Below are 57671 nucleotides of genomic sequence, written 5' to 3' on the forward strand. Positions count from 1 at the left end.
CATTTCGAGGATCGGCTCGAAATGTTCGAAATCCTCGGGCAACTGGTCGAAGCAGAAATCTTCGCTTATGCCGTCCATGCCCCACGGCTTGGCCACCGGCTCGAAGGCGCCGAGCATCATCTTGCCGGCATCTTCCTTGTAATAGGCGCACTCGTCCGGCACGCGCAACACCGGCAGCCGGGTCAGGCCGGGGATCGGTTCGGTGACGAGATAAAAATGCTCGCAGGCATGCAGCGGGATGCTGACGCCGTTCTGGGCGCCAAGCTCGCGTGCCCACATCCCGGCGCAATTGACGACGACATCGGCCTCGATCATGCCTTGCTCGTCGCCCTGCGCCCAGGAAACGCCGGTGACGCGGCCATCCCTGGTGTGGACCTTGGTGACCTTCACATTCTCGACGATCGTCGCACCGCGCTGGCGCGCGCCCTTGGCCAGCGCCATGGCGATATTGGCCGGGTCGCACTGGCCGTCGAGCGGCAGATGCACGGCGCCGACAACATCGGAAACATTAAGATGCGGGTACATCTGCTTGACTTCGTTTGGCGAAATCTCGCGCACGTCAATATCGAACGCGCGGGCGAGCGACGCTTGCCTATAAATCTCGTGCTTGCGCTCCTCGGTCAGCGCCACGGTGATCGAACCGACCTGGCGCATGCCGGTGCCGACATTGGTCTCGGCCTCCAGCCTGACGTAGAGGTCGGCCGAATATTTCGCCAGCCGCGTCATGTTCTGCGAGCCCCGCAACTGGCCGATCAGGCCGGCGGCGTGCCATGTCGTGCCCGACGTCAGCTGCTTGCGCTCGAGCAGCACGATATCGGTCCAGCCGAGCTTGGCCAGATGGTAGGCGACCGAGCAGCCGGAGACGCCGCCGCCGATGATGACGGCCCTTGCCTTGGCAGGAATGGTTTTGGGAGACGGGGCGCTCATGCGGCCTCACGGCGATAGCTGGACGCGAAGCGGCGCAAGCGAAGGGTTGCTTCCAGAAGCACCGCCTCGGGCTGGCAGAGGCTGACGCGAATATGGCCGGCGGCGGCCTCGCCGAAGCTCGAGCCGGGCATGACGCCGACCTTTTCCTTGTCGAGCAGGGCCCAGGCGAATTTCTCGTCGTCCGGCTCGAGAGCCGAGATATCGAGCATGACATACATGCCGCCTTCTGAGCCGCGCACGGTGACGTTGTTCATGCCGCGCATGGCATCGAGGACGACGCTGCGCCGCGCGGCATAGCGTTCGGCGATCTCCTTGACGCCGTAGCCGTTTTCCAGCGCCTCGGCGCAAGCGAGGCTGATGAACGCCGGCAGGCCGTAGGTGGTCACCAGATTGAGGTTGGTCAGCAGCGAGGTCATCTGCTCGGGCCCGCTCAGCCAGCCCATGCGCCAGCCGGTCATGCCGTGGCTCTTCGACATGGAATTGATGACCAGCGTGCGTTCCGCCATGCCGGGCAGCGAACGCGGCGAGACGTGCTCGCCGCCGCCCAGCGTCCAATAGACCTCGTCCGACAGCAGCCAGAGGTCATGTTCCCGGCAGATCTGCGCCAGCTCCTCCAGCCGCTGGCGCGAATAGACGGCACCCGTCGGGTTGTTCGGTGTGTTGATGAGGATGGCGCGCGTGTTCGGCCGAAGTGCGGCGCGAATGTCGGCGGCACGCGGCTGGAAACCATCCTCGGCCGGTGTCTCGACCACGGTGAAATCGGCGCCCGCCGCACTGAAGGTGTTGGGGTAGGTCGCGTAATAGGGCGCCACCACGATGGCATGGTCGCCCTGGTCGAGAACGGCCTGCACCGCCGCATAAAGTGCCGCCTGCCCGCCCGGCGTAGCGATGACTTGGTCGGGGTTGGTCGCAACGCCGGTGCAGGCGGTCGAGGCCGCCGCCATGGCCTTGCGCAGGCGCGGAATGCCGGCAAGCGGGGTGTAGTGGTGATTGCTGGCGCGAACCGCCGTCACGCAGGCTTCGATCGTTTCCGTTGGCGTGTCGAAATCATGGTCGCCGACCGACAGCATGATGATGTCCTCGCCGGCCTGCTTGCGCGTCCAGGCGGCGAAATGGACCTCCCAGCCGTCTTTGCCCGAAGGCACGATGCCGGAAATGCGCGATGACGGTCTGGGCATTATGCTACTCCCGAAATTTCGTAGCCGGCCTGTTCGAGCCGGTCGCGCAGGGCGGCGATATGAGGCGGCCCGACTTCGCAGCAGCCGCCGACGATGTCGGCGCCGGCCTCGACCCAGCCGACCGCCTGGTCGGCATAGGCATCCGGATCGAGGTCGTGGCGGGCGTGCAGCACTTCCACCGTTCCGCCATGCTTGAGCGCCTCGACCGAGGTGAAGCCGTTGGCATAGGCGCCAACCGGCCCGCTGAGAGCGATCAGTTCGGGCAGCGCTGCAGCAATGGCTTCGGGCCGGCAGCAATTGATCAGCCTGGCTGCGACCGGCAGGCCGTCGAGAGCTCTTGCTGCCGCCGCTATGGTTTCGCCGCTGCGCAGCCGCGGCGCGCCGTGATCGGCGAGCGTCCACGACACCCACACCGGCTTGCCGCTTTCCGACGCGGCGGTGACAGCCGCGCGCGCCTCCTCGGCCGACGCCATGGTCTCGCACAGGAACAGATCGACACCGTCGGCCTGCTCGGCAACGATGCGGCGGTAGATGTCGAGCGTATCCTCGAAGGATATCGTCAGGGCCGGTGCGTAGCTGCCGAACAGGGGCGACAGGCAGCCGGCGATCGCTGCATCGCCGGCCTGGTCGCGCGCTTGCCTTGCCAGTTCTATGCCGCGCTGCTGCAGCGGCTTGAACAGATCCTCCGCGCCCTCGCGCGCCAGCCGCTCGGGGGTTGCGGAATAGGTGTTGATGGTGATGACGCGGGCGCCGGCCCGGATGAACTCCGCATGCAGGTCGCGCACCAGGTCCGGTTCGTCGATCAGCACCCTGGCCGACCATAGCGGGGTGGGATCGGAGCTGCTGCGGCGGACCAGTTCCTGGCCCATGCCGCCATCGGTGAGAATGACTGAATTCATGCGCGCAACCTCTCGTTGTTTGGATCCCACAGCGGTTCGTCCTTCTGCACGACCGCCTTGAAGCGCTCGCCGAAGATCTCGACCTCGACCGCAGTTCCCGGCTCAGTCAGGTCGGCGCGCAGCATGCCGAGCGCGATCGACTTGTCGATGCGATGACCCCAGCCGCCGGACGTCGTCTCGCCGACGATCCGGCCGTCATGCCACAGCGTCGACATGGTTGGCGCGTCGCAGTCGCCGGGGTTTTCGACGACCAGCGTGACAAAGCGCTTCTTCACGCCCTGCTGCTTCTCGTTTTGCAGCGCCGCCTTGCCACGGAAATCCGGCTTGTCCCATTTGACGAAACGCTCCAGCCCACCCTGCAGGATTGAATAGTCGGTCGACAGGTCGCCTTTCCAAGCGCGATAGGATTTTTCAAGCCGCAATGAATCCAGCGCGTACATGCCAAACGGTTTCAGGCCATGCTTCTGCCCAGCCGCCCAGACGGCGTCGAAGACGGTGGCGGTGTCGTCGACCCTGGTGTGGATTTCCCAGCCGAGTTCGCCGGCGAAGGACACACGCACCAGCCTTGCCCAACGGCCGGCAATTGTCGTCTCCTGGTGCGTCAGCCAGGGCAGGGCAAGGTCGGCGGCGCAGACCTCGGTGAGGATTTTTCGCGAATTGGGCCCGGCGAGGATCTGCGTTGCGTATTCCTCGGTCCGGTCGAACAGCTTGAACGAGGCGTCCTTCGGCATGCGGCATTTCAGCCATTCGAAATCGTGCCATTGTGCCACCGCGGCGGTGATCAGCGTCATCAAATTCTCGTCGTGGCGAACCACAGACATTTCGGTGACGATGCGGCCCTTGTCGTCGGCAAGATAGACGAGGCCGATGCGGCCGGGTTTCGGCACCAGCCCGGTGATCTGCTGGCTCAACCAGTCGGCCGCGCCCGGACCGTCGAGATTGAAGCGTGAAAACCCAGGCAGATCCAAAATGCCGGCGGCATCGCGCACGGCGAGGCATTCTTCGCGGACGCGATGCTGCCACGGCCCATCGCGGCGGAAGGTCAGCGTCGCGGCTTCCGAGACATCGTCGCCGGCTTGCGCGTACCAAGTGGCGCGCTCCCAGCCATTGTAGGCGTCGAAGCAAGCGCCGAGCGCCTTGATGCGATCGTGGATCGGCGACAGTTTGCGGTCGCGCCCAGCTGGCCAGGCATGGCGCGGGAACTGGATGGCATATTCGTTGCCGTAGATTTCCATGCCCTTGGCGACGCAGTAATCCGGGGCCGAGGCAAAGCTGGTGAAGCGCCGCGGATCGCACGACCACATGTCCCATTCGGTCTGGCCCTCAGTCACCCATTCGGCCAGCACCTTGCCGGCGCCGCCGCCCTGGGCGATTCCGAAGGTGAAGACGCAGGCCTCGAAGGCGTTCGGCACGCCGGGCATCGGGCCGATCAGCGGGTTGCCGTCCGGCGCGTAGGGGATCGGGCCGTTGATGACCTTGGACAGGCCGGCGGTGCCGAGAATCGGCACCCGGGCGACGGCATCGGCCAGATAGTCCTCGAGCCGGTCGAGATCGTCGGGGAACAGCTGGAACGAAAAATCGTCTGGCATCGGATCGTTGTGGCCGACCCAATGCGCACGGCAATTGCGCTCATAGGGGCCGAGATTCATGCCGTTCTTTTCCTGGCGCAGATAATAGGAGGTGTCGACGTCGCGCAGCAGCGGCAGTTTCTTGCCTTGCTCCTTCGACCACGCGGCCAGTTCGGGGATTTTCTCGAACAGGATATATTGATGGCTCATCACCATCATCGGCACGTCGCGGCCGAACATCCTGCCGACTTCGGCCGCACGGTAGCCGGCGGCGTTGACGACGACCTCGCACCGGATCTCGCCCTGCGCGGTCTCGACCACCCACTCGTCCTTGTCGCGGCGCACGCCGGTGACCGGACAGAAGCGAATGATCTTCGCACCCAGGTCGCGGGCGCCCTTGGCCAGCGCCTGGGTCAGCTGCGCCGGGTCGATGTCGCCGTCGTTCGGATCCAAGAGCGCGCCCTTCAACTCATGCGTTTCGATGAACGGGTAGCGGCGCTTGATCTCGTCGAGCCCGACCACATCGATGTCCATGCCCTGGTAGCGGCCCATGCCCTTGGCGCGTTGGAACTCCTGCATGCGCTCTGCCGTATGGGCCAGCCTGAGCGAGCCGGTGACGTGGTAGTTCATGGGGTAGCCGACCGCGTCGGCCAGCCCGCGATAGAGCTCGGTCGAATAGCGCTGCATGTTCATCAACGACCATGACGAGGAGAAGGTCGGCACGTTGCCGGCCGCATGCCAGGTCGAGCCGGAGGTGAGCTCGTTCTTTTCGAGGAGCACGCAGTCGGTCCAGCCCGCCTTGGCGAGATGGTAGAGCGCCGACGCGCCGACGACACCGCCTCCGATGATCACCACACGTGCCGTGGTCGGCAAACCGGCCATGCTCTTCTCCAATCCTTCAATAGACAGGTGGCGAAACCACCCAGATGACCACCGCCGGCTCCGCACCGGGATTGCGCCAGCGGAACGGCTTGCCGTCGAAGCGAAAGGAGTCGCCTTCGCCAAGCCGGTGCCAGACGCCTGATATCTCGATGTCGAAGCTGCCGGAAGCGACATATCCGGCTTCCTCCGTTGGCCGGCGGGCTTCGATCTTCAGTTCAGCACCCGGCGCGAAGACCGAACGCAGCATCTCGAAGCTACCGCCGAGATCGGGCGAAAGAAGCTCCTCCACCAGGCCGGAATCGCTTGTGCCAAGCGTGCGGCGGCTGCCGGCACGCACGACCACGCCGCGCTCATTCTCGACGGGCACGTCGTGGCTGAAGAACAGGCTGACCGGCACGCCGAACAATTCCGCGAAGGCTCTGAGATCGCTGAGCGAAGGTATCGACAGGCCGCGCTCGACCTGGCTGACCCAGCCGACCGAGCGGCCGAGCTTCAGGCCGGTCTCGGCAAGCGTCAGCCCGCGCGCCCTGCGCAGCGCCCTGATATCGCCGGCCAGCAGCCGTTCGCGGTTTCCTGCTCCGATCTGACGGCGGTTGAGGTCAAAGCTTTTTTCTCGGTAAAAATCGTCTGGTGAAAAGTCCCCTTGGTGAAAAACTGAGGGCAAATTTCATCAGGGGTCAGGTTCGTGAAAAAATCAAGAGAATTTTCATGAGGGCACAAGATTTGCTTGCGCCGTTTTGACGGTTCAGGCAAAGGCTCGGCCACGAACGGCGAATGAGGGCGTCCGGTCGTGGCTTGCGTTAGAGCGCCATGCGTCAAATTGGACCGCAATGGTGCTCTCTCATTTCTAGACGGCGCATGTATCCTTTCCGGAATCGATTCCGGTTTCCGGGGCACGCGCAAAGGGACGCCCATGTTGGAAAACAGGACAAAGATTACGGATGGCGCGGCGATCGTTGACGAGGCGATCACGTCGCGCCGTTCGGTGCGGGCGTTCCTGCCCGACATGGTCGACGACGAGACGATCCGCGCCATACTCGCGGTTGCCGCGCGTGCGCCTTCGGGCACCAACATGCAGCCCTGGCGGGTCTACATCACCAAGGGCGAGGTCAAGCAACGGATCAGCGACGCCATCCTCAACTCCGGCATCCGTGCCGAAAAGGCCGAGTGGGACGAGTATCGCTACTACCCGGACCAGTTCTTCGAGCCCTATCTGACCCGGCGGCGGGCCAACGGCTTCGGCCTCTACAGCGTGCTCGGCATCGGCCGGCGTGAGGTCGACAGGATGCGCGCGCAGCACGACCGCAACTTCGTCTTCTTCGACGCGCCTGTCGGCATGATCTTCACGGTCGACCGGCGGCTGAACAAGGGCTCGTGGATCGATTACGGCATGTTCCTGCAGAACATCATGGTGGCGGCGCGGGGCAGGGGCCTGCACACCTGTCCGCAGGCGGCCTTTGCACCCTATCACAAGCAGATCAGGCCGGCGCTCAACATTCCCGACGAGGAGATCGTCGTCTGCGGCATGGCGCTTGGCCGTGAGGACACATCCAAGCCCGAAAACGCGTTCCGCACCGACCGCGCGCCGCTGGAAGAGTGGGTGACGTTCGCCACGTGAGGTGACGACGCGCGGCGTCGGTCTACTGCACTTCGTAGCCGACTTCCTCGCTGGCGTGACAGAGCGCCTTCCAGAACGAGCGCGCAAACGAGCGGAACACATAGATGTCGAACTGGTCGGCGCCGGTGCGCTGGATCTGGGCGAAGACGTCATGATGCATGGTCGAGCGGCCGGCACCGACCGGGAAGGCCGGCAGCGCGAAGTCGATGGCGAAGAACTTTGCCAGCACCCATTCGGCCCTCGGTCCGGCGATGCGGATCGCGGTGCGGCCATGCGACAGGTCAGTCACCGTGCCGATATCAGGGGTGACGACATTGGCAAAGGCCGATGCCAGACCCTCGGCCTCGTCGACCACGGTGAATTTTCCCGGCGCAAAACCGAACACCGACCTCACGCCGTCGGTGCTGCCGGCGCCGGCGCCATCGGGCAGCGCAAGGCCGGTAACGGTGCGAATGCCTGCTATCAACGCCTTCTGCTGGCCCGGCCAGGCAGCGAGCTGCAGGATCGATCCCGGCCTGGTTTCGGATAGGATGACCTCGATGCCGTGTTCGAAATCGCCATGCGAGCCGGTGCGCAGCTCCAGCTCAAGCGGGGATTGGCGCTCAACCATGCATGCGGCTCCCGTCCGGATCAAAGAAGTGGTTGGAGACGATCTCGACCGGGCCGAACCGGTTGCGCAGAGGATCGGAGATATGGGCGCGCGTGCCGCGCCGTGCCTTGCCGTCCTTGACCAGAGCGAGCGCGATGTACTTGCCGAGCGCCGGCGAATAACAGCAAGCGGTGATGTGGCCGATGGAATCGTGCGGATTGGCTTCGTCAAGCGCTTCGACGATGTGCGCGCCGCCGTTGAGCGGCTGGTTGTCCAGCGAAATCAGGCCGACGAGTTCCAGGCGGCCAGGCGCGATCAGGCCCTCGCGATCCATCATCGCCGAGCCGATGAAGGGCTTCTTCCTGGACAGCATCCAGTCGAGATGCAGGTCGCGTGCGGTGGTGCGGCCGTCGATCTCGGCGCCGGTGACGTGGCCTTTCTCGATGCGCAACGTGCCAAGCGCCTCAAGCCCGTAGGTCACCAGTCCGAACGGCTTGCCGGCTTCGATCAAGGCTTCCCAGACAAGTGCGCCGTAGCCGGCGCCGGAGTAGACTTCGAAGGCCATTTCGCCGGAGAAGGAAAGCCGGCAGATCATCACCGGCACGCCTGATATCTTGCCGTGCACGATGCCCATGAAAGGCAGGGTTGCGTTGTCGACGGCGGTGCCGGTGACGCAAGCAGCAAGGATCTCTCTCGCCCTAGGCCCGCCGATCGCCGCACCCGCCCATTCGTCGGTCACCGAGGTGACATGGACCTTCAACTCCGGCCAGATGACGTCGAGGAAATACTCCAGATGCTGCATCACCTTGCCGGCATTGGCGGTGGTGGTGGTCATCAGGAAGTCCTGTTCGCCGAGCCGCCACGTCGTGCCGTCGTCGAAGGCGAGGCCGTCCTCGCGCAGCATCAGCCCGTAGCGGGCCTTGCCGACGGCCAATGTCGAGAACATGTTGGTGTAAACCCGGTCGAGGAATTCCGCCGCGTCCGGGCCCTGCACGGCGATCTTGCCCAGCGTCGAGACATCGACGATGCCGGCGCTCTCCCGCGTCGCCCTGGCTTCGCGCACATAGGCCTGCTCGATCGTCTCGCCGGGATGGCCATAAATCATCGGGCGATACCAGAGGCCGGCTGAATACATGGTCGCGCCGTTGGCGACGTGCCAGTCATGCATCGGCGTCAGTCGTTCGGGCCTCAAGTCGCCGAAACGCTCCGCGGCCAGTGAGCCGATCGACACGGCCGAAAAAGGTGGGCGAAAGCGTGTCGTGCCGACTTCGGGAATCGGCTTGCCCAGCGCCTCGGCCATGATGGCGAGGCCGGGTATGTTGGAGCTCTTGCCCTGGTCGGTCGCCATGCCGAGCGTGGTGTAGCGCTTCAAATGCTCGACCGAGACAAAGCCTTCGCGATGCGCCAGCCGTACATCCTCCGCCGTCACGTCGTGCTGGAAATCGACGAAGCTTTTTCCATCGGCCCTGATCTCGAACACCGGGGCCGGGTCGGGACCGCCGGGTGCGGCTTCGACGACCGGCAGGGCCGTTGGCGCACCTGTTCCACCTGCCGCCGAAAGCCCGGCGGCGCGGCCTTCGGCGATTGCCTCGGCGGTGGAAAAGCTGCCGGTGAAAGCGCCGGCGCCAATCCATTGCTGTGTTGGCCATCGCTGTGTTGGCCATTGCTGGGTTGGCTTCGGTGGCAGGAAGGCTTGCCTGGCGGCATTCCATTCCGCCTTGGCGCCGGCCTGGCTGGCCAGATGGATGGTCGGCGACCAGCCTCCCGATATCAGCAGGCAGTCGGCTTGAATGCTGCGCGCCTCGCCGGCAAGCGCGCCGTTGGCCATGTCGAAGCTCTGCACCTTGACGCCGGACAGCGCCTTGCCGCCTTCGGTGGCGACCACGGCGTGACCGAAAAGGATCTTGGCTTCCGCTTCATCGGCGAGCTCGCGCATATCGCTCGAAAGCTCCGGCCGCACGTCGACGATCGCGACAATCGCCGCGCCGGCCTTCTTCAGCGCCAGGGCGGAGCGATAGGCGCTGTCATTGTTGGTGAACAGTGCGATCCTGTTGCCCGCCAGCACGCCGTACTCGTTGGCGTAGCGCTCGGCGGCATGCGCCAGCATCACTCCCGGCCGATCGTTGCCCGGAAACACCAGCGGCCGCTCGAAGGAGCCGGTGGCCAGCACCACCGACTTGGCGCGAATGATCCAGTAGCGATGGCGTGGTTCGCCCTTGCCGGGCCTCTCCTTATGGTCGGCAACCCGTTCAAGCGCGGCGAGCGTGTTGCCGTCAAAATACCCCCAGACCGTGGTGCGTGGCAGCAGGCGGACATTGTCATAGCCTTCGAGCTGGCCGGCGGCTCGCGCTGCCCAGTCGGCCCCGGGCATCCCGTCGATCGTCTCGCCCGACCAGTTGGCCGAGCCGCCGAAATGCGGTTCGAGTTCGCTGAGGATGACACGCGCGCCCTGATCGGCGGCTGCCCTGGCGGCCATCAGTCCGGCCGGACCGGAACCGACCACTAGCACATCGCAGAAGGCGTTCATGCGCTCGTAACGCGCCGTGTCGGCAGCGGTCCCGGCGCGGCCGAGACCGGCGGCGCGGCGGATGAAATGCTCGCAGAACATCCAGAAACGCGTGCTCTTCAGCGGGCCGATCGCGGGCCCCATGAAGGTCTTGTAATAGAAGCCGGCGGACAGAAGCTTGCCGCCGAGCTGGTTGGCGGCGCTGACATCCCAGGCCAGCGATGGAAGCCGGTTCTGGCTGATGGCGGTCAGCCCGTCATAGATCTCGACCATGGTCGCGGCGATGTTGGGCTCGCGAACCTCGCCCCGCAACACCGTCACCAGGGCGTTCGGTTCCTCGACGCCTGCTGTCAGCACCCCGCGAGGACGGTGATATTTGAACGAGCGTCCGAACAGGGTGATGCCATTGGCCAGCAGCGCTGAGGCAAGGGTGTCGCCGGCATGGCCGGTGTAAGGCGCGCCGTCGAAGGTGAACCGGATGGTTCGCAGCCGGTCGATCCGGCCACCGGCGTCGGTGCGGCGCGGGCTCATGACTTGGCCTCCGCCTTGTGCCGGGCAGCCACTTTGTGGTCGCCGCGCGTGAACGCGACGCTGGAGATCTCGTGTGTCAGCGTGTTGCGCACGACCCTGAGATGGACGCGGCAGCCGCCGGAATGCTGCCAGATCTCGTTGTGGTCACCCGCCGGGTTCAATCGGTCATAGACATAGGCATTCCAGGTATCGAGGTCCTGCGAGGCAGGCTGAGGGCGCTCGCGGTTGCCGTCACCCTGATAGGTGAACTCGATGACGTCGCGCGGGCCGCAATAGGGGCAGGTAATCAGCATGCGATTGTATCTTCTCGTTTGACCATGATCTTGGCCGAAAACCGGTTTCCACTCTTGGTTACGCCGACCTGCGGTTCGGGATCATGGTCTAATGCAGCCGCGGCGTCGCGCCCTGGCCCTTGTCGTCGATCACCAGGCCGCGATGGAAGCGATCCAGGGTGAAAGACGCGTTGATGTCGTGCGGTTCATCCTTGGCTATGGTCCACGCAAAGCACCAGCCGGAGGCCGGCGTCGCCTTGAAGCCGCCGTAGCACCAGCCGCAGTTGAGATACATGCCCGGCAGCGGGCCGGTGGTGATGATGGGAGAACCGTCCATCGACATGTCGCAAACGCCACCCCAGGAGCGCAGCATGCGAACCCGGGCGAGACCCGGAAACAGCGCCAGCATCTCGCTCATCACCTCGTCGACAACAGGCAAACTGCCGCGCTGGGCGTAGCTGTTGTAGCCGTCGAGGTCACCGCCATAGACAAGGCCGCCCTTGTCCGACTGCGACATGTAGAAATGGCCCATGCCGAAAGTCAGGACCGTGTTGATGAACGGCTTCAGCGATTCCGTCACGAAGGCCTGCAGCACGTGGCTCTCGATCGGCATCGTATCGATGCCGGCGAGCCGCATGACCTGCCCGGTGCTGCCGGCCACCGCGACCGCCACCTTCCTGGCGCGGACCTCGCCGCGCGAGGTCGTGACGCCCGATATGCGTTCGCCGTCGCGCAGGAAGCCGGTGACCTCGCAATTCTCGATGATGTCGACGCCACGGCGGTCGGCGCCGCGCGCATAGCCCCAGGCGACGGCATCGTGCCGGGCGGTGCCGGCGCGCCGCTGCATCAGGCCGCCGACGATTGGGAAGCGCGCCGTGGCGGAGACGTCCAGCGCCGGCACCAGGCGCGCGATCTCGGCCGTGGTCATCAGTTCGGCGTCGACGCCGAGATGGCGCATGGCGTTGCCGCGGCGGGCAAAATCGTCGAGCTGGGCGGGCGTGTGCGCGAGGTTGAGGCAGCCGCGCTGCGAGAACATGACGTTGTAGTTGAGATCGTGCGACAGGTTCTCCCACAGCTTCATCGAATGTTCGTAGAAGCGCGTGTTGGCCGGCAACAGGTAGTTGGAGCGGACGGCTGTCGTGTTGCGGCCGACATTGCCGGAGCCGAGCCAGCCCTTTTCCAGCACTGCCACGTTGGTGATGCCGTGCTCCTTGGCGAGATAATAGGCGGTCGACAGGCCATGGCCGCCACCGCCGATGACGATCACGTCGTAGGACGCCTTCGGGTCCGGCTTGCGCCAGGCCGGTTTCCAGTCCTTGTTGCCGGTCAGCGCATTTTTGAGAAGCGAGAAGGCCGAATATTCCGCCATTCTTTTTGTTGTCCGTTCTGGCTTTTCGTCAGCCGTTTTGGGCGATGCGGCACATTATAGAGCAGGCCGCTGCCGCAAAGCCAATATTGCGCCATCGCTTTTCGACTGGCCGACTCCGAAGGGTGGGCAGGGCGGGACGGCTTGCTCCCCGGTATCAGCGTCTTTATCAAGGGCGAGCTTTAGAACGCCTTACCGCCTGTGAGTCGCCAAACGATCATGCTTTTCCGACTGCTCCGCTTCGTTCTGGTCCTGGCGATCGTCGCCTCGGCGCCGCTGTCGCTTGATGCGGCGGCGCAGGGGCTTGAGCAGGCTGCCTCTGGAGTGGTCGCCGACCAGCAGAAAATCCTGCAGGACCTGACGACGAGGACCGACAATCTCGAAAAGAAAATCCAGGAGGACGGTGACGACGACGCCAGCCTTGTCGACATCCGCCTGCAGCTCGAGGAAATGTCGCGAGGTGCGCTGGACAGCGCGCTTGTCTTCCGCCCGCGCCTTTCGGAGATCAACGCAAGGCTCGATCAGCTCGCGGCGCCGCCCGCCGCGGGCCAGCCACCCGAACCCGACATCGTGACCAGCGAACGCCAGGCGCTGGCGTCCGAAAAGGCCGAGATCAATGCTGTCATCGCCGCGGCGCAAAACCTGTCGATCCGAATCAGCGGCCTCATCGCCAAGATCGCCAATATGCGCAGCGAGCTGTTTCGCAATCTGCTCACCAAGCGCTACGTGCTGTCCGACGCGTTGAGCCCTGAAGTCATTTCCGATGCCAATGGTGAATTTACCGGCTTCAACAAGGCAGTGTCGTCGTGGCTGGCCTTTGTCTTCAAGTTCAAGTTCCAGGCCGTGCTGGCCGCGACCTTGACGGCGCTTTCCCTGGCGGCGGTGCTTTTTGTCGGTGGGCGGCGTTTGTTCGGGCGTATCTTCGAAGCGGACCCGTCGGTCGAAGATCCGTCCTATCTCAGCCGGTTGTCGGTGGCGTTCTGGTCGACATTGCTGCCGACGCTGGCGGTCGGCGTATTCCTGGTCTCGACCGTGTTCTTTTTCAACTATTACAATGTGTTGCGCGGCGACATTGGCGTTTTCCTGAAGGCGCTGGTCGGGGTCATCGCGGTGGTGTTCTGCGTCAACCGACTGGCCAATGCGACGCTGGAGCCGCGGCTGCCGAACTGGCGGCTCATCCCCGTTGAATCAGGCCCGGCACGCTGGCTGGTGCGGCTGACGACCGCCATGGCGGTGGTGATCGGCGTCAACTATTTCCTGTCGGTGGTCAACGACACGATGGGCTCGCCGCTGTCTCTGACCATCGCCAGAAGTTTTGTCGCCACCGTCATCGTCGGCATCATCCTGATCCTGATGGCGCTGCTGAAGCCGTTCAAGGCCACCGACGGAAGCTGGCGCCCCTGGCCGGCGTGGCTGCGCTACACCGCCGTCGCGCTAGGCCTTTTCACCATTGCCACGGCGCTGCTCGGCTATATCGGCCTTGCCATCTTCGTCTCGCTGCAGGTCGTGGTCACCGGTACCATTCTGGTGACCGCCTATATCGGCTTCCTGTCAGCGCGGGCGATCAGCGAGGAAGGTGGCTTTGCCAACACGTCGATCGGGCGCTGGCTATCGACCAATTCCAGTTATGAGGAGTCCGCGCTCGACCAACTCGGCCTGGTCGTCAGCGTCGCCATCAACCTGATGATCGTGCTGGTGTTCCTGCCGCTGATCCTGTTGATGTGGGGCTTCCAGCCCGGCGACATCGAGGCCTGGGCCTACAAGCTGGCGACGGGCCTCACCGTCGGCTCCGTGACGATCTCGGTGACCGGCATCCTCACCGGCATCGTCGTCTTCATCATCGGCTATTTCCTGACGCGCTGGTTCCAGGGCTGGCTCGACGGCTCGGTGATGGCGCGCGGCAAGGTCGATACCGGCGTGCGCAACTCGATCCGGCTGGCGGTCGGCTATGCCGGCGTCGCGCTCGCAGCCCTCGTCGGCGTCTCGGCGGCGGGCATCGATCTCTCCAACCTGGCGCTTGTCGCCGGCGCCCTGTCGCTCGGTATCGGCTTTGGCCTGCAGAATGTCGTCTCCAACTTCGTCTCCGGCCTGATCCTCTTGGCCGAGCGGCCGTTCAAGGTCGGCGACTGGATCGTCGCCGGTGAGATCAGCGGCACGGTCAAGAAGATCAGCGTGCGCGCTACCGAGATCGAGACGTTCCAGCGGCAGTCGGTGATCCTGCCCAATTCAAACCTGATCAACAATGCGGTCGGCAACTGGACGCACCGCAACAAGCTCGGTCGCATCGACATCAAGGTCGGCGTCGCCTACGGCAGCGACGTCAAGCAGGCCCATGCTGTGCTGTTGGAGATTGCGCGCGGCCATCCGCTGGTGCTGAAAAATCCGGAACCCTTCGTGCTGTTCACCAATTTCGGGGCGGCCGCTCTCGAATTCGAAATCCGTGTGTTCCTGGCCGACGTGATGAACGGCAACATCGTGCAGAACGACATTCGGTTTGCCGTCCTCGACGAGTTCGCCGATCAGCATATCGAAATTCCGTCGGCGCCGCGCGCCGTCGTCGAGACCAAGAAGCATGAGGCGTGGCCGATCGATGACGACAAGATCGAAGTCGATTTTGCGGAACAGGAGCAAGCAAAGGCGGAAGCCGTGGCCGAGACGAAACGCCTGGCCAGATCCGGGCGCAAGACCCGCAAGCCGGATCCCGATTAGGGTTTATTGATATTCAGCCGGCCTGCGAACGGCTGATACCTGCGCTTCCGACGCAGCCAAAGCAATTGCGGCATGAATGCGGCATTCAGTTGCCGTTCAGCTTGCATCTCATATAAGCTCACATGCAAAGGGCGGGAATGCCTTGCGAAATGCAACAGAGGCGGTGGCAACACCGATACTGCAAATGTGGAAGTCGCTCGTCGCCGCCATCGCTTTTCTTGCCGTGGGCGGTTCAGCCTTTGCCGCCAGCGCCACCAACAAGGACGCCGAGACCCGCACACTCGTCGTGACCGAAGGCGGTGGCAAGACGGAGCTGGCGCTGGCCGCCGGCGAAACCGCTGAATTCTGCCCGACCGGCTGTTTCGTTACCATGCCGAATGGCGACCTCGAAGCGCTGACCGGTTCGGAAACAATCGAAATCTCTGGCGGCGTCGCCCGCATCAAGTAACCGCGTCAAAAAACGTTGACTAGTTTTTAGAAGGCCGGGCAAATGCCCGGCCTTTGATCGTTTCGGGTTATCGAAACTTAACGATGAAAGGGAAAATACCGTCACGCAAGCCAGGCCGGGCCGGACGCTTTAACGATCGCTGCGCTGTTGCCCGCTATATCGGGCCGAAGACGCCAAGCATGGGGTTTTGGATCGGCGCCTGATCCTTTCCGAAAGGTCGGCTTTCGGGATCATGCGCTTTTAGGCAGGGCAACGAAGAATGGATGTGCGGTCGGACAGGAACGCAATCCCGCTTGCTGTCGATCTCGACGGCACGCTGATCGCGACGGACCTGTTGTGGGAAGGTCTGTTCATCCTTCTCAAGAAGAATCCGCTCTATGTTTTCCTGGTGCCGTTCTGGCTCGCCGGCGGGCCGGCGCGGTTGAAGCAGGCCATCGCTCAACGCATCGACATCGATCCTGCGTCGCTGCCCTACCGCGAGGCGCTGCTTCAGCGCCTTCGCACCGAACATAGCGAAGGCCGCAAGATCGTGCTGGCGACCGGGACGCCGCGTAAATTCGCCGAGGCGATCGCCGCACATCTCGGCATATTCGATCGCGTCCTGGCGACTGATGGCCCCCACAACACGACGTCAGGCAGAAAGCGCGCCTCGCTTGTCGCCGCCTATGGCGATGGCGGCTTCGACTATGCCGGCAACAGTCGGCACGACCTTAAGGTATTCGACGCCGCGCGCACGGCAATCGTCGTCGCCCCCGACCGTCATGCCGCGCGCTGGCAGGCCGTGCACAGTGCTGAAATCATGCCGGCGCCGAAACCGACATTCAGAACCATCGTCAAGATGCTGCGCGTTCATCAGTGGCTGAAAAACTCGCTGATCGCAGTGCCGATGGTGCTGTCGCACGAATACTTCAACGCCGACATGATCTGGGAATGCCTGCTGGCATTCGTCTCGTTCAGCGCAGTCGCTTCCGCCATCTACATCCTCAATGATTTCTTCGATCTCGCGCTCGACCGCAAACACCCGACCAAGCGCAACCGGCCATTCGCCAGCGGCGCGCTGTCGATCCCGTTCGGCCTCGGTTCAATGATGGTGCTGCTCGCAACAGGCGTTGCTGCAGGGCTTCTGCTGCCGATTGAATTCCTCGGCGTGCTCGGTGGCTACATGGTCATCACCACCGGCTATTCGCTGTCGTTCAAGCGCATGCTTCTGATCGACGTGCTGACATTGGCCGGTCTCTACACGATCCGCGTTCTGGCTGGCGCCGCGGCGACCGGCGTCGACGTCTCTTTCTGGCTGCTGGCCTTCTCGATCTTCTTTTTCCTGTCGCTGGCGCTGGTGAAGCGGTTTGTCGAGCTGCGCACGACCGCCATTCCGGCCGGCGAGCGCATTGCCGGCCGCGGCTACCGCACCGAAGACCAGGAGATTGTCGCCCAGGCGGGCATGGCGTCGGCCTTTTCCTCGGCGCTGGTGCTGGCGCTCTATATGGACAGCGCTGCGGTGCGCGAACTTTATCCGCATCCTTGGCTGGTCTGGCCGCTGGCGCCGATCGTGCTTTACCTGACCATGCGCGTCTGGATTCTCGCCCGCCGCGACCAGATGCATGACGATCCGGTCGTCTTCATCATCCGCGACTGGCGCAGCCAGATCGTCGTGCTCATCGGCGCTGTGTTTCTGGTCGTCGGAGGCTGGTAGGCTTGGGGCAGGAGCGGTTCCAGAGCTTCGGTCTTGCCACGCCACCGGCACTCAATGTGATCCCGGCGGACGACGCTGTTGCGTTGCTGAAGAGCGGCAAGGCGACAAGAAACGCTTTGCTCGCCTACGGCAACGGCCGCTCCTATGGCGATTCCTGCCAGAATGGGGCCGGAACGATCATCGATATGCGGCCGCTGAACAGGATCCGCGCCTTCAATGCCGAGACCGGCGTGATCGAGGCCGAGGCCGGCGTGCTTCTGTCCGACATCATCGCCCATGCCGCGCCATACGGCTTCTTTCCCGCCGTCGTTCCGGGCACGCAGTTCGTCACGCTCGGCGGCGCCATCGCCAACGACGTTCACGGCAAGAACCATCACCGGCGCGGCACCTTCGGCTGCCACGTCGAATCCTTGACGCTGCTCAGATCGGACGGACAGGCCCATTACTGCTCGGCCACCGAGAATGAACGCCAGTTCGCGGCGACGATCGGCGGCATGGGGCTGACTGGGCTGATACTGTCCGCATCGATCCGGCTGATGCGGGTGTCATCGCTCGACATCATCGAGAAGGTGACGCCGTTCCGTGGTCTCGGCGAGTTCTTCGAACTTGCAGAAGCGGCCGATCAGGCCAACGAATACGTCGTCGCCTGGATCGACCAGCTTGCCGGCGGCCAAAGTCGCGGGCGCGGGCTGCTGTTCACCGGCAATCACGCCGAGCATGGCTCCCATGTGGCCTTGCGGGCCGGTGGAAATCTTTCTGTGCCGTTCCAGCCGCCGTTCAACGTGCTCAACCGGCCGTTCCTGACTGCCTTCAATGCCGCCTACCGGTGGAAGAAAGGCCGGTCGACGGCGCCGCGCCAGGTCGGCTACCAGGGTTTCTTCTTTCCGCTCGACGGCGTCGGCAACTGGAACCGGCTCTATGGACCGAATGGGCTTTTCCAGCACCAGAGCGTGATGCCGCAAGACGTCGCGCGCCGAGTTGTGCCGGCGTTGCTTGCGGCGGCAAAACTGGCCGGGCAGGGCTCGTTCCTCACCGTCCTGAAGCGCTTCGGCGGGGTCCGCTCGCCGGCACTGCTGTCGTTCCCGCGGTCGGGTTTCACGTTGACGCTGGATTTCCCCAACCGTGGCCGGGCGACGCTGGCGCTGCTGAAGGAGCTCGACCAAATGACGGTCGAGGCCGGTGGCGCGGTCAATCCCTACAAGGACGCCCGCATGGGCGACGACGTTTTCGCAGCCTCCTTTCCGGAATGGCAACGCCTCGAAGCGATCCGTGATCCCGCCTTCATGTCGAGTTTCTGGGCGCGAACGGCGAAAAAGCTCGAGGCGCGACACGGAACCGCCGAAGCCGCGGAATAGATAACATTCGAATAGGTTGTGGTTAATGCGTCGATAACTCAAGCTTTCGTCAAGGCTTTTTGTGCTTCACGAAATGTTTGAAAGTTTTCAATAGAACAGGGAAGGCTTTATGGGAAAAACATGAAATACATCGTCTTCATTCTGTTTACGGTCATGACCAACGCCGCCGCGCAACTCATGCTGAAGCAGGGCATGATGTCACTTGGTTCGATTTCCTTCGAGGGCAGCAATCCGTTGCTGAAGCTGTTGCAGATTGTCTTCAGCCCGTGGGTTTTCCTCGGCCTGTGCACCTTCGTCATCTCGATGGCGTCACACCTCTATGTGCTGTCCAAGGTAGAGCTCAGCTTCGCCTATCCGTTCCTCAGTCTCGCCTATGTCGCCGTTGCGATCTTCGCCTATTTCATCTTCCGCGAAGACCTCAATGGCTGGCGCATCGCCGGCATCGCTTTCATCTGCGTCGGCACGGTACTGATCGCCCAAAGTGGCCGGAATTTGGCTGATCTCGGGCATGACGAGGAAACGGCATCCCTTTCGTCCGACAAGATTCACAGTGGGATCGTTCGATGAGACATGTGATCTTCGGCGGTGACGGTTTCGTCGGCCGCCACCTTGCCCCGAAACTCCTGGCCGATGGCGAGGAGGTGGTCGTCGCCGATATCGCTAAAAGCGACCTGCCGCATTACCGCTCGGTCCGATATGTCGGGTGCGACGTCACCGATCCGGCATCGGTGGCTTCGGTCGGTCTGAAGGCCGACGACATGGTCTACAATCTGTCGGCGAAAATGCTGTCGCCGATCCAGGTGCGCGCCAAGCGCCACGAATTCTTCTTTCCGGTGAATTTCCACGGCACCGAGCACATCCTGCAGGCGATGGACAGAGCCGGCGCGCCCAAGCTCGTCCATTACACGACCGACATGATCTACGGCCACACGGTCACGCAACCGATGACCGAGGAACACCCGGTTGCGCCGCTCGGCGAATATGGCCGGTCGAAGCAGAAGACCGAGGAACTGGCCGTCGAATGGCGCAAGCGCGGCATGTCGATCTCGCTGTTTCGGCCGCGCCTGATCATCGGCCCCGGCCGCCTCGGCATCCTCGAAAAACTGTTCAAGCTGATCGACTGGAGCCTTCCTGTGCCGATGATCGGCTCGGGCAAGAACCCGTATCAGTTCATCTCGGTGTTCGACTGCGCCGAGGCGGCGCGCGCCGCGTGGAAGGCCGGCGTGCCTGATGAGGCCTATAATCTCGGCTCGCTCAACCCGCCGCCGGTCCGTAAACTGCTCGGCGACCTGATCAGGCATGCCGGCTCGAAATCGATCCTGATCCCGACACCGGGCTGGGCAGTCAAGCGCACGCTCGACCTCCTCGACCTCTTGAACATGCCGATCATGGATCCGGAGCAGTATCTGATCGCCGACGAGGACTGCGTGCTCGACGTGTCCAAGGCCGAACGCCAGCTCGGCTGGGTGCCGCAATATCGCGACGAGGACATGCTGATCGCCGCCTACAGCGAATATCACGCCAAGAAAGGCGGCCATGCCGTCGCCGCCAACCATGTGCCCGCCGAGTGAAGGGCCAGCAGGAGATTCTTGAGATGACCGTCATGACCAAGCCAGACCACACGACAGCGCGCGCCACGGTCAGCGCGCCGGCACTTTCGTCCGCCATCACCGCCAAGCCCGATCTGATCAGCGTCGAGCAGGCCAAGGCGATGGACGTCGCGCGCATGACCGACCTGTTCAAGGCGCATCTCAACCCCGGTCAGCTGCATTTCATGAAGCTGCTCGGCTTCCACAAGATCAAGGTCGAGCGCGCCGAAGGCATGTTCTACATCGACCAGAACGGCCGCAGTATCCTGGATTTCTTCGGCGGCTTCGGCTCACTGGCCTTTGGCCACAATCATCCGCGCCTTCTGGAGGCGCGCAAAAAGTTCCAGGAGGAGAAGCGGCAGGAGATCGCCATCGCCTTCATGTCGCAATATGCGGCGGCGCTAGCGCACAATCTCGCCAAATGCTCGCCCGGCGACCTCGACATGGTGTTTCTAGGCTCGTCCGGCTCGGAAGCCATGGAGGCGGCGGTGAAACTCGCCGAGCGCGCCGCCGGCCCGAAGCGGTCGAAAATCGTCTATGCCGAGAATTCCTTTCACGGCAAGACCAAGGGCGTGCTGGCGATCACCGACGGCTCGCTCTATCGCGCTGACTTCAAGATGGCCGACAATGTCATGCGCATTCCGTTCGCCGACATCGAAGCGGTCGAGCGCTCCTTCCGCTCCGATCCCGAGGTCGGCGTCATCGTGCTCGAAACCATCCAGGGCGGCGGCGGTATCATCCAGGCGCCTGCCGAATACTGGCAGAAGCTGCGTGCGCTATGCGACCAATACGGTGTTCTGTGGGTCGCCGACGAGGTGCAGTGCGGCTATGGCCGCTCCGGCCGCTTCTATGCCTTCGAGCACTACGGCGTCGTTCCGGACGTCACGGCGCTGGCAAAGTCGCTCGGAGGCGGCAAGGCGGCGGTCGGCGCGATGATCGCCAGGCGCGAGGTCTACATGAAGGCCTATGGCACGCCGAAGACGGCGATGATCCACGCCATGGCCACTTTCGGCGGCATGGGCGAGGCCTGCGTCACCTCGATCGAGGCGCTCAACGTGCTTTACGACGAGGGGCTGATCGACAACGCCGCGGTCACCGGCGACTATCTGCTGCAACGCCTGCAGACGTTGCGGGAAAAATACCCGAAGATCATCAAGGAGGTCCGCGGCAAAGGCTTGATGGTCGGGCTGGAATTCCACGATTTTTCGCAGACCTTGCCGATTGTGCTGCGGCCTGTGGTCAGCGTGCTTGACGACAAGCTGAAGGGATCCTTGTCCGGTTTTGTTGGTGCTTTGCTGCTGCGTGACTACGACGTGCTCGTCGCCTTCACCGAATACAATCGCAACGTCATACGTCTCGAACCGCCGCTGATCTGCCAGCGCGAACATGTCGACCGCTTCGTCGAGGCGCTCGACAGCCTGTTGTCGCGCGGCATCGTGTCGATCGTGAAGGATTTCGTCAAAAGCCAGGTCCGTTAACCAGGTGCGCCGAGCGAGACCATGCTGAGCAAGTCTCCGGCTCCGACAAACCTGCTCGACCGGCTGACCAAGGCCGGTCTGGCATGGGGCGAGGGCACCTATGCGCGTCTTGCCGCACCGATCGGGGCGGCTGCCTTCGCGCTCTACATTCTGCTGACCGCGGCGACGGCATGGTTCATGCCTGACGCCAATTGGGACATGCTGCCCTACCTCGCGATCGCCGAGGAGGGCACCTATCGCGATGTGCAGGCGCTGCACGATTATGCCTATGGCACGGTCAGGGACGGCCTGTCGGCGAGCGACTACCAGGCGCTGACCGATGATGGCGGCGGCTTCCGCAGTCATATGGCCGGGAATGCCGCCGATTTCCATTCGCTGCTCGGCATGTACCGGATCAAGTTCCTTTACGCCGAGATCCTGTCGACGATGAGCTCGGCGATGTCGCCGGTCGCGGCGATGCGGCTGCTGCAGGTGTTCTCGGTATTGCTGTTCGGCGCGATCGCGCTGCTCTGGCTGCGCTCAGAGGGCGCGCTGGCGCTGGCGCCGGTTCTCGGCGCGGTGCTGATGATGGCCGATTTCGGCGACGCGGCGCGGGCGTTGACGCCTGACCTGCTGTGCTCAGCGCTGTTCCTCGGCGGGCTCTTTGCCTATAGGCGCGGTCGTGAAGTGGCCACCGCGATCCTGCTCTTCCTCGCTTTCATGGCTCGGCCCGACAATATTGTTTTCCTTGCTATTTTTGCCGTGCTGCTGTTGGTCTTCCGGCAGAAGGCGTGGGGCGCGCTGGCCGGCTTTGCCGCCTCGCTCGTCGCCTATTTCGCCATCTCGCACTGGGCGCAGCATCCCGGCTGGTGGCCGCATCTGTGGTTCTCCTCGATCGAGCAGCACTACAATATGGCCGGCTTCGATCCGCCGTTCTCGGCTGTCGCCTACCTCCGGGCTTTTGCCGCCTCCCTGATCCGTGCCGTCAGCCTGAACAACTGGGTCGGCGTCTCGGTGATGGCGCTGGCGGGGTGGTATGCCTCAAGCCGTGCCGGCTTCAAGCTCGACCGCCGCGCCGGCATTCTGTTTGCGGCATTGGTGCTCGGCGTATTGGCCAAATTCACGGTCTTCCCGATCCACGACACCCGCATCTATTTTCCCAATCTGATCCCGCCGTTCCTGCTGCTCGCCGGGCCATTCATGGCGTTGTGGGCATCAGCGAGCACCAAAGGGCGCGGCGCCGCGCCATTGCACGTCATTCCTGGAGACAAGTCATGAGTTCCGTTTCCAGCCTGGCGCGCAGCGCGCTGTCGCTCGGCCTCCCCGCTGGCATCCTCGATCGCGGGCCGTCGCTGCGCGGTACGAAGTTCCTGGCGAAGGCCGCGCTGAAGGCGCGCCTCAGTGGGGCAAAACGGCGGTTCCAGATGGTCAATGTCGGCGCCTGCGATGGCGTGTTGTTCGACGATGTGACGCCGTGGCTGCACCGCATCCCGCACGCTCGCGCCGTACTGGTCGAGCCGATCCCGCACAACCAGAAGCGGTTGCGCGCCAACTATACCGATACGGGCCGCTTCGTCATCGAGCCGGTCGCAGTGACGAAGACCAAGGGAACGATCACGGTCCACACCTTCGATGCCGCCGCACTCGAGGCTGGCACGCTGCCGATCGAGTTCATCGGCTGCTCGTCGGTGACCGACACCAATTTGATGTCGGCAAGAATGCCTGGGGCCAGGCCGATGCCAACTTCAACAAATTCGCGCCGCACCTCAGGGATATCGAAGTGCCGTCGGAGACATTGCAGACGCTGCTCGACCGCAACGGCATCACCCATATCGACGCCTTCCTTGTCGATTGCGAAGGCGCCGACTGGATCGTCTTCGAGCAGCTCGACCTCGAGCGCTACCGTCCCGGCATGATCAAGGTCGAGGTTGGTGCGTTGCCGGCGGCCGAGATCGGCCAGGTTGTGGTCAAGTTGAAGATCGCCGGCTACCAGGTCGGCTTCCAGGCCGAGGACATCTGGGCCTTCGCCTGAGGGGTAGCCCCCTCCCCGAAAGCAGCTGATCCTTTCGGGTCGCGTCGCATCTGCAGCGTGTCGCAAACAGGCGGTAGCATGGCGGCTGCCGCCTGCATATTGTGCGCCGATCAAACGGGCGCCGGTGCCCGCTTTACCACTTTGGAGTCGCGGGCAATGGCAGGGTTTCCAGAAAAGGCGAAGGTCGTCATCGTCGGGCTGGGCGGTATTGTCGGCGCATCGATCGCCCATCACCTGATCGAGCGCGGATGGGACGACCTCGTCGGCATCGACAAGTCAGGCATCCCGACCGATATCGGCTCGACAGCGCACGCCTCCGACTTCTGCTACACCACCAGCCATGATTTCCTGTCCTGCTGGACGACGCTCTACTCCATCGATTTTTACGAAAAGATGGGTCACTACGCCCGTATCGGCGGCCTCGAGGTTGCCCGCGTCGGCGACGACGATCGCATGGCGGAGATCAAGCGCAAGATCGCCTCGGCAAAGGCTTTCGGAACGCGTGCCCGCCTGATCGAGCCGGCCGAGATCAAGCAGAAATTCCCGCTGATCGAAGAAGAGATGGTGCAGGGCGGCCTGTGGGATCCCGATGCCGGTCTTGTCATCCCGCGCTCGCAAACGGTCGCCGGCAAGCTGGTCGACCAGGCGGAAGCCTCCGGAAAACTCAAATCCTTCGCCAACACGCCGGCCAGGTCGCTCGTCGTGGAGAACGGTCGTATCAAGGGCGTGGTGACCGATCGCGGCACCATCGAAGCCGACTACGTGATCGTTTGCGCCGGTATCTGGGGCCGGCTGATCGCGGAAATGGTGGGCGAGGACCTGCCGGTCATGCCGATCGACCATCCGCTCACCTTCTTCGGGCCCAATACCGAGTTCGCCGGCACCGGCAAGGAGATCGGCTGGCCGCTGCTGCGCGACCAGGGCAACTCGGCTTACATGCGCGACACCGGCGATCCCAAGACCGCCGAAGGCGGGCAGATCGAGTGGGGCTATTACGAAGAGACCAATCCGCGCCTTTGCCATCCGCGCGACCTTCTGGAGAAGGACCAGGCCCGTCTATCGCCCTCGCAGCGCGACCTCGACATGGAACAGATCCTGGCGCCGCTCGAGCGCGCCATGGAACTGACGCCGATCCTGGGCGAACTGGGCTACAATGAGAGCCATTCCTTCAACGGGCTTCTGCAGGTGACGGCAGACGGCGGCCCCTCCATGGGCGAGAGCCAGAAGGTGCGGGGCCTTTGGTATGCCGTCGCGATCTGGGTCAAGGACGGCCCCGGCATGGGCAAGCTCATCGCCGACTGGATGACGGACGGCCGGACGTCGATCGACCACCACGCCATCGACTATTCGCGCTTCTATCCGCACCAGACGCAAGAGCAGTTCATCTGGGACCGCTGCACCGAAACGGCGATGAAGGTCTACAATCCGGCCGTCCATCCGCGCGAGCCCTTCTCCAAGGCTCGCGACGTGCGCCGCTCGCCCTTCTGGGAGCGCGAGAAGGAACTCGGCGGCTATTTCATGGAACTCGGCGGCTGGGAGCGCGCCCATGGCTATGCCGCCAACGAGCACCTGCTCGAGAAATATGGCAACCGCGTGCCGGTGCGCGAAAACGAGTGGGACAACCGCCATTTCTGGCGCGTCTCCAATGCCGAGCATCTCGCCATGAGCGAGGATTGCGGCATCGTCAACCTGTCGCATTTCGCAATGTACGACGTGGAAGGCCCTGATCATGTCGCGCTGATGGAGTGGCTGTGCGCGGCCAGGATCGGCGGCGACGGCAATATCGGCAAAGGCATCTACACCCATTTCCTCGACGATGAGGGCATGGTGCGCGCCGACCTGACCGTCATCCGCATGGCCGACCGCTGCCGTGTCATCGACGGCGCAGATGCCGGTCCGCGCGACTTCCACTACATGCGGCGGACGGCAGAAGACAACGGGTTCGATGTCGCCATCACCGACGTGACCGAAAAATACGTGACCGTCGGTATCTGGGGTCCGAACGCCCGGGCAACATTGAGCAAGGTCGTGGAAGACCCGGACGGCCTGACGCCGGAGAATTTCCCCTTTGCGGCGATCAAGCCTGTCAGGATCGCCGGCAAGGACGTGACCGCTTTCCGGATCTCCTATGTCGGCGAGCAGGGCTGGGAACTGCACATGCGGTACGAAGACGGCCTGGCCGTATGGGATGCTTTGCGTTCGACCGGCGTGATGGCTTTTGGCGTCGAGACCTATGCCAACAGCCGCCGCATGGAGAAGAGCCTGCGCCTGCAGAATGCGGATCTTTTGACCGAGTACAATCTGCTGGAGGCCGATCTTGCCCGCCCAAAGGTCAAGGAGGCCGATTTCAGCGGCAAGGCAAAGCATCTGGACTATCGCGCCCGCGCGCATCAGCCGGCCATGCTCTGCACACTTGTCATGACGGATAATGTCGATTCCAACGGCGTTGCCCGTTATCCCGTCGGCACGCTGCCGGTGATGGACCCGCAAACGGGTGAAACGCTGGTCGACGAACTCGGCCGCCGATCCTTCACGACCTCGGTCGCCTACGGCCCGACCATCGGCAAGAACATTGCCCTCGCCTATCTGCCGTGGACGTATTGCCAGGAGGGCCGCAAGCTGGATGTCGAATATTTCGGCGAGACATACCCGGTCGAAGTGGCCGCCGTCGGCTACAGGCCGCTCTACGACCCCGACAACCTCAAGCCACGCAGCTGAGCCTCCCACAAAAGAGGTGAGGGGCGGACTCGCAAAAATGTGAATGCAAGGACTTAAAGCGCGTCACGTTTTGTGGGGCCATGCGCCGCGCCTTAAGTTCTCGTTTTTATGCAAGTCGTTGCCCAAACCCGCTGCGCATCCTTGGTTCAAGCCCGAGGGCATGCTTTTGGACGACATGCATTAGCCCGGGGCTAGGCTTTTCGCTTTGTGGCGCGACGATTTTCGCTTACCTTGCGGCATGTCTGCTTTTCCCCGCGCAGGACATCTCCTCTCAGGCGCCGCCGCGCTGGCGCTGACGTTCGTCCAGGCGCCGGAATCCCGCGCTGCCGATCCCGTTGACGTCGAACTGGTGCTGGCGGTCGACGTTTCGCTGTCGATGTCGCCGGCCGAACTCGAAATCCAGCGTCGCGGCTATGTCGCGGCACTGACGCATGACACGGTACTGCAGGCCATCGCCGACGGCGCCTACGGCAAGATTGCCGTCACCTATGTCGAATGGGCCGGCACGACCTGGCAGCACATCATCGTGCCGTGGACGGTGATCGCCAATCGTGCCGACGCCGAGCGGGTCGTCGAGCAACTCTCCGCCCATGCGCCCAACAGCGCGCGGCGCACCTCGATTTCCGGTGCCTTGCAATTCAGCAGCGATCTCTTCGCCGAGAGCGGCTTTCAGGGCGTCAAGCGCGTCATCGACATTTCAGGCGATGGCCCCAACAATCAAGGTGCCCCCGTCGACATCATCCGTGACGAACTGGTCAGGCAAGGCATTACCATCAACGGCCTGCCGCTGATGACCCGGGGCGGCTTCACCAGCGTCTACGACGTCAACTATCTCGACCGCTATTACACAGACTGCGTCATCGGCGGGCCCGGCGCGTTCATGATCCCGGTCAACGAGTGGACGCAGTTTCCCGAAGCGATCCGCCGCAAGCTGGTGCTTGAGCTTGCCGGGCCTGCCTCACCGCAATGGGCGGCGGAAGAAGCGGCGCATCCGCCGGTGGTGCTGGCGCAGGACAAGCCGGCCACCGACTGCCTGGTCGGCGAGAAAATGTGGCGCGACCGAAGCTGGATGTTCGACACCCGCTAGACTTCAATCGCCATCCGCCAGAGGTACGCGTGCAAAATATTGCCTTGCCTTGTCTACGCGGCCAGCAACTGCTTGCGATCGACGCGCTCCTGCTGCGGCGAGCGCGCATAGAGCTCGCGGTAGCATTTGGAGAAATGCGAGGCGGAGACGAAGCCGCAAGCGACCGCCACTTCGACCACCGGCAGCGATGATTGGATCAGCAAGTGCCGAGCCCGGTCGAGGCGGATCTCCAGATAGTAGCGGGCAGGGGATCGTCCCATCTCGGTGCGGAACAGGCGCTCGATCTGCCGGCGTGACAGGTCGACATGGTCGGCGATCTCGATCAACGACAGCGGCTCGGACAGGTTTGCTTCCATCAATTCGATGATGGTCAGCACCTTGGAGTTCTGCACGCCAAGGCGTGCGCGCAGCGGCAGGCGCTGGCGATCGGTCGGGCTGCGCACGCGGTCAGTCAAGACCTGCTCGCAGACCCGGTTAACGAGATTGTCGTCGAAATCGTCGCCGATCAGCTTCAGCATCATATCGAGCGCCGCGGTGCCGCCGGCGCAGGTGTAGATGTTCTGGTCGATCTCGAAGAGGTCGGCAAAGACATTGGCCTTCGGGAACGCTTCGGAAAAGCCCGGCAGGTTCTCCCAATGAATGGCGCAGCGCTTGTTGGACAACAGGCCGGCGGCGGCCAGTATATGAGCGCCAGTGCACAGGCCGCCGATGGCGACGCCGCGATTGTATTCCTCGCGCAGCCAGGCGAAGGCCGATTTGTTCTGGTAGCGCTCGACATTGATGCCGCTGCAAACGACCGCCATGTTCGGCCGTTCGGAGCCGGACATCTTCTTGCGTTCGTCCTCCAGCGAGGTGTCGACGGCGCATTCGACGCCGTTCGAGGCGCGCACCGGCTTGCCGTCAATGCTGGCGAGCCGCCAGCGGTAGGCTTCGTAGCCGAGCATCCGGTTGGCCGAGCGCAACGGATCGAGCGCCGTTGCAAAGGCGATCATGGTGAAATCGGGGACCAGGAAGAATACAAACGATCGCCTGATCGGATGATTTACGACGTTCACAGGGTAACCCTCACGCTGCAATGGCGCGAACAGGATGTCGCGATCAGCATAGCGACATCAGGAAAAATCTTTCCTGTCAATCGGCTAGGCGGCAACGAAAAGACTTTATTTGCGACATGGGTCGCAAATGGGCAATCGCTATGCGATGACGACCCAACCTGCTGCCGGATTGAGCATAGGCCGCATGTGGTCGGGGCATGACCAGGCACGCCGCCTCGGCAAACCGAAGCGGCGTTGTGATCAAACTTTGAAGCAGCGAGCGCCGCTTGCGAGCTTGGCAGATCAGGCGACGAAGCCGAGGCGCGCGGCGGCCACGGCGCCGGTCTGGCCAGGCATTGTGTTGGCAAGGCGCTGGCGCTCGAGCGCGGTCGTCAGGCTCATTTCACGGCGAGCAAAAAGGCGGGCAAAAAGCTTCATCATCATCTCCATTCGGTTGCTCAGACGGGTCGCCTTCGCGTGATGGAGTGGGGCAGCTCGTTGGCTGGCGCTGATATAGGCTTACGTGAAGGGAAACTAAATCACAAAAGCGAAGCACTTGACATGAAAAGCGACATGGCATGCGATAAGTTTGGGCAGTCTGCCCAAAATTTGTGAATATGTACAAGGCGTTAGGCAGGAATCCCGCTGCTATGCGGCGTATTCATATGCGTCATGCAACGGCGACATGGCTCTAAAAGAACATTTGCTCAACAAATAAAAGGTCTGCCGGACATGGTCTGTGCGGCAGGCCTTCAGCTTTTGATACACACGATCTATTTTGCTCCGCCAGCCCAGGATCCAACGCCGTGGCGAGTGCCGGTCTTGGTGTCGGCGGCTTCAGGCCAGCCGATATCCTTCTGCAGTTCGATCGGCAGAGAGCGGATGGCGCGTTCGGTCTGGTAGCGGGCGCGGGCCGCGCTGAATTCGGTCGCGATGCGGCCGATGGATGACAGGATGGACATTTTAATTCTCCTTGGGTTGGGCCGGGTGCCGGTGCTCGGCGGACCAAGCGCTACATCCGGTTTGTTTCAGCTTCATTTCGTGTCGATTGCAGATCAGTGTCGCAGTCGTTTCAACGCCGCCTTCGATGCGTCTGCCTTCGATGGAGTTGACTATCCTCCCAAAGTGATGTTCAATCAAACGAAATGGAATGATAGTTTGCATCAGAAAAATTGAAGGTCGATCCCGATGAACGCCCCACTCAATCATCCGTTGCCGCTGCTCGATCTCGACGTTTTGCGCACCTTCGTGGCGATCGCCGAAACCGGCAGTTTCACCACCGCCGCCAGTGCCGTCTTCCGCACACCGTCGGCTGTCTCCATGCAGATCAAGAAGCTGGAGGACATTCTCGGCCGCTCGGTGTTTGCGCGCGACGCGCGCTCGGTGACGCTGACCACGGATGGCGAGATGCTGCTCGGCTACGCCCGCCGGCTGTTGTCGATCAACCGCGAGGTGGTGTCGAAGTTCATCATCCCCGACATTGATGGGGTGGTGCGGCTCGGCTCGCCCGACGACTATGGCGAGCGCGTGCTGCCGCATGTGCTGAAGCGTTTTGCACAGTCGCATCCTTCGATCGCCGTCGACGTGACCATAGACCAGAGCAGCAATCTGCGCCGGCGCATGGACGACCGGGCGCTCGACATCACGCTTCTCACCAATTCCTACAAGACCAGCGCGCTCGGCGCCGAAGTGCTGCTCACCGAACCGATCGTCTGGGCCGGCGCCAAGGGCGGCTGCGCGCATCTGCGCGAACCGCTGCCGGTGTCATTGTGGGAAGAGGGCTGTGCCTGGCGGGCCGGGGCGCTCGAGGCGCTCGGCCGTGAGGGCCGCAACTATCGCGTCGCCTATATGAGCGCGCACACCGCCGGCCAGCGCGCCGCGATCATGTCCGACCTCGCGGTGGCGCCGCTGCCGAAATCGTTCCTCGGCAGCGACATGGTCGAGCTTTGCCCGAAGGACGGCATGCCCGACATCGGCACCTACAATCTGGCCATGGTCGTGGCGCCGGACGCCAGCGCGCCAGTGAAAGCCGTTGCCGATCACATCCGGGCAACGTTCGAAGTGTTCAGAGAAACCGGAAAGTTCTGATTTTAGGACCTCAATGGCGCAGACAGGTTGTGAGTGGGGACTTCACGACCTGTTCTTTGCAGCGCCAATTCGCCGGCTTTGGCCTGATAGCTCTTGGTTTCGCTGGTTAAAAACGTCGCGATGCTGTCTCGCGCGCGCCGCGCCTCTGGCATGTCGATCAGCGGCCAGACGTGGAACATGCCTTCCTCATAGACGACCTCTATCTCGACACCGGCGGCACCGGCCTTTTGCGCGAAGATCAGATTGTCGGGGGTCAGCATGTCGCGCGAACCGGTCAGAAGCAGCGTTTTCGGCAACACCGAGAGGTCGCCGTAAAGCGGGCTGATGCGCCAGTCGCTGGGATTGATGCCGGCACTGTAAAGCCGGATCGCCTCGAGGCCACCAGGAATGCCCAGCCACGGATCATTGCGTTCCGCCTCGAACACTTCGGGGTTGGCCAGCGACATGTCGAGGCCTGGCGAAATCAGCACATGGCGCGACGGCAAGGGCAGGGCTTCCTCCGCGGCCATCATGGTCAGCACCACGGCCATGTTGCCGCCGGCGGAATCGCCCATGAAGACGATGTCCTGCGCTTCCGTTTCGTCGAGCATCTGACGGTAGACCTCGCCGACCATGCCGAACATGGCGTGGAAATCGTGTTCGGGAGCAATGGGGTAGATCGGCACGGTGATGCCGAAGCCCAGCCGGTCGGCCATATCGGCGATCAGTCCCCAGTGATAAGACGTGATTTGAAAGACATAGGCGCCGCCATGCAGGTAGAGGATCCGCTTTCGCTCGCCGGTCTTCGGCGCGATCTCGTACACGGGAAAGCCGTCCACGCTGCGCGTCGCGATCTCGAAACGCTGATGCAGCGATGCGGGCGGCTGATGGTTCTCCGTCTTGCGGGCGTAGGCGATCCAGCGCTGCAGGTTTTCCGGGCTGGAAAAGGCTTTTTTGCGGCTATACCTGAGCACGAAGGAAACGACGTGGCTTTTGATACTGGGCATGCGGACACACGGACTTCGGCTGAGCCGACTAAGAGAACCCCTCGCAATCGAAGATCGTGCCTTCGCCCAGAATGTCAAGATTTGCGCGGTCTCAACACGGCCCTGTGATTTGGCTGGCAATCAAGGCCAGCGCAGCATCGCTCAGCGCCTGGGCAGCAGTACGGCGCACAGCCGACGGTCGATTGCTGCCGGAGCCGGATGACGGCTCCGGCGCTTGGCCAGCAGCTTGCATTTGTCGGCGAAGGTCATCAGCGCGCCGAACCCAGAAGCAGGGCCGAGAAGCTGACCTGCGGGTCGTTGCGCGGCGACACGGGCCAGCCGATATCCTTCTGAATTTCGGGCGGCAGGCTGTTCATGGCCCGGACCGACCTGTTCCTGTTGTGCGCATGCTTGATGGCCGTACCAAAGCGGCCGAGGCTTTCGAACATCGACATCTTCATCTCCCTTGGAGTGCTGCGGCGGCTGAAAGTTATTTCCTGCCTGCCGTTCGATGCCGGTTAAATGCGCCGCGTGTGTATCGGATGGATTTCGCGAAAACAGCGCCTTGTTTCTGTTTGGGCTGATCCGGAAACATATGCATGCAAATGAGAATGAGGGTGAGTGCAGCTTTTAGCAGCGGGATGCTACCCCCGGCCGCGCCGGGCGGCGTGGCCTTCGCGCGAACGACGCCGTGGCGCGGCATCGCCGGAAATGCCGTCTTCGCTCACGGTCTTGCGCGGCGGCAGCTTCACCGCCGCCGATAGTTTCGGGAACGGGTCGACCTTGTTCGGCAGCGCCATGGCATAGACGAAATGCTCCTGGAATCTCGGCTCCAGAGCGGTCTCGATCTTCTCGATCCGGCTCACCGTTTCCTCGATCTCGCGGCGATAGCCGCGATTGAGCAGCGCCATGCGCGCACCGGCACCGGCGGCGTTGCCGACGGCCGAGACCTTGTCGAGATCGCAGTCGGGAATCAGTCCCAGCACCATGGCGTATTTCGGATCGATGAAGGAGCCGAAGGCACCGGCGAAGTGGATGCGGTCGACATGATCGGTGTGCTGCTTTTCCATCAACAGCTTGGTGCCGGCATAGAGTGCTGCCTTGGCGAGCTGGATGGCGCGCACGTCGGTCTGGGTGATGGTGATCCTCGGCTCGCCTTCCTTCAGCACGTAGGAGAAGGTGCGGCCACTGGCGGTGACGCGTGGTGAGCGGGCGCAGAGCCCACCGTCGACGACGCCGTCCTCGGAGATGATACCGGCCAGATACATCTCGGCGACCACCTCGATGATGCCGGAGCCGCAGATGCCGGTGACGCCGGTTGCCTGGACGCTGTCGAGGAAGCCGGGCTCGTCGGACCACAGTTCCGAGCCGATGACGCGGTATTTCGGCTCCAGCGTGTCGGGATCGATGCGGACGCGCTCGATGGCGCCGGGCGCAGCGCGCTGGCCGCCGGAGATTTCCGCGCCCTCGAAGGCCGGACCGGTGGGCGAGGAGGCCGCCACGACCCGCTGGCGATTGCCGAGCACGATCTCGGCATTGGTGCCGACATCGACGATCAGCATCATCTCGTCCTGGCGGTGCGGGCCTTCCGACAGCGTCACCGCAGCCGCGTCGGCGCCGACATGGCCGGCGATGCAAGGCAGCATGTAGAGCCTGGCGCCCTGGTTGAGCTTCAGGCCGATATCCGACGCCTTGATGTGCACGGCGCCCGAGACAGCCAGCGCGAATGGCGCGCCGCCGAGTTCGGTCGGGTCGATGCCGAGGAACAGATGGTGCATGATCGGATTGCCGACGAAGACGCAATCCAGGATGTCGTTGCGCTGGACGTTGCCTTCCGCGCAAACCTTGTCGACGAGACCCGAGATCGCCTCGCGCACCGCGACTGTCATGCCTTCGCGGCCGTCCGGGTTCATCATCACATAGGAAACGCGGCTCATCAGATCCTCGCCGAAGCGGATCTGCGGGTTCGACGTGCCTGACGAGGCGGCGACGCGGCCCGACAGCAGCGACACCAGATGCATGGCGATGGTGGTCGAGCCGATATCGCAGGCAAGCCCGTAGGCCTCGTTCTTGAGGCCGGGCCACAACGAGATGACCCGCGCGGTCTCGCTGTCGGCATCCTTGTGGATGGCGGCGGTCGCGGTCCAGTTGCCTTTGCGCAGGATGCCTTGCACCTGCGGCAGCAGATGGAAATCGAAATCGAGGCTGTTGAGCCCCCAGTCTTTCATCAGCGCGATCTTCAGGCGATCGAGATCGCCTGATGGATTGTGCATGTCGGGCTCTTCGATCTCGACATAGCACATGTGAATTGCCGAATCGCGGGCGATGATCCTGGTGTCGGCGTCCTTGCGAATGGTCTGTGCGTTGATGACCGTATCCTGCGGCACGTCGACGACGAGATCGCCGAGGATCTGCGCCGAGCAGGACAGGCGGCGCCGTTCGGGAAGGCCGCGCACGCGTTCATAGCGCTCCTCCTTGGCGCCCTTGGGCGAGATGTGGTCGTTGGAAGAGACGATCTTGTGCTTGGCGAAATTGCCTTCCTGCACCTCGACCTGGCAGCGCCCGCAAGTGGCGCGTCCACCGCACACGCTCTCGACATAGACGCCGAGCTGGCGTGCGGCATCGAGCACCGGCGTGCCGACCGGAAACCGCCCGCGCTTGCCGGACGGCATGAACAGCACGAGCGGATCGGTGATGTTGGCAGGAGAGTTCACGATTGCGCGCTTATCCTCGGGCCATACGGGCTTCACGACCGCCGCGCCGGCGACCGCCATTGCCATTGCCTTCGCCCGGCGCATTGACTTGCGTGGGCGCCGCGATCGCCTGGCCGCCTTCGGCCGGCTTGTAGTCCTTGTAGGTCCTTATCCAGTTGGTGCAGTTCTCGTCGGTGCCGTTCAGCACATTGGCGCCGCGCACCGCTTCCATCTCCTGCGGCCGCACCGGGTTCATGATCGCCGAGGTCATGCCAGCGCCGATCACCATCGGGATGAAGGCGGCGTTGATGCCGTGGCGGTGCGGCAGGCCGAACGAGATGTTTGACAGGCCGCAGGTGGTGTTGACCTTGAGCTCTTCACGCAGCCGGCGCAGCAGGGCAAAGACCTGGCGGCCGGCGTCGCCGAGCGCGCCGATCGGCATGACCAGCGGGTCGACGACCACGTCATGCGCCGGAATGCCGAAATCGGCGCAGCGCTCGACGATCTTCTTGGCTACGGCGAAGCGCACATCCGGATCCATCGAAATGCCTGTCTCGTCGTTGGAGATGGCAACCACCGGGACATTGTATTTCTTGACCAGCGGCAGGATGGCTTCGAGCTTTTCTTCCTCGCCGGTGACGGAGTTGACCAGCGGCCGGCCCTTGGCGACCCTGAGCGCCGCCTCGATCGCCGCGGTCACCGAACTGTCGATCGACAGCGGCAGGTCGACCAGCCCCTGCACGATCTCCAGCGTCTGCACCAGCAGGCCGGGTTCGGTCTCGTTCGGGTTGACCGAGGTGACGCCGGCATTGACGTCGAGCATGGTCGCGCCGCAGGCGGCCTGTTCCAGCGCGTCCCTGATGACGGTATCGAAATTGCCTGCGATCATCTCGGCCGCGAGCTTCTTGCGCCCGGTTGGATTGATGCGCTCACCGATCACGCAGAAGGGCTGGTCGAAGCCGATGATGATTTCTCGTGTCGCCGAGGCGACGATCGTCCGGGTCATGCAATCTCTCCCTCGTGATATAAAGACTTCTTTATATCGTTTCTGTTTTCGATCAAGCGAATGGTGGCGTCCGCGCCATCAATGCGCGGTCTTGACCATGTCGACCTGCGTTTCGGTGATCTCGTCGTGCAAAATGTGGTCGAGCCGGTCGGCGACGAGCTGATCGTCGCGGCGGATTTCGCGTTTCCAGGGCTGGCGCCCCTTCAGCACGCCCGATTCATCGACGATCTCGGCGACATATTCCTCCTGGCGATAGGCCATCACATGGACGCCGCAGACGCCGGGAATTTCTTTCACCTCGTTGATGATATCGATGCAGAGCTGCTTGCCTTCCTTCTTCTGGTCCTGGGCGCCTTCCAGCCGCTTGACGATCGAATCGGGGATATGAATGCCCGGCACGTTAGAGCGGATCCATTTGGCGGTCTTGGCCGAGGCCAGCGGTCCGACGCCGCACAGGATGAAGCATTTTTCCGTAAAACCGAGATCGCGGACCTGCTGCATGTAGGTGCGGAACATCGGCACGTCGAAGCAGTACTGGCTCTGCACGAATTGCGCGCCGGCGGCGATTTTCTTGCCCAGCCGGTAGGGGCGGAAATCGATCGGCGGCGCGAAAGGGTTGATCGCCGCGCCGAGGAAAAGCTGCGGCGGCGTCGTCAGCTTGCGGCCGGACAGGAACTTGCCGTTGTCGCGCATGATGCGGCAGGTTTCCAGCAGTGACATGCAGTCGAGATCGAATACCGGCTTGGCGCCTGGCTGGTCTCCGGCCTGCACGCCGTCGCCGGTCAGGCACAGCATGTTGGCGACGCCCATCGCCGCCCCGCCCAGCACGTCGCCCTGGATGGCGATGCGGTTTCTGTCGCGGCAGGCGATCTGCATGATCGGGGCATAACCCATGCGGGTCAGCAGCGCACAGATGCCGACCGACGACATGTGGCAGTTGGCGCCCGAGGCGTCGACGGCGTTGATGGCGTCGACCCAGCCGTCGAAGATTTTGGCGCGGTTGTAGACGTCTTCCGGATCGGCGCTGTCCGGCGGGTTGAGCTCGGTGGTCACCGCGAATTCGCCGCGCCTCAGGACGCGCTCCAGCCGGCCGCGCGAGGTGTGGCCGGGCAGGGGGTCGAGCGGCAGATGGATGCCGGCCGGGTTCTCGTCGGGCTGGCGGCCGATCATGCCGGTGCCCCAGGTTTTGGAACGTTGCGCGCGGCTTCGCGGGCGGCGGCGGCCTGCGCGGTCACCCGCAGCCATGCCGAGGTCTCGCGCAGCGACTGGTCGACCGGCTTCTGCACGTCGAGGATCTTGTCGCCATGCACCATATTGCGTGAACCTTCCCAGGCCTTGACCCAGACGCACGGCATGTCAGGCTCGACCTCGCAATTGCCGTTGGCACGCACACCGCCGCAAGGGCCGTTGCGCAATTGCTTGGGGCAATTCATCGGGCACGACATGCCGGTAGAAGAAAGGACGCACTGGCCGCACATGCGGCAGTCGAACATAAAACCCTTGACGCGTTTTTCGACGAATTTGATCGGACCTTCGACGCGGCCGTAACCGATGCGCTTCCACAGCGGATGGAGGAGCAAAAACATGTCGGAGAACCTGGCGTAGAACCATTCGAGCAGTCGCGAGTGGCGGACGGACCACAGCCTGACAGCGAAGGAGCGCTGCACGCGCCGCTGCGGCGACACGTCGGCCGGCTTGTAGTCGGATTTCGGCGCTGCCTTCTTGACCAGAGTGGCCTGGGTAATCGCCGGGGTGGTTTCAGACATCTTCTTTTCCGCCCGCCTTGACCAGAGCGACCAGCCGCTCGCGGTCGTATTTCGCGTCGATGTCCTGAAAGGCTTTTTCCACCTCGCCTTCAAGATCGTCGCTGACCGACACGGGGTCGGCCTTGCGCCATTCGGCAAGGTAGTCGTCGGTGCCGCCGGCGCCGGTGCGCATCGCGCACATGTCGATCGCCTCGGTAAAGCGCAGCGGCAGTTCGCGCTTGGCGTTCTGCCGGCCCTTCTTGACGATGACCTGGGCGGGGATGTCGCGCCAGTAGACGACGATCAGATCGGCCATGAATTTCCTACTCCTCGCGCATGACCCCGAAAATCGGCATCGAATTTGGAAAGGATCATGCGCCGACTTAAAGTGCTACAGCGTCCATTGCGCGTCCAATAGGACGCGCGGCGCTGTAGTGAGTGCGAGCATTGCCGGAAGCGCTGTCGGGCTGCTTGTTATGGGACGACGCGCGCGCATTCAAAAGCGACGCAATTGGCAGCCACAACGGAAACGCGAAAATATTCGATGCTTGGCCTGGTTTTGATCAGCCGGCGCGACGATCGAAGCTGCCGACAAGCTTCCTGTGGAAGCGGATATAGCCTCGCTCGGTCGTGCGCAGATGTTCGGCGACAATTTGGTGGAAACGCGGCAGGCGGTGAAAGGGAACGGCCGGATAAGAATGGTGCTCGGAGTGGTAAGGCATGTTCCACGCCACGAAGCGTACCAGCCTTGTGGTAAAGGTGGTGCGGGTGTTTTCGAGCATGTTGGCGACATGCGGGCAGAGCGCGTGCTCGGCCAACAGATAGGCCCGCAAGAAGGGCTGGCCGACGAGCACCGGCACGATCCACACCCACAGCAGAAGCGCCGACTGCACGGCCAGCGAGGCCGCCAGCAGCACTGCATAGACGACCAGGAACCAACGCGCTTGCGACGTCACCTTGTCGCGGCCTTTTTCCGGCACGAAGCCGTCGCGGTTGCGGCCGGCGGCGTTGACGACGATCACGCGCGCCATGCCGCTCCAATAGGGGATCCCGGAGAGATAGCGCACATACTGGCCGATGGTCTCCGGTTTCGGAGCCATCAGTTCGGGGTCGTTGTCCGGATCGTGCGTGTGGCGATGGTGCGCGAAATGGAAATAACGGAACCATGCCGGCGGCAGCAGGATCAGGAAGCCGGTCACGGCGGCGATGGCGCGATTGAGCCACGGCGTCCTGAAGGCCGTTTCGTGGATCGTCTCGTGCAACAGCGTGAAGAAAAAGACGATCAGGACCCCCTGCGGCAGCACGAGAACCGGCCAGAACGGGATGCGGGCGGCGATCAGCGCACCCAGCACGACAACCAGCCCGCCGTGAACGGCCAGCCGGACAATGCCAGGCCTGTCCAGTTTGGCGGTGAGGTCGCGACGATCATGGACCGAAAGGCTGGCGATGATGGCGCGGTGGTCGATTTCGCTCATAACGGCCAAGCTTATCGTCAGGGCGCTGTCCGGTAAATCGGCGCTCGTTGCCAGACGCCGGTTTTTGCGCCGGTCCAGAAATAGACAGATCGTCGGATGGTACCATTGTTTCCAAGGCAGGCCGCGGCGCGGCGCCCGCAAAGACATAGTGCTAGTCGTGAAAATCTGACGGTTGATACCCAAATCGAATTGCATCGATGGGCGGTTAACTGCCTTCCGTGTCGCCGATTGGAACGCACAGGCAGCGCCATATCAAGACCTTCGTGGTCTCACTTGCGAAATCGCGATCCGCACTCAATCCAGACATCTAGTGATTGGACTTGACGCGCTACTTCGGGACGAGCGACCCGGCGCGGCTTCCTGGGGTTGGATGAATCGCGCCGTTTCGGCCGGGGTCGTTATGTGGCTCATTCGAGCGCAATAGAGCGCGACTCGTGATCACTCTAGGCTGGTCTTGCCGAGCTGAGTGTACCAAGTAGCGTTGTCCCAAAAGCTCGTGATCTTGATGATCCGGCCTTCCTCGTTAGTTTCCAGAATGAACAGATGGCGCAACCAATACTCCTTGCCTTTGTTTGTGATTCCAAACGCGTCCTTAGTCTGCTTTCCGCCGATGTGAACATCCACGAAGGCAACGTCACCGCTCTTGTCCTCCCAGATTGCGCTAACCTCGTTGCGCAGGTCAGGGAAAGCATCGATCAGCGTCCGCCAGACCGGCACGCCATCTTTGAGGACATTGCCGGAACCAGCGTCACCGAAAGGCACGTAGACGAACGTGGCATTCTCGGTAAAAAGAGTGGTCATGGCGTCTACCTTCCGATCGCGGTAAGCGTCGAAGAATTTCTTTGCCGCTTCCGCTGCATTTGCCGCTTCCGCCGCAGCGACCGCGAAGGCAGACAAGGTGATTGCGATCAGCACCGCCGCCGAAATCCGAGCTGGGTGTAATTTTTCCCGTGTCCTGAGTGAATGGAACGTCATCATCTCCTCCCTGAGATTGTTGACTGCAGCAGATTGTCCAAAACGGCAGATCAGGATTCTACTAGATCGAGGAACGTCCTCGCTTCCTTGATGTCCGGCGTCGCGAAGCCCTCTGTGAACCAGCCGCAAACCGGTGCGAGAAGGTCGTGGGCCCTTTGCCGCTCGCTTCCCTGGACCCAGAGTCGGGCAAGAGATGTGGCGGCTCGCAGCTCCCAAAGCTTGGCGCGTTGATGTTGGGCCACGGTAAGCGCGTGCAGGAAGGAAGCCTCGGCCTTCTCGTCCGCCTTCAAGTCCAGGAGCAGTTCGCCCTTCCGGAGGTGCAACTCAGTCTCGTTCCACCGCTCGTTGGTCTCGGTGATCAATGCGAGCCCTTCCTCGATCCTGTCGAGTGCCGCGCGTGGGTTGCCAAGCCTGCTGAGGGCGCTGGCGAGCATGAGCAGCCAGCGTGGCACAAAAAGCTTAGCGTCGTGCCCACGCCATTCGACTATGCCGTCACGCATTTGAGCAAGACCGCTATCCGACTCACCCGCCTGGATCAGAACCCAACCCTTGAGAATGACCCCTGCTGTACGCCAAAGTGAGAAACCGTGCTCCGTACTGATTGAGATCAGTTCATCGACAATGGCCTCATCCGCACCAAAGTTGCTGTCGCGCTTATACGCGCCGAGATCTCTCGAATAAGTGCAAAACAGGGCCGATTGGAACAGGCCGAACGCCGCGGATGGGCTGTGCCGGTGGTGTCTTATAGCCTGTAACAACTCGGTGTATTTCTCGAATGCTTGATCGGGATAACCGAGGTGCAGCAGCGCGTGGGCGATATAGCAAAGGTTTGCGATACGGGGATCATAGGCGAATCGATAGGCAAGCGCAGCGTGCTCGTTCGGATCGTACAGCGCCAACGACGCCTCCATGTGCTTGCGTCCGGCATCAAAATCTCCCCGGTGCACCGACGTGATGCCGACGCACCGGTGTGCGATCATGATTGTGGCCCGATCGCAGTCGCATTCGGCCCTGCGCAGCATCGATGTCGTCGTTGCCAGCGCAGCATCGAGTTGACCACGCAGGAGGTAGACGAGATACCGGCCGTAATCGGCCACGCTGCGCAGAGTGATGTCGTCCACTCGCTCGCACAACTCCTCGGCTCGCGCGAACGCCGCTGCGGTGGCCGGCGACGACCAACCTTTGGCCGCCATAAAGGCGGTGCCCAACGCCACCTGCATATCCAGCTCCAGGCGGACGCGCTCCTGATTGTCAGGTAGGGTGCGGACAAGTCTTAGCCCATTTTCCAGGTGCGCGATCGACTCCAAAATTGCAGAGCGCTGGATCGCCGATTGCGCGGCTTGCCACCAATAGCTGACTGCCCGCTCGATAAGGCCTGCCTCGGTGCAGTGATGGGCAATGATCTCCGGCAAAGCCTCGGAACCCGCTGCCACACGCTCTTCGAGAGCCGCGGCGATGCGCGCGTGCATCTGCTGCCGCCGAGTTTTAAGAAGGCTGGAATACGCCGCATCCTGCACAAGCGCATGCTTGAAGCTGTAGGTCGCTTCCGGCGGCGCACCGCGGCAATAGATCAGCTCGGACCTGCAGAGCTGGGCCAAAGCGTCCTGCAGTTTGCCTTCGTCGTGCGGCGCCACGGCGGCCAGCAGATCGTGCGAGAATTCGCGGCCGATTACAGCCCCGATCTGCGCCACCTCCTTGACCGGCGCCAGGTGATCGAGGCGAGCCATTAGCGAGTCGTGCAGCGTAGCCGGGATCGCCAGCGGCGGGAGAGTTCCGGTCAACTCGAAATGATTGCCGACGTCCCGCAAAAGGCCTGACTCCAGGACTGTCTTGGTCAGTTCCTCAACGAATAGCGGAACCCCGTCAGTTCGCGCCATGATCTGGTCCAGAACCTCGCGCGGTAGCGCCTTGCCGCCGGTGACGCGGAGAGCCACGGCTGCGCCGTGCCGTCGCGTGAGACGAGAAAGCGAGAGCTGGGTCACATGGGCATGGCTGGTCCAGGGTGGGCTGAATTCCGGCCGGAAGGTGATCAGAACCAGTGCCGGCAGGCGCTGGACCCGCTCAATTACCAGACCCAGCAGCTCTAGTGTCGAAGGGTCGATCCAATGCACATCCTCGTATACGGCCAACACAGGCTTCTGCTTGGCTAGGCCGGCGAGCTGCTCGACCAAGATTTCCAGCGTGCGTTGCTTGATGCGCTGTGGCGGCAGATCGATTGGCGGGTAGCGTGTTTCGGTTGGGATCGCAAGCAGAGCGGCCAGTACTTGCGCCGCCTCCCGGTCCTGCTCGCCGCCCCGAGCGAGCAGAGTTTCAAGTTTATCGAGCTTCATCTCGGCGGTGTCATCACGGTCGAAATGCGCCGCCCGCTCCAAAAGTCCGACCACCGGATAAAGCGCACTATTGGTGTGGTACGGCGAGCAGTAATTGCTGAGCGGGATATACGATTCGTTGGCCAAGTGCTCGCGCAAGGCGCGCACAATGCGCGACTTGCCAATCCCCGGCTCCCCGGAGAGGAGGATCACCTGTCCTTCACCTTCCTCCGCCCGCGACCAGCGTTCCAGAAGCAGAGCCAGCTCCTGCTCGCGGCCAACGAGCTTCGTCAGCGCGCCGGTGTGGAATGCCTCGAAGCGGCTTTCGGCCCGGCCCTCGCCTCTGACGGAATAGGCTTTCAAGGCCGTCTCGAAGCCCTTCAGAACCTGTGGTCCCAGATCCTCCAACTCGAACAGATCGCCCAGCAGATGTCTTGTGCTCTCGGCGACAATTACGCTGCCCGGCCGGGCCAAGTCCTGCAGTCGCGAGGCCAAGGTCGGCGTCTCGCCGACCACCGCCCGCTCGCGCGCTTCCTTGTCGCCGACAAGCTCACCGACCACCACGAGACCCGTCGCGATCCCCACCCGGCCCGCAAGCGGCTTGCCATCCGGCGCCCGCAGTTGCGCCACTGAACTGGCAACCGCCAAGCCTGCGCGCACCGCCCGCTCGGCATCATCTTCATGCGCTCGTGGCCAGCCGAAATATGCCAGCACACCATCGCCCATGAATTTCGCAATGTGTCCCTCGAAGCGGGTAATCTCGCCTGCGCAACAATTCTGGTAGCCTCGGATGATCTCACTCATCTCCTCGGGATCGACCCGAGCCGAAATCGCGGTGGAGCCGACCAGATCAGCGAACATCACGGTCAGTTGCCGCCGCTCGGCACCGGTTGGGGACGCCGGTGCCGACGCAAGTTCGGCGACTTGAGTCAAGGCTTTGACACCTTCAGCTGAGATTGCAGAGGAACTTTCCCGCAGCTCGGCAATAGCCTCCAGAAGCTTCCGGCGGTGCCCTACCGAACTGACGCCGATGTCCTTGAGATCCTCGGCCGTCAGCCGCAGGAGCACTTCGGCCTCGACGTTGTTCTCACGAAAGGCCGTGCCGTATTGCTGCAGCCCTAAGCTGCGCAGCCACTCCTCAATGTCCATGTCCCACTTCCGCGGTGGAGACGCCGGAGGGCTCCTTCGGCAACAGTCCGGCAGTCTTACACAACTGAGGTCCTATGCAACGTCATGGAAGTTGTGGCCGACGGGCTTCTAGCGGCCGGCGTGTTAGCGAGGTAGGCGGATCAACCGTCCGGTTTTTGAACCCTGCCGAATTTCAGATCGCTGGAACGAACGGCAGATCCCCACAGCTGTCCTTAAACCACGCCCGCGCCAAGGTCGCGAAAGGGTCACGACGTTCCCTTGACCTCTCATCAGGGATGGTCCGCAAGGGGTCGTCTCGCGTCCTTCTACGTGTGTACCAAGCGTCAGGACTTCACCACTAGCGCGTGGGTTCGCTTGGACCGCCGGGTTAACCCTGTGATCGGCCTCAGGACAGCGGGCTCAGCGCCTGAGCTCAAGGATGTCGAGCTTCGATTCGTGATAGGGGGCCGGGAACTCGATGCGCCATTCGTTGGCGCTGTTGCGAAAGGCATAGCCGACCTGGTCGCTTTGCGGGCCGCTGCCATAGGGTTTTGCGGGATCGTTGTTGACAAAGAAGGAGCCGAGATAGATCGCGCGCTTTTCGCCGTCGTCGAAGAAACGGCCCTTGGTGCGTTGCGAACCGGTGCGTTTTTCGAGCATCCAGCCTGAACCATCGTCGCTCACCTTGCACTTGAACCAGCCATAGATGACGAGCGGGCTCAGTCCGCCGGCCTTGATGGTGCGGCACTGCCAGCTGCCGGCCAGGTCCTTGCCGGAAAACGCGACCAGCGGCTTTGCCAGCAAGGCGTCGAGCTGCTTTGACCTCGGCGTCGTCGCCGGCCCTGGCTTCATCAAGGGCTGCCTTGCGCGTCTCGTCATATTTGTCGAGCCGCACCTTGTCGGCGGGCGTGATCAGCTTCTGCACCTCGCCATCGGCGAGCGCGGGCAGGGCGAAGCAGAAAACGCCTGCGGCAATCAGGAGGCGAGCGATCATCGGTGCGTTTCCCGGTCGACGGCTGGAACAGCGTGTTTTCTCGTTTGGCATACAACTTACCGGTTCGCGGCGGCCTGTCATCCGTGCTTAACAGCGGTCAGCTTAAAACTCGTGGTTTTGCCGATGCGGATCTTGCTTACGGGGTCGTCAGGCTGGCTGGGCAGCGCGCTCGCGCCGCGCCTGCGGGCGCTTGGCCATGACGTCATCGGGCTGGATCCGGTCCCGTCGGCGCAAACGCAAATGATCGGCTCGGTCGCCGACCGTGATCTGGTGATGCGGACGGTCGGGGAAAACCGCATCGAGGCGATCGTCCACAGCGGCGCGCTGCACAAGCCTGACATCGAACACCAACGTAATGAGGATTTCATCGAGACGAATGTGCGCGGCACCCTGAACCTGCTCGACGCGGCGGTGTTATCAGGCGTTCAGCGCTTCGTCTTCACGTCGACGACCTCGCTGATGATCTCGAAAGCCATACGCGCCGGCCTCACCGGCGGTGCGCGCAAGGCCGCCTGGCTGACGGAAGACATGGCGCCCGAGCCGCGCAACATCTACGGCGTAACCAAGCTTTCGGCCGAACATCTTTGCCGCCTCTATCACATCCAGTCCGGACTGCCGGTGATCGTGCTGCGCACCGCCCGGTTCTTTCCCGAGGCAGACGACATGGCGCATGCGATCGAGCAGTCGGACGCCAACACCAAGGCCAATGAGCTGTTGTTCCGCCGACTGACCGTGGAAGATGCCGCCGAGGCCCATGTCGCGGCGCTGGAGAAGGCGCCGCGACTGGGCTTCGATATCTTCATCGTCTCGGCGCCCACGCCGTTCCGGCCTGATGATTGCGAGGCATTGATCGCTGACGCGCCGCCCGTCGTCGCCCGCTATTTTCCGGAATTTCCGGCGCTCTACGCGCGAAAGGGCTGGACGATGTTTCCCTCGATCGACCGTGTCTATGACGCCTCGCGGGCGCGGGACAGGCTGGGCTTCGTCTGCAAGACGAGCTTTGCCGCTGTGCTCGCCGGGCTAGCAGCGGAAGAAGGAGCGGCCTGAACGTCAGCCGTGTCCGGCGGCGCTGGCCAGCTCATTCGTCAGGTCGCCATAGCCGGTCGAGCGGCGCTCATAGGCGAGGCCGAGCATTTCCGCGGCCTTCTGCGCTACCTTGTCGAGTTCCGGATCGTCAGTCTGGGCGATGTAGACCAGCTTCTGGTAATTGCCGAAATAGTCCTTGATGAGCTCCGGATGCCGATCGAGGCCGAGCGGCTTCATGAAGAAGGCATCGAACTGCCGACACAGGAAATCGGTCATGTAGAACGACATCATGTCGTCGTCGGCGATTTTCGCATAGGCTTCCATGCCCTGGTAGAAGGCAAAGCAATGCGGACCGGCCATGCGCTCGACCCCATGCTTCTCGCAGACGCGGTCGAGCAGGCCGCCGGTGCCGCAATCGGCATAGCCGACGAAAATATTGGTGTAGCCGTCCGCCTTGGCCTTCTCGATTGCCTTGTCCATGGCCGGCGCGATGCGGTCCGGGTAGAAATGGAACTCCGCCGGCAGGCAGGTCAGGTCGAGATGGTCGAGCCCCAGCTGCTCCTTAACGGCCAGAACTTCGCGCGCAATCATCCCGCAGGCGATGACAAGCAGCCTGTCACCTTGATCGGGTTGTAGTTTTCTCGCAATGCTCATGGAACCAGTCTAACCGATTTTCGTTGCTGTCCCACGAATCTATCTGTTGAGGGAGATACCATTCATGAAACCGCTACGCATTGCGCCGATCGCCATCCTCGCTTGCGCCCTTGCTCTTTCGGCCTGCGCCAACACCGTCCGCGGCGTCGGCAGGGATGTCAAATCGACAGCCAACGCGGTCGAGGATACGGTCCAAAATCCCTGATCCCGCGGATATCAACAAGGCGCATCGCTATCGAGAAAGTTCAAGCGATGCGCGTTAAGTCATTGTAACATCTGGGAACAACAAAGTCGTGTTGCAAGGCTTGGCTCGGTTTATGGTCCATGCCGAATTCGCCGAAGTGAGGTCGAAGCGGCCGTGGTGTCCGCCTATTGCAATTGTTTCGTCAGGTGGGGGTTCGCTGGGGCAGGCACGAAAAGTTGACTTTTCGAATGGGGGGACATGCCGGTAATCTTTCCCTGTACCTCAACAACGAAGCTAGGAGCATAGAATGAAGATCGCTCTCTTAGTTCTCGCCGCTCTGGGCCTTTCGGCGTCCGGCGCCGCAGCGGAATGTGTCGGCCACAACAAAACGACGGCTTCCGTAGATCAGCAAACCAAAGCTGCAAGCGTAGATCAGCAAACCACAGTCGCAAGCGTCGCGAATACAACCGCCGACACGCCGATCCTGAAAAAGGAAGAGGCGAAAGAGTCTGAATAGGCGATACAAGCCGCTACGCGGAACGCTGTTGCTTGTTGAAGACTTGACATGCCGGCGCTACGCGGCGCCTCGTCTGCAAGAGCATAGGTACGGGCTCCGTACTTATGCTCTTGTGTTCTCCTCGTCAGTTCAGGCCGAAGCGCGGACGTTGTGCTTGCGCTTCATAAAATCCTTGGCGGTCTCGACTGCCACGGCTGCGTCGCGGCAATAGGCGTCGGCGCCGACGGCTTTGCCGAATTCCTCGTTGAGCGGCGCGCCGCCGACCAGCACGACGTAGTCGTCGCGGATGCCCTTTTCCTTCATCGTGTCGATGACGACCTTCATGTAGGGCATGGTCGTCGTCAGCAGCGCCGACATGCCGATGATGTCAGGCTGGTGCTGTTCGATGGCGTCGAGATATTTTTCCACCGCATTGTTGATGCCGAGATCGATGACGTCGAAGCCGGCGCCCTCCATCATCATGCCGACAAGGTTCTTGCCGATGTCGTGGATGTCGCCCTTGACGGTGCCGATCACCATCTTGCCCTGCTTCGGCGCGCCGGTGGCGACAAGCAGCGGACGCAGGATGAACATGCCCGCCTTCATTGCGTTGGCCGACAACAGCACTTCCGGCACGAACAGGATGCCGTCGCGAAAATCCTCGCCGACGATGCGCATGCCCTCGACCAGTGCCTCGGTCAGCACCTTGTAAGGCGCCCAGCCGCGCTCGAGAAGGATGTTGGTGCCTTCCTCGATCTCTTCCTTCAGCCCGTCATAAAGGTCATCGTGCATCTGCTGCACGAGTTCGTCGTCGGAAAGCTCGGAAAGGATGATCTCGTCGTCGGCCATTTTTAATCCAGCTCCTTGCCGCACAGATGCAATTGCGGGGCCTCAAATATCACGTCAATACCTAACCCGCTACAGGCCAGCGTCCATAGCTGATTTGCGACTTCCCGCAAAAGGAAAGCGACTGCCAGATCTATTGGAATTCTTGTCGATTTTGCGACAGGCGTTGGCGCTGGCGGGCCGTTTCGAATAGGGTGCATGACTACGATCCGGCCAGAAGCCGCGATATGCGGCAATAATAATTGTGCCAGAACAAAAGCCAGGGAAGAACGATCATGAGTGAGAACGCGCCGGTCGATCAGGAAGCGTCAAACGCGCGGCGCGGACGCGCCGCCAGTGGTGGTGCCGCTGCCCGACGGGCGGCGCGCTCGGGTGGCGGCCCCGGCACCCAACTCACCTACATCAAGCGCAAGATCAACGTCTATGAGGTGCTGGGCGAGGAAGGGCTGACGCTGATCGAGAAGAACACCGACACGGTGCTCGAAGAGATCGGCATCATCTTTCGCGACGACGCCGAGGCGCTGCAGCTGTGGAAAGAGGCCGGCGCCGACGTCAAAGGCGAGCGCGTGCACTTTCCCAAGGGGCTCTGCCGCTCACTTCTGAAGACGGCGCCGTCCGTCTATACCCAGCATGCCCGCAATGCCGAACGTTCGGTGCAGATCGGCGGCAACGCCACGGTCTTCGCACCGGTCTACGGCCCGCCCTTCGTGCGCGACCTCGACGGCGTCAGGCGCTATGCGACGATCGAGGATTTCCGGAATTTCGTGAAGCTCGCCTATATGGCACCGTCGATCCACCATTCGGGCGGCACGGTGTGCGAGCCGGTCGACGTGCCGGTCAACAAGCGCCATCTCGACATGATCTACAGCCACATCAAATATTCGGACAAGCCGTTCATGGGCTCGGTCACCGCGCCGGAGCGCGCCGAAGACACGGTGGCGATGGCCAAGATCGTGTTCGGCGACTATTTCGTCGAGAACAACACGGTGCTGACCAGCCTGATCAACGCCAATTCGCCGATGGTGTTCGACGAGACCATGCTGGGGGCGCTGAAAGTCTATTCGCGCCACAACCAGGCTTGTATCGTCACGCCGTTCATCCTCGCCGGCGCGATGAGCCCGGTGACGGTCGCCGGCACGCTGACCCAGGTCCTGGCCGAAGTGCTGGCTGGCGCGTCGTTCACGCAGCTGATCCGGCCGGGCGCACCGGTGCTGTTCGGCACCTTCGCCTCGTCGATCTCGATGCAGTCGGGCGCGCCGACCTTCGGCACGCCGGAGCCGTCACTGGTTTCCTATGGCGCAGCGCAGCTCGCGCGCCGGCTTGGCCTGCCGTTCCGCACCGGCGGCTCGCTCTGCGCCTCGAAAATCCCGGACGCGCAGGCCGCTTATGAGAGCGCCAACACGCTGAACTCGACGATCCTCGCCGGCACCAATTTCGTGCTGCATTCGGCCGGCTGGCTCGAGGGCGGGCTCGCTTCCTGCTACGAAAAATTCATGATGGACATCGACCAGCTCGGCATGACCCAGAAGTTCTCCGAAGGCGTCGACCTGTCGGAAAACGGCCAGGCGATGGATGCCATCCGCCAGGTCGGCCCGGGCAGCCACTATCTCGGCTGTGACCACACCCAGGCCAATTTCCAGACCGCCTTCTACCGTTCCAGCATCGCCGACAACAATTCCTACGAGCAGTGGTTGGCCGAAGGCGAAAAGTCGGCACCGCAGCGCGCCAACGAACTCGCTCGCCGCTGGCTGGAAAGCTACGAGGCGCCGCATCTCGATCAGGGCATCGATGATGGGCTGAAGGACTTCATCGCCAGCAAGAAGGCGTCGATGGCCGACGCCTTCACCTGAAAGGAGCCCGAGTCAGGCGGGGCTAAAGTCGCCAACATCATCCACAAGGAAGTCTGGCGGAGCGCCTTCTCCGAGCCGGACAGGAAGGGATGATCCTTGAGCGCAGCATGGTCGAAGATATAGCGGCTGCGCTTTCCGCCCACGGCCTCATCCTGCGCGGCGGCTTCAATTTTGCAGGCGGTGAGGAAACACCCTCCGGTCTCTCCGGCGCTGCCGCCAGATCCGTGCTGCTGGTGGGACAGGCGGGCGCCGCGCCGTGGCCGCATTTCCTGCGCTGGCGGGAAGGCCAATCGCAAACTATTGCCGATCCGCTCGATGCATGGTCGCGCGAAGTGATCGGCGCAGTGGCGAAGAAATTCGGCGCGCGTGCCGTGTCGCCGTCTGACAAGCCTTATCTGCCGTTCCAGCAATGGGCGATGCAGGCGGAGGGTCTGAAACCGTCGCCGCTCGGCATTCTCATGCATCCGCAATACGGGCTCTGGCACGCCTATCGCGGCGCGCTGCTGTTCGAGGACGCGATTGCGTTTGGGGAAACTCGCGAAGTGGTTCACCTTTGCGATGCATGTGTCGACAAACCTTGCCTGAAATCTTGTCCGGTCGATGCCTATTCTGCGGATGGTTTCGCGCACAAGACCTGTCTGGCGCATGTGCGTGGGCAAAACGGCGCGCCTTGCCGAACCGGCGGTTGTCTCGACCGCAACGCCTGTCCCTACGGCGCGGCCTATCGCTATCCGCCACAGGTTCAAGCCTTCCACATGGCCGCGTTCGCGGGCCTGTAGCATCGCCGAATGCCGCACGAAACTTGAACACCGTAATTGCGACCCCGACCGCCCTGCAAAAAAATCATTCCATCATCCCAAGGAATCGCCATTAGCCTTCGTCCAACAGGCAAATGATGGCGATGATGCTGGATGAAAGCGAAGCCTCCGACGCCGAACTGATCGGTCGTGCGAAGGGCGGTGACAGGGGGGCTTTCGGCAAATTGCTCGAAAGGCACTATGACTTCGTCTATCGCGCCGCCTATCGCTGGTGCGGGAAAAAGGCCGATGCCGAGGATATCGCCCAGGAAGTCTGCGTCCGGCTCGGCCGGGCGATCCGCGACTATCATGGCAGCGGCGCGTTCACCACCTGGCTCTACACGATGACGCTGAACGCGGCACGCGACATGATGCGCAAGACCGTCCGTGAGGCGATCAAGACCGAAGCCTACGGGGCTTACGAGCTGATCTCGGGAGAGGCCCCGGCCGAGCCCGAAGATCCAGCCGAGGCGCTTTGGGCGGCGGTGCGGATGCTGCCGGACAAGCAGCGCGACGCGGTGCTGCTCGTCTATGGCGAAGGGCTGAGCCACGCACTCGCTTCCGAGGCGATGGGCATCTCGGAGACGACGGTTTCCTGGCACATCCATGAAGCGAAGAAACGGTTGAAGGCCCTCATGCTTTCAGCCGGGGAAGTGTGATCATGGTCGACGACAACGAACTCAACAGGCTGCGCGACATCGCAGCACCGCCGCCCGGTACCGCTGCGAAGGCGCGTGCCTTCGAGGCCGCCATGCGGGCTTACGACCTGGGCGAAAAAACTTCACCTGCCGCCCAAGGAACGGCGAAAGGGCTTCGTCTCACAGAGCGAGCACAAAAGCTCTGGAGCGAAATCATGCAAAAGAAACTCTTCGCCACCCCGGCCATTGCCGGGCTCGTCGCCCTGCCGATCGCCGGATACGCCACCATCTATATGCTGCAGGAGCAGCCGTTCTATTCCGGTGGGGACGAGAAGATCACCGAAACGCTGGCCGACAAACCAGCGGCTAAAGCGCCGGCTACGGTGAGGCCGCTCACCGTAGCCGAGGCCGACAAGCGGAAGAAAGCCGATGCCGACGCCGAAAACCGCGTCGCAGCCGAGGCGCTTGTCGCGCCGGCGTCGCCGCCGAAGCCACAATCGGCTGCCGGCGGCCTGGCGCAGCAGGACGCTTTGGCCCGCAATGTGGCGCCCGAGCCGGCACCTGCGACGAAAGGTGAGTTCGCACAGGATGGTGGAGCTGCGCCGTCTGGCAGAGTGATGATGTCTATATCTCCTCCGAAAGCCGACGGAGCCACGCAGGCTGGCCGCATGCCAGGCGCCGAATCCAAGCTGATGGTACAGCCGCAGGCCCTGCCGGCCGACCAGATGCTGCCGGAGCAAAACCGCGACCGCGTCGAGGATTTCAAGAGCAATCCGGTGCGTGCCGCGCTCGAAGACCCGGTCTCGACCTTTTCGATCGATGTCGACACGGTCTCCTATTCCTTCGTGCGGCGTTCGCTCAGGGAAGGTGTCGTGCCGCAGGCCGAAACGGTCCGCGTCGAGGAGATGATCAACTACTTCCCCTATGACTGGAAAGGTCCGGACTTAGCCTCGACGCCGTTCAACTCGACCGTCAGCGTCATGCCGACGCCGTGGAACCAGCACACCAGGCTGATGCATGTCGCCATCAAGGGTTTCGATGCCAAGCCAGCCGAGCAGCCCAAGGCCAATCTGGTCTTCCTGATCGACGTGTCGGGCTCGATGAACGAGCAGGACAAGCTGCCGCTCCTGCAGTCCGCCTTCCGGCTTCTGGTCAACAAATTGAAGCCCGACGACACCGTCTCGATCGTCACCTATGCGGGCGATGCCGGCACCGTCCTGGAGCCGACGAAGGTTTCGGAGAAGGACAAGATCCTCAATGCCATCGACACGTTGGCGCCCGGCGGCAGCACGGCCGGCGAGGCGGGTATCAGGCAAGCTTATCGGCTGGCGCAGAAATCCTTCGTCAACGACGGCATCAATCGCGTGATGCTGGCGACGGACGGCGACTTCAATGTCGGCCAGACCGACGACGACGATCTGAAGCGGTTGATCGAAAAGGAGCGCAAGACCGGGGTGTTCCTGTCGGTGTTCGGTTTCGGCCGCGGCAACCTGAACGATCAGATGATGCAGGCCATCGCTCAGAACGGCAACGGCACCGCCGCCTATATCGACACTTTGGCCGAGGCCGAGAAGGTGCTGGTCGAGGATGCGTTCTCGACGCTGTTCACCATCGCCAAGGACGTGAAGATCCAGGTCGAGTTCAACCCGCAAAAAGTCTCGGAATACCGGCTGATTGGCTATGAGACCCGCGCATTGAACCGCGAGGATTTCAACAACGACCGTGTCGATGCCGGCGAGATCGGTTCGGGGCATTCGGTTACCGCGATCTACGAGATCACGCCGAAGGACAGCGGCGGCGAGAAGATCGATCCGCTGCGCTACGGCCAGGCTGCGGTGAGCAATGGCGGCGTCGCCAATGCCGACGAATATGCCTTCGTCAAGATCCGCTACAAGCTGCCGAACGAGGATGCCTCGAAGCTGATCACCACGCCGGTGACATCGGCCAACGAAGTGGCTGGTTTCGACCAGGCCAGCATCGACCAGCGCTTCTCCGTTGCCGTCGCAGCTTTTGGCCAGAAGCTGCGCGACGAGGATGCGACCGCGAAGTTCGGCTACGACAAGATCATCGAGATTGCCACTGCCGCCCGGGGAGCCGACCCGTTCGGCTACCGGTCCGAGTTTTTCTCGCTGGTGCGCCTTGCCTCGGCGCTCGGCGGTAACCGGTAATGGTGATTACGGCCGGTTTTCCTCAGATGGGATCGTTCTGATACGGAAAACCGCCGATGGGCGGTGAGGCAGGCCGGCAGGGAAACCTTGCCGGCCTTTTCAATTGCGTCAGGCGCGGCTGCGCCGGCGCTCGCGGCGGGCTTCGCTGGTCTCGACGGTGTTGACCGTCGCCTGCTTGTTGCGCATCGGGCCGATGCGCTCGACGATTTTTTCGACGGTCGGGCGACCCGACCTTGTGTGCGCATCGAGTGCCTTGCGCATGGCGGCGAGGTGGGCGAACGAGGTGCCGCAGCAGCCGCCGACGATCTTTGCGCCGGCATCGACGGCCAGCCTGACATAGTCGGCCATCAGCTCGGGCGTGCCGGAATAGTGGATTTCGGCGCCGCGAAATTCCGGAATGCCGCAATTGCCCTTGACGATCACCGTCGCCTCCGGCTTCGCCTCGGTCATGTCGAGCAGTGAAGCGAGGATGTCGGAGGCGCCGACGCCGCAATTGGCGCCGACACCGAGCGGCGCCTGCGACAAGCCATCGGCGACGCCGTGGATGTCCTTCGGCAACAGCCCCATCATTGTGCGGCCGGCGGTGTCGAAGGAGCCGGTATAGGTATAGGGCAGGCCGACGCGGATCGCGGCTTCGGCTGCGGCACGGATTTCGTCCGGCGCCGACATGGTCTCGATCCAGGCGACTTCGGCGCCGCCGGCCTTCAGGCCCTCTATCTGTTCGGCAAAGGCGTCGACCGCCTCGTCATAGGTCATGGCGCCGAGCGGCACCAGCAGCTCGCCGGTCGGGCCGACCGAGCCGGCGACGATGACCTTGCGGCCGGCCTTATCGGCGACAGCGCGGGCGATCTCGGCGGCGCGCTTGTTCAGCGCGTAAACCCGGTCCTGCGCATGGTGCAGCTTCAGCCGGTGGCGGGTGCCGCCGAAGGAGTTGGTCAGGATGATGTCGGCGCCGGCATCGACGAAGTTCTGGTGCAGACTGGTGATGGTGTCCGGCGCCGTCTCGTTCAGCAACTCTGGAGCCTCGCCGGCCTCCAGCCCCATGGCGAACAGATTGGTGCCGGTGGCGCCATCGGCGAGCAGAACGCCCTTTTCGGCAAGCAAAGCGTCGATTGGATTGGTCATTGGAAATCACGCCTTCCGGGATTCTTTGTTGGGATATAAAGAAATCTTTATATGACGTCAATGTCGGTGCAGGAAGCAAGCCGTCAAAATCGCATTTCCGCCAGCCTTTGGGTGAAGCTGGCTGCTTCGTGCGCATTGATGTCGGCGGCGCGGATCAGATTGTCGAAATGGCTGGTCAGCTTGCGGACCGGCTGGGTCGCGTTCAGCACCAGATACATGTCGCCGACATAGATGGCGGCGCGATAAGGCCCGAAGATGGTGTAGGGGATCGAATAACGCATCCGTCCGTCATAGAGAAACAGGCGGAAGGTGGGATAAAGGTCGTCGAGCAGCGTCGCCATATGAAGAAGCTGCTGGTGGCGGGCGGCCTCAGGGAAACGGTCCCAGACGCCCAGGCCGCGCGCAAAGATCTCCAGCGTATGGCGCGGCATGCAGACTTCCATGTCGGTTTCCGGCCGCCGGTTGTAGTCGATGCGGTACTGCGTCTCGCCGGCCTGGGCCTCACGGCTCTTGTTGGCGATACCGGCCTCGTAGTCGACGAGCGCTTCGGTGCGCAGAAGATCGGGAATGCCGGCCGGCACGTAACGGATTTTCGTGCCCGCGGCCTCGGCATGCCATCTGGCCAGCAGCGTGCGGTCGAAGCCGTCAGGCGCTTCCTCGATCTCCAGGCTCTCGCGGATTTCACCGGTGAGGCCTTCGTCCTGGCTGAGGCCGAGCAGCCAGTCGAGCGACACTTTGAATTCGGCGGCGATGTTGAGCAGCGTTTCGGCGCGAGGAAGGCGTGTCGAGGCGCCGGACAGCAGCTGCGAAAGTGCCGAGCGGTCGATGCCCACCGCAGTCGCGAAAGCGGACTGGTTCAGATCGGATCGTGTCAGGAGCATTTTCAGGCGCTCCCGAAACACCGTCGACAGGTCGCGTTTGTCCATATCGTCATTCCAGCCATTGGTAGAAAAAAAATTCGCCGAACCTGCCAACGTGGCACTTTGGGCGTAAATGAATCCTGAAGTTTGTTTACAATAGGTAACACATGCGGCTAAAAATGCGCAATCGCAACATTTTGTGCGCTTTGTCGCGTTGCAGCACCACGACGCTCCTGACACAATGCTGTCAGGAATCAAAACGGTTCCGGCGACTGGAAGGGCAGTGGTCGATCGATGACAATCGGGAATAACAGACGGCGCAATGCACCGGCCATCGAATGGCCGACCGTCTTCCTCGCGTTTTTCTGCTACGGCACCTGGCTTGCAGCCGGCCTGTTCCTGTGGCCGTCTTATCCGCTGCTGGCGCTCGTCGTTCTGGCCTTGATGGCGGCGCTGCAATCCTCGCTGGCGCACGAAGTCCTGCACGGCCATCCGACCCGCAATGCACAGCTCAACGAAGCTTTCGTCTTCCTGCCGATTGGTCTCGTCTGGCCGTTCCGGCGGTTCAAGACCATTCATCTGCGCCATCATGCCGACGAACGGCTGACCGATCCGCTTGACGATCCTGAAAGCTACTACAAGGCGCTGTGGCACCATGACGAATTGCCGCCGGCGATGAAGTTCCTGCTGAAGATCAACAACACCATGATCGGCCGGCTCATTCTCGGCCCGTGGCTGTCGTGCACCGGCTTCTTCATCGACGATGCCAGGCAGATGCTTGCCGGCGACAAGGTGATCCGCAAGGCATGGCTGCTGCACGCCATCGGTCTTGCCGTGGTGCTGCCGGTCGTGCAGTTGGGCTTCGGCATCCCGCTATGGCTCTACATCCTGGTGCCGGTGTGGCTGGGCCAGTCGCTGATCTCGATCCGCACCTTCGCCGAGCATCAGTGGTCGGAGCATCCGGAAGGCCGTACGGTGATCGTCGAGCGTTCGCCGCTGTCGTTCCTGTTCCTCAACAACAATCTGCATTTCGTTCACCACAAGAGCCCGACGGTGGCCTGGTACCGGCTGCCGAAGCTGTTTCGCGAGCGCCGTGACGAGTGGCTGCGGATGAACAATGGCTATGCCTATCCGAACTATTTCGCGCTGCTCAGGGCATATGCCTTCAAGGCCAAGGAGCCGATCGTCCACCCGGTGCTGCGGCGCACGCCGGAACCGGGCCGGGCATTCAAGCCGCGCGTCAGGGCGCGCAGCCTCAATGGGCTTGGCAGTGCGCCGGTACCGGCCGAGCCGCCGAAAGAATGAATTTTTGGGTATTGCCGGCAGCGATGCCCAGGTGCGCGTCAATGGCCTCGTCAATTTTTCTCAGCGTAACGATCAAAGTCCCGGCATGAGCGATTTCGTTGCCGGCTTGCCGATGTACGACTGGTCTGAAATGCGGAGCGAGGTCGACGCCCAATGGGCGCGGCTGCGTGATGCCTTCCGGCAAAAAGGCATTGACGCGCCGCGGACCGTCGCTCGCGTCAATGCCGATCTGCGGCCTGTGGAAGGCGGCATCCGCGACGCCGCCGGAAAGGTCATGGCGCCCGATCCGGCGACGCTGCCGCCGGACGAGTTGGATTTTTTCGGCCTCTGGCTGCATCCGGCGCTGCTGTTCGCACAGACCTGCTGGGGCCCGATGGAACTCGGGCTGGCGACGCATGTTCAACTGGTCGGCCAGCCGCGTTACGACGCGTTCGAGGGCGGGCAGGGTGAATTTTATTCGAGCGCGCTCGTGATGCGTGCAGGTGAAGCGCCAACGGTTGGCTCACCGTCCGATGGCAGCCCGCTCATCCCGCTCGATGTCCTGCGTGACAAGCATTTTACCTTCAACAGCCTCGATTCCATGTCGGGCATTATCGCGCCGACGCGTGACCTGGAGGCGCTGGGCGAAAGCCTGGACATCTTCTCCGAGCGCAGCGAAAGCGGTGGCCACCGCGCCTCGATCGTCGCCATTGCCGAGGGCAAGGCCGATGTTGCGGCCATCGACTGCCGGAGCTGGGCCAATGCACGGCGCTTCGAGCCGGCAGCGGAAGCGGTCACGGTCGTCGGCTGGACAAGGCGGCGCAAGGGCCTGCCGTTTATCACTGCCAGAACGACACCGGAAAAGATCGTGGTGGCGCTGCGCGAGGCGGTCGCGGCGATCGCGTAAAAACAATCAGCCGCCGAGCAGCCGCTCGTCGAGCGGATAGGTCGAAAGCTGCTCGTTGCCGGTTTCGGTGATCAGGATCTGCTCCTCGATCTTGACGCCCTCGCGCCCGCCAAGCCGGCCGATATAGCTCTCGACGCAAAGCACCATGCCCGACACAAGCACGCCGTCGGGCGTGTCTTCGGTCCAGTCGATCGCATGCGGCAGCGTCGGGTATTCGTCTGCCAGGCCGACGCCGTGATAGAGCACGCCGTAACGCGCCGAGAAACAATCTCCGGGCGGCACCGCCGAGCGTTCGACAAGATCGCGGAACGATGTGCCCGGCCGCATCAGGCCGATGTTGTGCGCGATCTGGTCTGCGGCGATGCGAAACAGCTCGCGTTGCTCGTTGGACGGCTCTGTGTCGCCGCAGAGCCAGGTGCGCGACAGGTCGGCGCAGAAACCGTAAGGGCCGATCAAATCGGTATCGAAAGCGACGAGATCGCCGGCTGCGATCGTTCGCGACGAGCATTCCTGGAACCAGGGATTGGTGCGCGGGCCGGACGTCAACAGCCGGGTTTCGACCCATTCGCCGCCACGCGCGATGTTGCCGCGGTGGAGTTCGGCCCACAATTCGTTTTCGGAAATTCCTGGCCTCAATGCTGCTTCCATCTCGCCCATCGCCGCCTCGCAGGCGACGATCGATCGGCGCATGGCCAGGATTTCGTCGGGCGATTTAATCAGGCGTGCATTTTCCATCAGCGCTTCGCCATTGGCGATCGAGATGCCGAGGCGGGCGAGCGCTTCGACGCCCTCGGGATTGATGTGATCGACGGCGATGCGACTGACACCGCCGCCATGCTGCTTGACCAGATCGGCGATCCCGGCGGCCCAGCGGCGGACTTTTTGCTCGGTGAGTTCGCCGCTGTAGAGATACATCCACGACACTGCCGGCCGAACCTCGTCGACGACGCCGGAGTGGTCGGAAAGGTGCTCGCAGGAAAAATAGTCGAACAGCACCACC

At 62.7% G+C, this 57671-nt stretch carries 49 protein-coding genes and 2 pseudogenes (2 of these 51 running past the window's edge); 23 read left to right on the plus strand and 28 right to left on the minus strand.

Annotated elements, in window-relative coordinates; all coding sequences use genetic code 11:
* The 5 genes in view from AC0L15_RS14395 to AC0L15_RS14415 are tightly spaced (at most 16 nt apart) and all read right to left on the minus strand, a layout consistent with a single transcriptional unit that may run on beyond the window.
* A protein-coding gene (locus AC0L15_RS14395; RefSeq protein WP_287247303.1) for a GcvT family protein crosses the window boundary here: on the minus strand, window positions 1–927 show its beginning. It extends 1533 nt beyond the left edge of the window; the window shows 927 of its 2460 coding nt (coding positions 1–927); it begins with the start codon at window positions 925–927; the stop codon falls past the left edge of the window.
* Window positions 924–2105, minus strand: a complete 1182-nt coding sequence (locus AC0L15_RS14400) for a pyridoxal phosphate-dependent aminotransferase (protein ID WP_287247302.1) — start codon at window positions 2103–2105, stop codon at window positions 924–926. The genes AC0L15_RS14395 and AC0L15_RS14400 overlap by 4 nt, the downstream gene beginning before the upstream one ends.
* A complete protein-coding gene (locus AC0L15_RS14405) occupies window positions 2105–3004 on the minus strand; it encodes a homocysteine S-methyltransferase family protein (RefSeq protein WP_287237331.1) in 900 nt (299 codons plus the stop codon). The genes AC0L15_RS14400 and AC0L15_RS14405 overlap by 1 nt, the downstream gene beginning before the upstream one ends.
* Window positions 3001–5454: a GcvT family protein gene (locus AC0L15_RS14410; protein WP_473496510.1), complete on the minus strand. Its 2454-nt coding sequence runs from the start codon at window positions 5452–5454 to the stop codon at window positions 3001–3003. Before AC0L15_RS14410 ends, AC0L15_RS14405 begins: the two co-directional genes overlap by 4 nt.
* A gap of 16 nt (window positions 5455–5470) precedes the next feature.
* A complete protein-coding gene (locus tag AC0L15_RS14415) occupies window positions 5471–6013 on the minus strand; it encodes a helix-turn-helix domain-containing protein (protein WP_473496531.1) in 543 nt (180 codons plus the stop codon).
* A 357-nt stretch (window positions 6014–6370) separates the two neighbouring features.
* On the opposite strand from AC0L15_RS14415, the gene AC0L15_RS14420 reads away from it, so the two are divergent.
* Window positions 6371–7072 carry a nitroreductase gene (locus tag AC0L15_RS14420; RefSeq protein ID WP_473496511.1) on the plus strand — a complete coding sequence of 234 codons (702 nt, stop codon included), beginning with the start codon at window positions 6371–6373 and terminating at the stop codon, window positions 7070–7072.
* Window positions 7073–7094: 22 nt separating this feature from the next.
* Here the strand turns inward: AC0L15_RS14420 and AC0L15_RS14425 are convergent, their stop codons facing one another.
* From AC0L15_RS14425 to AC0L15_RS14440, 4 genes are all read right to left on the minus strand, one after another.
* Window positions 7095–7682: a sarcosine oxidase subunit gamma gene (locus AC0L15_RS14425; protein WP_287174645.1), complete on the minus strand. Its 588-nt coding sequence runs from the start codon at window positions 7680–7682 to the stop codon at window positions 7095–7097.
* Window positions 7675–10698, minus strand: a complete 3024-nt coding sequence (locus AC0L15_RS14430; RefSeq protein WP_473496512.1) for a sarcosine oxidase subunit alpha — start codon at window positions 10696–10698, stop codon at window positions 7675–7677. Before AC0L15_RS14430 ends, AC0L15_RS14425 begins: the two co-directional genes overlap by 8 nt.
* The gene (locus AC0L15_RS14435; RefSeq protein ID WP_287247297.1) at window positions 10695–10991 is read right to left on the minus strand and encodes a sarcosine oxidase subunit delta; all 297 of its coding nucleotides are present in this window, start codon (window positions 10989–10991) and stop codon (window positions 10695–10697) included. Before AC0L15_RS14435 ends, AC0L15_RS14430 begins: the two co-directional genes overlap by 4 nt.
* A gap of 88 nt (window positions 10992–11079) precedes the next feature.
* Window positions 11080–12339 (minus strand): sarcosine oxidase subunit beta, encoded by a 1260-nt coding sequence (locus tag AC0L15_RS14440; protein ID WP_287247296.1) that lies wholly within the window; start codon window positions 12337–12339, stop codon window positions 11080–11082.
* 216 nt (window positions 12340–12555) lie between these two features.
* On the opposite strand from AC0L15_RS14440, the gene AC0L15_RS14445 reads away from it, so the two are divergent.
* The 11 genes and pseudogenes from AC0L15_RS14445 (at window position 12556) to AC0L15_RS14495 (ending at window position 27424) form a co-directional block, all read left to right on the plus strand.
* A complete protein-coding gene (locus tag AC0L15_RS14445) occupies window positions 12556–15045 on the plus strand; it encodes a mechanosensitive ion channel family protein (protein WP_287235716.1) in 2490 nt (829 codons plus the stop codon).
* Window positions 15046–15229: 184 nt separating this feature from the next.
* Complete coding sequence (locus AC0L15_RS14450; RefSeq protein WP_023798910.1) at window positions 15230–15493, plus strand: hypothetical protein; 264 nt, start codon at window positions 15230–15232, stop codon at window positions 15491–15493.
* Window positions 15494–15752: 259 nt separating this feature from the next.
* Window positions 15753–17186 carry a UbiA family prenyltransferase gene (locus AC0L15_RS14455; protein ID WP_287247295.1) on the plus strand — a complete coding sequence of 478 codons (1434 nt, stop codon included), beginning with the start codon at window positions 15753–15755 and terminating at the stop codon, window positions 17184–17186.
* Window positions 17187–17188: 2 nt separating this feature from the next.
* Complete coding sequence (locus tag AC0L15_RS14460) at window positions 17189–18541, plus strand: FAD-binding oxidoreductase (protein ID WP_287247294.1); 1353 nt, start codon at window positions 17189–17191, stop codon at window positions 18539–18541.
* Between the two features lie 120 nt (window positions 18542–18661).
* A complete protein-coding gene (locus tag AC0L15_RS14465) occupies window positions 18662–19108 on the plus strand; it encodes an EamA family transporter (RefSeq protein WP_287247293.1) in 447 nt (148 codons plus the stop codon).
* On the plus strand, window positions 19105–20112 hold the full coding sequence (locus tag AC0L15_RS14470; RefSeq protein ID WP_287247292.1) for an NAD-dependent epimerase/dehydratase family protein: 1008 nt from the start codon (window positions 19105–19107) through the stop codon (window positions 20110–20112). The genes AC0L15_RS14465 and AC0L15_RS14470 overlap by 4 nt, the downstream gene beginning before the upstream one ends.
* 23 nt (window positions 20113–20135) lie before the next feature.
* Window positions 20136–21608: an aspartate aminotransferase family protein gene (locus tag AC0L15_RS14475; RefSeq protein ID WP_287247291.1), complete on the plus strand. Its 1473-nt coding sequence runs from the start codon at window positions 20136–20138 to the stop codon at window positions 21606–21608.
* Between the two features lie 21 nt (window positions 21609–21629).
* Window positions 21630–22865, plus strand: coding sequence for a hypothetical protein (locus AC0L15_RS14480; RefSeq protein ID WP_287247290.1), 1236 nt, complete (start codon window positions 21630–21632; stop codon window positions 22863–22865).
* Window positions 22862–23619, plus strand: a pseudogene (locus AC0L15_RS14485) (FkbM family methyltransferase). Before AC0L15_RS14480 ends, AC0L15_RS14485 begins: the two are co-directional and overlap by 4 nt.
* 156 nt (window positions 23620–23775) lie before the next feature.
* On the plus strand, window positions 23776–26337 hold the full coding sequence (locus tag AC0L15_RS14490; RefSeq protein ID WP_287247287.1) for a GcvT family protein: 2562 nt from the start codon (window positions 23776–23778) through the stop codon (window positions 26335–26337).
* Window positions 26338–26575: 238 nt separating this feature from the next.
* A complete protein-coding gene (locus tag AC0L15_RS14495) occupies window positions 26576–27424 on the plus strand; it encodes a DUF1194 domain-containing protein (protein WP_023798918.1) in 849 nt (282 codons plus the stop codon).
* A 53-nt stretch (window positions 27425–27477) separates the two neighbouring features.
* On the opposite strand, the gene AC0L15_RS14500 is transcribed toward AC0L15_RS14495, so the two are convergent.
* The 3 genes from AC0L15_RS14500 to AC0L15_RS14510 all read right to left on the minus strand — a co-directional run bounded on the left by AC0L15_RS14500 (window position 27478) and on the right by AC0L15_RS14510 (window position 29420).
* Entirely contained in the window at window positions 27478–28416 is a 939-nt protein-coding gene (locus AC0L15_RS14500; RefSeq protein ID WP_268931722.1) for a GlxA family transcriptional regulator, read from the minus strand.
* Between the two features lie 345 nt (window positions 28417–28761).
* Window positions 28762–28896 carry a hypothetical protein gene (locus tag AC0L15_RS14505; protein WP_023798921.1) on the minus strand — a complete coding sequence of 45 codons (135 nt, stop codon included), beginning with the start codon at window positions 28894–28896 and terminating at the stop codon, window positions 28762–28764.
* 335 nt (window positions 28897–29231) lie between these two features.
* Window positions 29232–29420 (minus strand): hypothetical protein, encoded by a 189-nt coding sequence (locus AC0L15_RS14510; protein WP_077383673.1) that lies wholly within the window; start codon window positions 29418–29420, stop codon window positions 29232–29234.
* On the opposite strand from AC0L15_RS14510, the gene AC0L15_RS14515 reads away from it, so the two are divergent.
* Window positions 29413–29634, plus strand: coding sequence for a hypothetical protein (locus AC0L15_RS14515; RefSeq protein ID WP_287066415.1), 222 nt, complete (start codon window positions 29413–29415; stop codon window positions 29632–29634). The genes AC0L15_RS14510 and AC0L15_RS14515 overlap by 8 nt on opposite strands.
* Window positions 29635–29646: 12 nt before the next feature.
* Window positions 29647–30546, plus strand: coding sequence for a LysR substrate-binding domain-containing protein (locus tag AC0L15_RS14520; protein WP_287247286.1), 900 nt, complete (start codon window positions 29647–29649; stop codon window positions 30544–30546).
* Window positions 30547–30548: 2 nt separating this feature from the next.
* Here AC0L15_RS14520 and AC0L15_RS14525 read toward each other — a convergent pair whose 3' ends face one another.
* From AC0L15_RS14525 to AC0L15_RS14575, 11 genes and pseudogenes are all read right to left on the minus strand, one after another.
* Window positions 30549–31532 carry an alpha/beta hydrolase gene (locus AC0L15_RS14525; protein ID WP_287247285.1) on the minus strand — a complete coding sequence of 328 codons (984 nt, stop codon included), beginning with the start codon at window positions 31530–31532 and terminating at the stop codon, window positions 30549–30551.
* Window positions 31533–31780: 248 nt separating this feature from the next.
* A complete protein-coding gene (locus tag AC0L15_RS14530) occupies window positions 31781–31966 on the minus strand; it encodes a hypothetical protein (RefSeq protein WP_287058564.1) in 186 nt (61 codons plus the stop codon).
* A 189-nt stretch (window positions 31967–32155) separates the two neighbouring features.
* Window positions 32156–34285, minus strand: coding sequence for an ASKHA domain-containing protein (locus AC0L15_RS14535; RefSeq protein ID WP_287247417.1), 2130 nt, complete (start codon window positions 34283–34285; stop codon window positions 32156–32158).
* A complete protein-coding gene (locus tag AC0L15_RS14540; RefSeq protein ID WP_023798928.1) occupies window positions 34236–35210 on the minus strand; it encodes a methyltetrahydrofolate cobalamin methyltransferase in 975 nt (324 codons plus the stop codon). The genes AC0L15_RS14535 and AC0L15_RS14540 overlap by 50 nt, the downstream gene beginning before the upstream one ends.
* Window positions 35211–35288: 78 nt before the next feature.
* Complete coding sequence (locus AC0L15_RS14545) at window positions 35289–36380, minus strand: methylenetetrahydrofolate reductase (RefSeq protein ID WP_027154501.1); 1092 nt, start codon at window positions 36378–36380, stop codon at window positions 35289–35291.
* Entirely contained in the window at window positions 36377–36976 is a 600-nt protein-coding gene (locus tag AC0L15_RS14550; RefSeq protein ID WP_027154500.1) for a methylenetetrahydrofolate reductase C-terminal domain-containing protein, read from the minus strand. Before AC0L15_RS14550 ends, AC0L15_RS14545 begins: the two co-directional genes overlap by 4 nt.
* Entirely contained in the window at window positions 36969–37271 is a 303-nt protein-coding gene (locus AC0L15_RS14555; protein ID WP_023798930.1) for a virulence factor, read from the minus strand. Before AC0L15_RS14555 ends, AC0L15_RS14550 begins: the two co-directional genes overlap by 8 nt.
* 247 nt (window positions 37272–37518) lie before the next feature.
* Window positions 37519–38430 (minus strand): fatty acid desaturase, encoded by a 912-nt coding sequence (locus AC0L15_RS14560; protein ID WP_287247284.1) that lies wholly within the window; start codon window positions 38428–38430, stop codon window positions 37519–37521.
* Window positions 38431–38868: 438 nt separating this feature from the next.
* Window positions 38869–39405 carry a nuclear transport factor 2 family protein gene (locus tag AC0L15_RS14565; protein ID WP_084833689.1) on the minus strand — a complete coding sequence of 179 codons (537 nt, stop codon included), beginning with the start codon at window positions 39403–39405 and terminating at the stop codon, window positions 38869–38871.
* Window positions 39406–39455: 50 nt separating this feature from the next.
* On the minus strand, window positions 39456–42863 hold the full coding sequence (locus AC0L15_RS14570; RefSeq protein WP_287247283.1) for an AAA family ATPase: 3408 nt from the start codon (window positions 42861–42863) through the stop codon (window positions 39456–39458).
* A gap of 399 nt (window positions 42864–43262) precedes the next feature.
* Window positions 43263–43836, minus strand: a pseudogene (locus AC0L15_RS14575) (DUF4893 domain-containing protein).
* 123 nt (window positions 43837–43959) lie between these two features.
* Here AC0L15_RS14575 and AC0L15_RS14580 point away from each other — a divergent pair.
* Window positions 43960–44883: an NAD-dependent epimerase/dehydratase family protein gene (locus AC0L15_RS14580; protein WP_287247282.1), complete on the plus strand. Its 924-nt coding sequence runs from the start codon at window positions 43960–43962 to the stop codon at window positions 44881–44883.
* Window positions 44884–44886: 3 nt separating this feature from the next.
* Here AC0L15_RS14580 and AC0L15_RS14585 read toward each other — a convergent pair whose 3' ends face one another.
* The gene (locus AC0L15_RS14585) at window positions 44887–45516 is read right to left on the minus strand and encodes a DUF1638 domain-containing protein (RefSeq protein ID WP_287247281.1); all 630 of its coding nucleotides are present in this window, start codon (window positions 45514–45516) and stop codon (window positions 44887–44889) included.
* Window positions 45517–45580: 64 nt separating this feature from the next.
* Here AC0L15_RS14585 and AC0L15_RS14590 point away from each other — a divergent pair, with 64 nt between their 5' ends.
* Window positions 45581–45721, plus strand: coding sequence for an entericidin A/B family lipoprotein (locus tag AC0L15_RS14590; protein WP_036263015.1), 141 nt, complete (start codon window positions 45581–45583; stop codon window positions 45719–45721).
* 286 nt (window positions 45722–46007) lie between these two features.
* Window positions 46008–46217, plus strand: coding sequence for a hypothetical protein (locus tag AC0L15_RS14595; RefSeq protein WP_287247280.1), 210 nt, complete (start codon window positions 46008–46010; stop codon window positions 46215–46217).
* Window positions 46218–46346: 129 nt separating this feature from the next.
* Here the strand turns inward: AC0L15_RS14595 and AC0L15_RS14600 are convergent, their stop codons facing one another.
* Window positions 46347–47045, minus strand: a complete 699-nt coding sequence (locus AC0L15_RS14600; RefSeq protein WP_095494578.1) for a corrinoid protein — start codon at window positions 47043–47045, stop codon at window positions 46347–46349.
* A 272-nt stretch (window positions 47046–47317) separates the two neighbouring features.
* On the opposite strand from AC0L15_RS14600, the gene AC0L15_RS14605 reads away from it, so the two are divergent.
* From AC0L15_RS14605 to AC0L15_RS14620, 4 genes are all read left to right on the plus strand, one after another.
* The gene (locus tag AC0L15_RS14605; protein WP_287247279.1) at window positions 47318–48892 is read left to right on the plus strand and encodes a trimethylamine methyltransferase family protein; all 1575 of its coding nucleotides are present in this window, start codon (window positions 47318–47320) and stop codon (window positions 48890–48892) included.
* Between the two features lie 107 nt (window positions 48893–48999).
* Window positions 49000–49671: a hypothetical protein gene (locus AC0L15_RS14610; RefSeq protein WP_473496513.1), complete on the plus strand. Its 672-nt coding sequence runs from the start codon at window positions 49000–49002 to the stop codon at window positions 49669–49671.
* A gap of 116 nt (window positions 49672–49787) precedes the next feature.
* Entirely contained in the window at window positions 49788–50348 is a 561-nt protein-coding gene (locus tag AC0L15_RS14615) for an RNA polymerase sigma factor (RefSeq protein WP_128246520.1), read from the plus strand.
* Window positions 50349–50350: 2 nt separating this feature from the next.
* The gene (locus tag AC0L15_RS14620; RefSeq protein WP_473496514.1) at window positions 50351–52495 is read left to right on the plus strand and encodes a vWA domain-containing protein; all 2145 of its coding nucleotides are present in this window, start codon (window positions 50351–50353) and stop codon (window positions 52493–52495) included.
* A 108-nt stretch (window positions 52496–52603) separates the two neighbouring features.
* Here the strand turns inward: AC0L15_RS14620 and bmt are convergent, their stop codons facing one another.
* Window positions 52604–53620 (minus strand): betaine--homocysteine S-methyltransferase, encoded by a 1017-nt coding sequence (gene bmt / locus AC0L15_RS14625; protein ID WP_473496515.1) that lies wholly within the window; start codon window positions 53618–53620, stop codon window positions 52604–52606.
* Window positions 53621–53703: 83 nt separating this feature from the next.
* Window positions 53704–54546: a helix-turn-helix domain-containing protein gene (locus AC0L15_RS14630; RefSeq protein ID WP_027154489.1), complete on the minus strand. Its 843-nt coding sequence runs from the start codon at window positions 54544–54546 to the stop codon at window positions 53704–53706.
* Window positions 54547–54774: 228 nt separating this feature from the next.
* On the opposite strand from AC0L15_RS14630, the gene AC0L15_RS14635 reads away from it, so the two are divergent.
* Both AC0L15_RS14635 and AC0L15_RS14640 read left to right on the plus strand, forming a co-directional pair.
* Window positions 54775–55785 carry a fatty acid desaturase gene (locus AC0L15_RS14635; protein ID WP_473496516.1) on the plus strand — a complete coding sequence of 337 codons (1011 nt, stop codon included), beginning with the start codon at window positions 54775–54777 and terminating at the stop codon, window positions 55783–55785.
* 85 nt (window positions 55786–55870) lie between these two features.
* Window positions 55871–56671 (plus strand): phosphate/phosphite/phosphonate ABC transporter substrate-binding protein, encoded by an 801-nt coding sequence (locus AC0L15_RS14640; protein WP_473496532.1) that lies wholly within the window; start codon window positions 55871–55873, stop codon window positions 56669–56671.
* Between the two features lie 6 nt (window positions 56672–56677).
* On the opposite strand, the gene AC0L15_RS14645 is transcribed toward AC0L15_RS14640, so the two are convergent.
* Window positions 56678–57671 carry the 3' portion of a M24 family metallopeptidase gene (locus AC0L15_RS14645; protein WP_473496517.1) on the minus strand. The gene runs 374 nt beyond the window's last position, so the window shows 994 of its 1368 coding nt (coding positions 375–1368); the start codon falls outside the window, past its right edge — the gene reads right to left on this strand; it ends in the stop codon at window positions 56678–56680.

The sequence above is a fragment of the Mesorhizobium sp. WSM4846 genome (genome assembly GCF_055811415.1).

Bases quoted from the DNA above. Each gene is read 5' to 3' on its own strand.
- AC0L15_RS14620 (WP_473496514.1), top strand. From the start codon at position 50,351: ATGGTCGACGACAACGAACTCAACAGGCTGCGCGACATCGCAGCACCG.
- AC0L15_RS14600 (WP_095494578.1), bottom strand. From the start codon at position 47,045: ATGGCCGACGACGAGATCATCCTTTCCGAGCTTTCCGACGACGAACTC.
- AC0L15_RS14410 (WP_473496510.1), bottom strand. From the start codon at position 5,454: ATGGCCGGTTTGCCGACCACGGCACGTGTGGTGATCATCGGAGGCGGT.
- AC0L15_RS14425 (WP_287174645.1), bottom strand. From the start codon at position 7,682: ATGGTTGAGCGCCAATCCCCGCTTGAGCTGGAGCTGCGCACCGGCTCG.
- AC0L15_RS14470 (WP_287247292.1), top strand. From the start codon at position 19,105: ATGAGACATGTGATCTTCGGCGGTGACGGTTTCGTCGGCCGCCACCTT.
- AC0L15_RS14540 (WP_023798928.1), bottom strand. From the start codon at position 35,210: ATGACCCGGACGATCGTCGCCTCGGCGACACGAGAAATCATCATCGGC.
- AC0L15_RS14525 (WP_287247285.1), bottom strand. From the start codon at position 31,532: ATGCCCAGTATCAAAAGCCACGTCGTTTCCTTCGTGCTCAGGTATAGC.
- AC0L15_RS14445 (WP_287235716.1), top strand. From the start codon at position 12,556: ATGCTTTTCCGACTGCTCCGCTTCGTTCTGGTCCTGGCGATCGTCGCC.
- AC0L15_RS14545 (WP_027154501.1), bottom strand. From the start codon at position 36,380: ATGATCGGCCGCCAGCCCGACGAGAACCCGGCCGGCATCCATCTGCCG.
- AC0L15_RS14630 (WP_027154489.1), bottom strand. From the start codon at position 54,546: ATGGACAAACGCGACCTGTCGACGGTGTTTCGGGAGCGCCTGAAAATG.
- AC0L15_RS14580 (WP_287247282.1), top strand. From the start codon at position 43,960: ATGCGGATCTTGCTTACGGGGTCGTCAGGCTGGCTGGGCAGCGCGCTC.
- AC0L15_RS14585 (WP_287247281.1), bottom strand. From the start codon at position 45,516: ATGAGCATTGCGAGAAAACTACAACCCGATCAAGGTGACAGGCTGCTT.
- AC0L15_RS14605 (WP_287247279.1), top strand. From the start codon at position 47,318: ATGAGTGAGAACGCGCCGGTCGATCAGGAAGCGTCAAACGCGCGGCGC.
- AC0L15_RS14595 (WP_287247280.1), top strand. From the start codon at position 46,008: ATGAAGATCGCTCTCTTAGTTCTCGCCGCTCTGGGCCTTTCGGCGTCC.
- AC0L15_RS14610 (WP_473496513.1), top strand. From the start codon at position 49,000: ATGGTCGAAGATATAGCGGCTGCGCTTTCCGCCCACGGCCTCATCCTG.
- AC0L15_RS14530 (WP_287058564.1), bottom strand. From the start codon at position 31,966: ATGTCGATGTTCGAAAGCCTCGGCCGCTTTGGTACGGCCATCAAGCAT.
- AC0L15_RS14520 (WP_287247286.1), top strand. From the start codon at position 29,647: ATGAACGCCCCACTCAATCATCCGTTGCCGCTGCTCGATCTCGACGTT.
- AC0L15_RS14510 (WP_077383673.1), bottom strand. From the start codon at position 29,420: ATGTCCATCCTGTCATCCATCGGCCGCATCGCGACCGAATTCAGCGCG.
- AC0L15_RS14515 (WP_287066415.1), top strand. From the start codon at position 29,413: ATGGACATTTTAATTCTCCTTGGGTTGGGCCGGGTGCCGGTGCTCGGC.
- AC0L15_RS14640 (WP_473496532.1), top strand. From the start codon at position 55,871: ATGAGCGATTTCGTTGCCGGCTTGCCGATGTACGACTGGTCTGAAATG.
- AC0L15_RS14570 (WP_287247283.1), bottom strand. From the start codon at position 42,863: ATGGACATTGAGGAGTGGCTGCGCAGCTTAGGGCTGCAGCAATACGGC.
- AC0L15_RS14405 (WP_287237331.1), bottom strand. From the start codon at position 3,004: ATGAATTCAGTCATTCTCACCGATGGCGGCATGGGCCAGGAACTGGTC.
- AC0L15_RS14565 (WP_084833689.1), bottom strand. From the start codon at position 39,405: ATGACGTTCCATTCACTCAGGACACGGGAAAAATTACACCCAGCTCGG.
- bmt (WP_473496515.1), bottom strand. From the start codon at position 53,620: ATGACCAATCCAATCGACGCTTTGCTTGCCGAAAAGGGCGTTCTGCTC.
- AC0L15_RS14455 (WP_287247295.1), top strand. From the start codon at position 15,753: ATGGATGTGCGGTCGGACAGGAACGCAATCCCGCTTGCTGTCGATCTC.
- AC0L15_RS14635 (WP_473496516.1), top strand. From the start codon at position 54,775: ATGACAATCGGGAATAACAGACGGCGCAATGCACCGGCCATCGAATGG.
- AC0L15_RS14435 (WP_287247297.1), bottom strand. From the start codon at position 10,991: ATGCTGATTACCTGCCCCTATTGCGGCCCGCGCGACGTCATCGAGTTC.
- AC0L15_RS14495 (WP_023798918.1), top strand. From the start codon at position 26,576: ATGTCTGCTTTTCCCCGCGCAGGACATCTCCTCTCAGGCGCCGCCGCG.
- AC0L15_RS14475 (WP_287247291.1), top strand. From the start codon at position 20,136: ATGACCGTCATGACCAAGCCAGACCACACGACAGCGCGCGCCACGGTC.
- AC0L15_RS14440 (WP_287247296.1), bottom strand. From the start codon at position 12,339: ATGGCGGAATATTCGGCCTTCTCGCTTCTCAAAAATGCGCTGACCGGC.
- AC0L15_RS14535 (WP_287247417.1), bottom strand. From the start codon at position 34,285: ATGGCGGTCGCCGGCGCGGCGGTCGTGAAGCCCGTATGGCCCGAGGAT.
- AC0L15_RS14500 (WP_268931722.1), bottom strand. From the start codon at position 28,416: ATGATCGCCTTTGCAACGGCGCTCGATCCGTTGCGCTCGGCCAACCGG.
- AC0L15_RS14430 (WP_473496512.1), bottom strand. From the start codon at position 10,698: ATGAGCCCGCGCCGCACCGACGCCGGTGGCCGGATCGACCGGCTGCGA.
- AC0L15_RS14480 (WP_287247290.1), top strand. From the start codon at position 21,630: ATGCTGAGCAAGTCTCCGGCTCCGACAAACCTGCTCGACCGGCTGACC.
- AC0L15_RS14465 (WP_287247293.1), top strand. From the start codon at position 18,662: ATGAAATACATCGTCTTCATTCTGTTTACGGTCATGACCAACGCCGCC.
- AC0L15_RS14490 (WP_287247287.1), top strand. From the start codon at position 23,776: ATGGCAGGGTTTCCAGAAAAGGCGAAGGTCGTCATCGTCGGGCTGGGC.
- AC0L15_RS14615 (WP_128246520.1), top strand. From the start codon at position 49,788: ATGGCGATGATGCTGGATGAAAGCGAAGCCTCCGACGCCGAACTGATC.
- AC0L15_RS14400 (WP_287247302.1), bottom strand. From the start codon at position 2,105: ATGCCCAGACCGTCATCGCGCATTTCCGGCATCGTGCCTTCGGGCAAA.
- AC0L15_RS14590 (WP_036263015.1), top strand. From the start codon at position 45,581: ATGAAACCGCTACGCATTGCGCCGATCGCCATCCTCGCTTGCGCCCTT.
- AC0L15_RS14555 (WP_023798930.1), bottom strand. From the start codon at position 37,271: ATGGCCGATCTGATCGTCGTCTACTGGCGCGACATCCCCGCCCAGGTC.
- AC0L15_RS14505 (WP_023798921.1), bottom strand. From the start codon at position 28,896: ATGAAGCTTTTTGCCCGCCTTTTTGCTCGCCGTGAAATGAGCCTGACG.
- AC0L15_RS14450 (WP_023798910.1), top strand. From the start codon at position 15,230: ATGTGGAAGTCGCTCGTCGCCGCCATCGCTTTTCTTGCCGTGGGCGGT.
- AC0L15_RS14560 (WP_287247284.1), bottom strand. From the start codon at position 38,430: ATGAGCGAAATCGACCACCGCGCCATCATCGCCAGCCTTTCGGTCCAT.
- AC0L15_RS14550 (WP_027154500.1), bottom strand. From the start codon at position 36,976: ATGTCTGAAACCACCCCGGCGATTACCCAGGCCACTCTGGTCAAGAAG.